The 57,671-nt window shown below is 44.0% G+C and carries 38 protein-coding genes and 1 riboswitch (1 of these 39 running past the window's edge); of the genes, 21 read left to right on the top strand and 17 right to left on the bottom strand.

What is annotated here, in order from left to right:
• Both DEO27_RS11575 and DEO27_RS11570 read right to left on the bottom strand, forming a co-directional pair.
• On the bottom strand, positions 1-807 hold the 5' portion of the coding sequence (locus tag DEO27_RS11575; RefSeq protein WP_112566137.1) for a sensor histidine kinase. 444 nt of this gene lie to the left of the window's left edge; the window shows 807 of its 1,251 coding nt (coding positions 1-807); it begins with the start codon at positions 805-807; its stop codon lies off the left edge, out of view.
• Positions 807-1,478 (bottom strand): response regulator transcription factor, encoded by a 672-nt coding sequence (locus DEO27_RS11570; RefSeq protein WP_112566141.1) that lies wholly within the window; start codon positions 1,476-1,478, stop codon positions 807-809. The genes DEO27_RS11575 and DEO27_RS11570 overlap by 1 nt, the downstream gene beginning before the upstream one ends.
• A gap of 143 nt (positions 1,479-1,621) precedes the next feature.
• Between DEO27_RS11570 and DEO27_RS11565 the strand changes: the two genes are divergently transcribed.
• A complete protein-coding gene (locus tag DEO27_RS11565; protein WP_112566144.1) occupies positions 1,622-2,389 on the top strand; it encodes a transporter in 768 nt (255 codons plus the stop codon).
• Position 2,390: 1 nt separating this feature from the next.
• Here DEO27_RS11565 and DEO27_RS11560 read toward each other — a convergent pair whose 3' ends face one another.
• The 3 genes from DEO27_RS11560 to DEO27_RS11550 form a co-directional block, all read right to left on the bottom strand.
• Complete coding sequence (locus tag DEO27_RS11560; protein WP_112566147.1) at positions 2,391-3,065, bottom strand: cytochrome b/b6 domain-containing protein; 675 nt, start codon at positions 3,063-3,065, stop codon at positions 2,391-2,393.
• A 12-nt stretch (positions 3,066-3,077) separates the two neighbouring features.
• Positions 3,078-3,767 (bottom strand): VIT1/CCC1 transporter family protein, encoded by a 690-nt coding sequence (locus DEO27_RS11555; protein WP_112566150.1) that lies wholly within the window; start codon positions 3,765-3,767, stop codon positions 3,078-3,080.
• 290 nt (positions 3,768-4,057) lie between these two features.
• Positions 4,058-4,765 (bottom strand): FadR/GntR family transcriptional regulator, encoded by a 708-nt coding sequence (locus tag DEO27_RS11550; protein WP_112566938.1) that lies wholly within the window; start codon positions 4,763-4,765, stop codon positions 4,058-4,060.
• Between the two features lie 176 nt (positions 4,766-4,941).
• Here DEO27_RS11550 and DEO27_RS11545 point away from each other — a divergent pair, with 176 nt between their 5' ends.
• The 9 genes from DEO27_RS11545 (at position 4,942) to DEO27_RS11505 (ending at position 20,277) form a co-directional block, all read left to right on the top strand.
• Positions 4,942-8,241, top strand: coding sequence for a SusC/RagA family TonB-linked outer membrane protein (locus tag DEO27_RS11545; RefSeq protein ID WP_223818224.1), 3,300 nt, complete (start codon positions 4,942-4,944; stop codon positions 8,239-8,241).
• Between the two features lie 17 nt (positions 8,242-8,258).
• On the top strand, positions 8,259-9,803 hold the full coding sequence (nanU, locus tag DEO27_RS11540; RefSeq protein ID WP_112566153.1) for a SusD family outer membrane lipoprotein NanU: 1,545 nt from the start codon (positions 8,259-8,261) through the stop codon (positions 9,801-9,803).
• A gap of 62 nt (positions 9,804-9,865) precedes the next feature.
• Entirely contained in the window at positions 9,866-10,804 is a 939-nt protein-coding gene (locus DEO27_RS11535; RefSeq protein ID WP_112566156.1) for a dihydrodipicolinate synthase family protein, read from the top strand.
• A gap of 2 nt (positions 10,805-10,806) precedes the next feature.
• Positions 10,807-11,997 carry a kelch repeat-containing protein gene (locus DEO27_RS11530; RefSeq protein WP_146749948.1) on the top strand — a complete coding sequence of 397 codons (1,191 nt, stop codon included), beginning with the start codon at positions 10,807-10,809 and terminating at the stop codon, positions 11,995-11,997.
• Positions 11,994-13,235, top strand: a complete 1,242-nt coding sequence (locus DEO27_RS11525; RefSeq protein ID WP_112566162.1) for an MFS transporter — start codon at positions 11,994-11,996, stop codon at positions 13,233-13,235. The genes DEO27_RS11530 and DEO27_RS11525 overlap by 4 nt, the downstream gene beginning before the upstream one ends.
• Before the next feature lie 27 nt (positions 13,236-13,262).
• The gene (locus tag DEO27_RS11520) at positions 13,263-15,371 is read left to right on the top strand and encodes a GDSL-type esterase/lipase family protein (RefSeq protein ID WP_112566165.1); all 2,109 of its coding nucleotides are present in this window, start codon (positions 13,263-13,265) and stop codon (positions 15,369-15,371) included.
• Positions 15,372-15,382: 11 nt separating this feature from the next.
• The gene (locus tag DEO27_RS11515; RefSeq protein WP_112566168.1) at positions 15,383-16,561 is read left to right on the top strand and encodes an AGE family epimerase/isomerase; all 1,179 of its coding nucleotides are present in this window, start codon (positions 15,383-15,385) and stop codon (positions 16,559-16,561) included.
• A 1-nt stretch (position 16,562) separates the two neighbouring features.
• Positions 16,563-17,726 (top strand): sialidase family protein, encoded by a 1,164-nt coding sequence (locus DEO27_RS11510; protein ID WP_112566171.1) that lies wholly within the window; start codon positions 16,563-16,565, stop codon positions 17,724-17,726.
• Entirely contained in the window at positions 17,716-20,277 is a 2,562-nt protein-coding gene (locus DEO27_RS11505; RefSeq protein WP_112566174.1) for a family 20 glycosylhydrolase, read from the top strand. Before DEO27_RS11510 ends, DEO27_RS11505 begins: the two co-directional genes overlap by 11 nt.
• A gap of 111 nt (positions 20,278-20,388) precedes the next feature.
• Here DEO27_RS11505 and gap read toward each other — a convergent pair whose 3' ends face one another.
• From gap to DEO27_RS31970, 12 genes are all read right to left on the bottom strand, one after another.
• On the bottom strand, positions 20,389-21,366 hold the full coding sequence (gap, locus tag DEO27_RS11500) for a type I glyceraldehyde-3-phosphate dehydrogenase (RefSeq protein WP_112566177.1): 978 nt from the start codon (positions 21,364-21,366) through the stop codon (positions 20,389-20,391).
• A 96-nt stretch (positions 21,367-21,462) separates the two neighbouring features.
• Positions 21,463-22,524 carry a GlxA family transcriptional regulator gene (locus tag DEO27_RS11495; protein ID WP_112566180.1) on the bottom strand — a complete coding sequence of 354 codons (1,062 nt, stop codon included), beginning with the start codon at positions 22,522-22,524 and terminating at the stop codon, positions 21,463-21,465.
• Between the two features lie 94 nt (positions 22,525-22,618).
• Entirely contained in the window at positions 22,619-23,449 is an 831-nt protein-coding gene (gene thiD, locus DEO27_RS11490; RefSeq protein ID WP_112566183.1) for a bifunctional hydroxymethylpyrimidine kinase/phosphomethylpyrimidine kinase, read from the bottom strand.
• Between the two features lie 9 nt (positions 23,450-23,458).
• Positions 23,459-24,520: a HesA/MoeB/ThiF family protein gene (moeB, locus tag DEO27_RS11485; RefSeq protein WP_112566186.1), complete on the bottom strand. Its 1,062-nt coding sequence runs from the start codon at positions 24,518-24,520 to the stop codon at positions 23,459-23,461.
• 4 nt (positions 24,521-24,524) lie between these two features.
• Complete coding sequence (gene thiH, locus DEO27_RS11480; protein ID WP_112566189.1) at positions 24,525-25,637, bottom strand: 2-iminoacetate synthase ThiH; 1,113 nt, start codon at positions 25,635-25,637, stop codon at positions 24,525-24,527.
• Entirely contained in the window at positions 25,630-26,397 is a 768-nt protein-coding gene (locus DEO27_RS11475) for a thiazole synthase (RefSeq protein ID WP_112566192.1), read from the bottom strand. The genes thiH and DEO27_RS11475 overlap by 8 nt, the downstream gene beginning before the upstream one ends.
• An 11-nt stretch (positions 26,398-26,408) precedes the next feature.
• Entirely contained in the window at positions 26,409-27,053 is a 645-nt protein-coding gene (locus DEO27_RS11470) for a thiamine phosphate synthase (RefSeq protein WP_112566195.1), read from the bottom strand.
• The gene (locus DEO27_RS11465; RefSeq protein WP_190295386.1) at positions 27,050-27,628 is read right to left on the bottom strand and encodes a thiamine phosphate synthase; all 579 of its coding nucleotides are present in this window, start codon (positions 27,626-27,628) and stop codon (positions 27,050-27,052) included. Before DEO27_RS11465 ends, DEO27_RS11470 begins: the two co-directional genes overlap by 4 nt.
• A 29-nt stretch (positions 27,629-27,657) precedes the next feature.
• Complete coding sequence (thiC, locus tag DEO27_RS11460; RefSeq protein ID WP_112566201.1) at positions 27,658-29,541, bottom strand: phosphomethylpyrimidine synthase ThiC; 1,884 nt, start codon at positions 29,539-29,541, stop codon at positions 27,658-27,660.
• 16 nt (positions 29,542-29,557) lie between these two features.
• Positions 29,558-29,761, bottom strand: coding sequence for a sulfur carrier protein ThiS (thiS, locus tag DEO27_RS11455; protein WP_112566204.1), 204 nt, complete (start codon positions 29,759-29,761; stop codon positions 29,558-29,560).
• A 64-nt stretch (positions 29,762-29,825) separates the two neighbouring features.
• A riboswitch (TPP riboswitch) is annotated at positions 29,826-29,917 on the bottom strand.
• A gap of 266 nt (positions 29,918-30,183) precedes the next feature.
• On the bottom strand, positions 30,184-30,396 hold the full coding sequence (locus DEO27_RS11450) for a hypothetical protein (RefSeq protein WP_112566207.1): 213 nt from the start codon (positions 30,394-30,396) through the stop codon (positions 30,184-30,186).
• Between the two features lie 9 nt (positions 30,397-30,405).
• Positions 30,406-30,573 carry an FGGY-family carbohydrate kinase gene (locus tag DEO27_RS31970; RefSeq protein ID WP_112566210.1) on the bottom strand — a complete coding sequence of 56 codons (168 nt, stop codon included), beginning with the start codon at positions 30,571-30,573 and terminating at the stop codon, positions 30,406-30,408.
• A gap of 361 nt (positions 30,574-30,934) precedes the next feature.
• Here DEO27_RS31970 and DEO27_RS11440 point away from each other — a divergent pair, with 361 nt between their 5' ends.
• The 11 genes from DEO27_RS11440 (at position 30,935) to DEO27_RS11390 (ending at position 57,630) form a co-directional block, all read left to right on the top strand.
• Positions 30,935-31,303, top strand: coding sequence for a hypothetical protein (locus tag DEO27_RS11440; protein WP_112566213.1), 369 nt, complete (start codon positions 30,935-30,937; stop codon positions 31,301-31,303).
• Positions 31,304-31,484: 181 nt separating this feature from the next.
• Positions 31,485-32,480, top strand: coding sequence for an ABC transporter transmembrane domain-containing protein (locus DEO27_RS11435; RefSeq protein WP_223818223.1), 996 nt, complete (start codon positions 31,485-31,487; stop codon positions 32,478-32,480).
• 1 nt (position 32,481) lies between these two features.
• A complete protein-coding gene (locus DEO27_RS11430) occupies positions 32,482-33,852 on the top strand; it encodes an HlyD family secretion protein (RefSeq protein WP_112566216.1) in 1,371 nt (456 codons plus the stop codon).
• Between the two features lie 2 nt (positions 33,853-33,854).
• On the top strand, positions 33,855-35,306 hold the full coding sequence (locus DEO27_RS11425; protein WP_112566219.1) for a TolC family protein: 1,452 nt from the start codon (positions 33,855-33,857) through the stop codon (positions 35,304-35,306).
• Positions 35,307-35,462: 156 nt separating this feature from the next.
• A complete protein-coding gene (locus DEO27_RS11420) occupies positions 35,463-37,829 on the top strand; it encodes an ABC transporter permease (RefSeq protein WP_112566222.1) in 2,367 nt (788 codons plus the stop codon).
• 1,073 nt (positions 37,830-38,902) lie between these two features.
• Positions 38,903-40,519, top strand: a complete 1,617-nt coding sequence (locus DEO27_RS11415) for a hypothetical protein (protein WP_146749949.1) — start codon at positions 38,903-38,905, stop codon at positions 40,517-40,519.
• 585 nt (positions 40,520-41,104) lie between these two features.
• Positions 41,105-43,021, top strand: coding sequence for a hypothetical protein (locus DEO27_RS11410; protein ID WP_146749950.1), 1,917 nt, complete (start codon positions 41,105-41,107; stop codon positions 43,019-43,021).
• A 1-nt stretch (position 43,022) separates the two neighbouring features.
• The gene (locus tag DEO27_RS11405; protein ID WP_112566231.1) at positions 43,023-45,740 is read left to right on the top strand and encodes an EndoU domain-containing protein; all 2,718 of its coding nucleotides are present in this window, start codon (positions 43,023-43,025) and stop codon (positions 45,738-45,740) included.
• Positions 45,737-46,102: a hypothetical protein gene (locus tag DEO27_RS11400; RefSeq protein ID WP_112566234.1), complete on the top strand. Its 366-nt coding sequence runs from the start codon at positions 45,737-45,739 to the stop codon at positions 46,100-46,102. The genes DEO27_RS11405 and DEO27_RS11400 overlap by 4 nt, the downstream gene beginning before the upstream one ends.
• Positions 46,103-46,298: 196 nt before the next feature.
• Positions 46,299-52,631: a hypothetical protein gene (locus DEO27_RS11395; RefSeq protein ID WP_112566237.1), complete on the top strand. Its 6,333-nt coding sequence runs from the start codon at positions 46,299-46,301 to the stop codon at positions 52,629-52,631.
• Positions 52,632-52,674: 43 nt separating this feature from the next.
• Entirely contained in the window at positions 52,675-57,630 is a 4,956-nt protein-coding gene (locus DEO27_RS11390) for a hypothetical protein (protein ID WP_112566240.1), read from the top strand.
• Positions 57,631-57,671 lie beyond the last annotated feature (41 nt).

The following is a 57,671-nucleotide window of genomic DNA, read 5'->3' as shown; positions in this document are numbered from 1 at the left end:
TAGCAATAGCGACTGACCTAACCTGGAAAGTTTATTCCCTGCGTTATAAATATCCTGGAGCTGGGCCAGATGCTCTTCTGTTAAACTTTCGTCCTGTACCAGATTATCCAGCTTTGATGTGATCACGGCTATAGGGGTCATCATTTCATGCGAAGCATTTTCGGTAAAAGCCTTCAGGGCTAAGTATTCTAAACCGGCTTTCTCTTCCATAGCACTAATAGCCGCCTGAAGTTCCCGAAATTCGTCAACATTGGTTTCTGGTACACTATTTCCACCTTTCCCCGTAAGTGAGAATGCAAGCAGCCTATCCAGTAAATGGTAAAAAGGCTGCCAAAGTCCCCTTAGTAAAAACCTGTTTGCCAATAACAAGGCCAGCAGCAAGAGGCCTATCAGTAATATCGTGATCAGAAAAATGATCTGAACCAGATCATCTGTGGTTTCCTTTGATTCCACAATGGTCATCCGGTAATTAGTTTTGTCAAGGCGAACTATGGCGATAATAGCACGTGCCGACACAGGTTTTGATGCTCTGCCCGAGCTGATGATTGTGTCTGTTAATCGCGGCGGGGCCATCATCTGCCCTACAGGTTCAAATTTGGCCTGATAGCTATCAAACTCAAAAGGTTTGGGCAGGCGATGATGTTGCTGAATAAACTCATTCATTTCTCCCAATTCTTCTGCCAGGTCACGGTCAAACTGCTTGTCGGCTATATAGGATATTGCAAAATAGTAGATCCCGCCGGCTATCAACAGAACAACGAGCGAGGTCAGCATGCTTACACGGGTATATTGTGTGGCTAACTTCATCAGTTAAATTTATAACCTATACCATAAATGGCTTTGAAATAATCCCTCCCGGAATGGTCAAGGAGCTTTTTGCGCAGGTTTTTGATATGCGTATATATAAAGTCAAAGCTTTCGGCCAGATCGATATTATCGCCCCACAAATGTTCGGCAATAGCATTACGGGTTACTACTTTGCCCTTGTTGGCAATAAAATAAAGCAGCATATCATACTCCTTTCGTGTAAGTATCACCTGATGTTCATTTACCCGTACGTCCATAGCATCAAGATTGATAATAATATCCTCATACTGCAGCATGTGTACACCGTTAAATGCCCGACGCCGGTATACTGCCATGATGCGGGCTTTTAACTCGGCCAGGTGAAAGGGTTTTACAATATAGTCATCGGCTCCAAGGTTGAGGCCTGATAATTTGTCATCAAGCGAGTTCCGTGCCGAAATAATGAGTACGCCCTCGTCTTTACCCACTTCTTTCATGTATCTTATCACATCAAGCCCACTACCATCAGGCAGGCCAATGTCAAGCAGGATACAATCGTAATCATACAGCCCAATCTTTTCCATGGCGGCTTCGCGGTTGGTGGCCGTTTCGCATATGTTACCATCACCCGAAAAATAGTTGCTGATACTGTCCAGCAAAACAGGCTCATCTTCAATGACCAGTAGTTTCAATTTTTAATAGATTAACAAATAAAATTACGCTAAAAAATTGTAGCAATCCTGAAGTGAACATGAAATCCGGTAGCCCCCGAACTACCATTTTGCTACAAAGTCTCTGCCTAATTTTCCTGCACAGCTAACCATTAAATTGATTAATGAAACACATATTACTGATGTTCGCGGTACTTTTTTGTAGCACCGCGATACTTAAAGCCCAGGACAACTATGAAATACAGGTTTATGGTTCCGAAACAGTGGCACAAGACCGAACCATGATTGAGCTGCACAGCAACAACACCCTCAGCGGCAGCAAAACGATTTCATCCAGCGGGCAATTGCCAACCAACCATGTTGAACACGAAACCATTGAGATTACACATGGCTGGACACCCTGGTTCGAGACTGGTTTTTATTTCTTTAATTCTGTAGGTAGCGGCGGAAGATCCGCTTATGTCGGCTCACATATCCGGCCCCGCGTAGCGGCTCCAAAAAGCTGGGATTGGCCCGTTGGCGTCAGTATCTCTACCGAGTTTGGTTTTCAGAAAAGCGCTTTTGATGCTAACACCTGTTCATTGGAGATAAGGCCAATTATCGATAAACAGTGGAATAAGTGGTATGTTTCCTTTAACCCAACCATGGATAAAAGTTTCGCCGGCCCCGATCAACATATCGGCCTTACCTTTTCCCCAAACTTAAAGGGCAGCTACAATGTAACCAAGATAGTGGCCTTAGGGTTGGAGTACTATGGCAGTACAGGTCCATTTTTTCATTATGATCCTATCCAGCAGCAGGAACACCAGTTATTTGTTGCAACTGATCTTGATTTTAATCCTAACTGGGAGTTTAACGCAGGTGTTGGCTATGGTTTTACGAAAGCAACTGACAAGTGCATTATTAAAATGATTTTGGGCAGGAGATTTTAATTCAAGACTGCTTGCCTCCGTTAATCATATCCGATATAATGCCTTTATCTTTCGTGGTTCGTTCGGCCAGGAATACACCGGCCAGATGCACCAGGATAAACACAAGAATAAGGTACATATTAAGTTCATGTATTTCCTTCAAAAAATGAAATTTACGGAGTGCCGGAAAATCATCCTCAAAGGCCAAATCGAAACCTGTAATAACAGATATGAATAATACCAGGTAAAATGCAGCGTAGATCGTTTTTACCCAAAATTCGTGCCCTGCCAATTCTCTTTGCTGTTTGATTATAAAAAACTGGCGATAGGCTTTTGCAATGCTATGGCTCAGCTTCCTCTCTGCCAGCTGGAAAAACTCTAAACCAAGCCGAAATAAAAACAGTGCGGCCAATGCGAAGCCAAAATACGTATGCCATTCCCAAACTTTATCGGCAAGGTCATGCGCTACAGCACGGGCCTGATTGTTATTTACGTTAACTTGTTTATTGGCTAAGGCCGAGATAATTAACGGTGATGCATTTTTAGAATCTAAAATTGTTGAATTGATCAGCACGGTAAGCAATGAACCGGTTATAACAAGTGCGTTAAGCCAATGCCATAAACGCAACCGGGACGAATAACGTTTGTTTTTGGGAGAGTGATCCATATCCTTTCTAACAGAAGTAAGCTTATTCATATTTTGTCGTTTTTAGTGCCCACCAATCAATCGGGCCATTGCGAAGGCCGCACCGGCCGCCATAGCGCCTGTAAATGCTACTTTAACCGCGCCGCTCCAAACCGGCTGACCAGTAACCCTGCTCTTGAAATAGCCGAATACGAACAGACAAATAAGTGCTATAACACAGGAGTATTGCAACGCCGTACTTGCAGTGCTGATCATAAAATAAGGGGATAAAGGAATTATACCTCCCGCTATATAAGATAGCCCTATAGTAATGGCACTTTTGGTTGCTGCATTAGTGCCAGGCTCTTCCAAACCAAGTTCATAACGCATCATAAAGTCAACCCATTTGTCTTTATCTTTTGACATCTCGTCGGCTATTTGTAGTTGCAGCTCACCGGATAAGCCGAAACCTGCAAATATCGCCATCACTTCTTTTCTTTCCTGATCGGGCACTCGTTCAACTTCATCATATTCGCGTTTTAGCTCAGAGCGGTAATGATCCATCTCTGTTTTTCCGGCCAGATATCCGCCAAGTCCCATAGCTATCGAACCGGCAACAATTTCTGCAAGTCCCGCGGTAACAACTATTCCCGAGGCGTTGATAGCACCGCTTAAACCCGCGGCAAGGGCAAATGGAACCGTTAACCCGTCAGACATGCCTATAACAATATCGCGAATGGTATCTGAGCTTTTCAAGTGCTTTTCGTGATGCATAGTTTTTTGATTTAAAGAAAGATAAAGAATTTGAAGCAACTCTGTAGCAGTAAAGCCGTTTGAAATTTGGGATTACATTTCTACTTTAGGGGAGTGGGTAAACTTAGACAAGTAAATAACTGCAAAGCTTACAAGACCTTAGAATTCTGTTTTATATTGACGGCGAAGCCAAACTTGTCAGTATTTAAACCTTACAGATGTTCTTTCAAAAACAATCACAGAAATCTGGGGAGGGTGCCAGTTTTTTCGTGGTGTCCGGGTATATTATATGCATCGACTACATCGACCTTTTATTCAAAAAGCCTGGCAAAGTGGTTTTCCAAATGATTACGCATGCCGTTTCGGAGCATTTCGGCCGATCCTTTTTCAATCAGATCGATAAGCCCGGCGTGCGATACGAACTTTTTATGCTTTACCGGTTTTTTCAGTAAGCCGCTCTGGTGTACATAATCAAATACCGGCAGCAGCATTTTCTGAAATTTGCGAAGGGTTTCGTTACCGGTGATATCGTATAGCTTCCCGTGGAAACGGATCTCCTGCTCAACATCAAAAATGGCGGCCTGGGAAGCAGATGGCTCTACCGAAACAATTGCGCGCAGCTCGGCAATGTCTTCCGGCTTTACCCTTTCAATAATAAAATCTGCCATTCCGATCTCCAGTGCCAGCCGCATCTCAAAAATTTCTTTTAAGGTAGACTTGTCAAGAATTTCAGGATTCATACTTTTTTCGAGGATGGAAACCAAATCCGGACTTGTAAGTACCGCACCGCGTTTTTTCTTTGAATCTATCAGCCCCATCAGCCTTAACCTCAGCAGGGCTTCCCTGATTACGGTGCGGCTTACGCCGAGCGCATCAGCCAATTCCAGTTCCTTCGGAATGGGATCGCCAACCTTAAACTTTTTTTCAATAAACAGTTCAACCAGGTTCTTTTCCACCCGGTCTACCAGCGAACTGGTGTCAATGTTTTTTATGCTTTGAATAAGGCCGTTGCTCTTCATTTTTTCTTTCCCTGCAAACATACAAATCAACCGTAAATAATACCCTAATTCATTTAGTGTATTTGAAACACTCAGTAAATCAGCCGAAAAATATTTTATCGGATTGATTTGCAAAATTAAAATTAAAACTTCATAATTGTATTATGTCATACATAATACAAAATAATCAATAAAATATGAACCAAAGTTTTACCCTAAAAAAAGGCATGATGACCATACTGAGCTTATTGCTTTTTATGGTTGTTCAGGCGCAAACAAGAAAGATCAGCGGCAAGGTGACCGCCGATGACGATCATAGCTCGCTGCCGGGTGTGAGCGTAACCATTAAAGGCACAACCCAAGGCGGCCCAACACAGGCCGATGGCACTTACACTATCCAGGCATCGCCAAATGATGTATTGGTTTTCCGTTTTATGGGATACGGAACACAGGAAATTACTGTTGGGCAGCAAACAACTATCAACGTGGCGCTTAAGCCGGATAATAAAGCTCTTAACGAAGTAGTGGTAGTAGGCTACGGTACGCAATCACGTAAAAGCGTAACCAGCGCTATCGCTACTTTAGATAATAAAGTGCTGGCAACCGCGCCGAGGGCGAACATTGGCAGCGCGCTGCAGGGAACCGTTTCCGGCTTACAGGTAGTTAATAGTAGTGGTGCTCCCGGTGCAACTCCGCTGATTGTGTTGAGGGGCGGCGCATCTATTAATAGTCCGGGTGCCCCATTAGTGGTGGTAGATGGGGTTATCCGGGCTTATAATGATATCCCGGCAGATGATATCGCGTCAATCGATCTGTTAAAAGATGCCGCTTCTACCGCTATTTACGGTGCGCGTGCCAATAACGGGGTAATACTGATCACCACCAAGCAAGGCAAAAACGGAACCGCGCAGGTGACCTATAAATTCACCGAAGGTTTTAACCGCCAGCGCCAGGGCTATAACTACATGAACGCCGGCGATTATATTTACTATAATCGCTTAGGCAACGTAAACTCTGGCCGTACACTGGCGCAGATCAATGCTACCCGCGGGTACGGTTTGCTGACGGATGCCGCGAACCTTGCGTCTTTTGATATCCGTGCCGAAACAGCGGCAAATCAAAACCTGCTATCGCAAGGCTGGCAGGACATGGATGATCCCGCCAATCCGGGCAATAAGATCATCTATAAAGATCATAGTAAGGAAGTTGAAAACGTATTGTTCAGAAATACCCGTACGCAGGATCATTACCTGAGCGCTATTGGTGGTAACGATAAAGGAAAATACTTTGCCAGTTTGGATTATTACAACGAGGATGGTGTTATAGTTGGTTCTAACTATAACCGATACTCCGGCGATTTTAACGGTTCGTACAAAGTAAAACCTAATGTTGAGGTATCAACCGGTGTAACCCTTTCAACCTCATCGCAATTAGGTGCGCCGGCCGGCGATGTGAACTCGCTGTACCGCACATTGGCATTATGGCCAACTTTTAACCCTTGGTTGGACGCGGCTAAAACGCAGCCTAATCCTGGTAATAGCATCAGTGATGGTAACCCACTATATTGGTTGGGTAAGCTTAAACGCAGTAACGAAGTTGACAGGATCGTAGCTAATGCCGCTGTTAAGTGGGATATTATGCCGGGCTTGTTTTTCAAGGTGTCGGGCAGTGGTTACCTCAACCAGCAAATTAATCAGTCGTTTCAGCAGGCTACGCAAACTTATGCTACTTTGTTTGCCAACCCGCCATCATACAGCAGTACCAGCCGGGAATCTATCGCAGGTTACTCCCGCAACTTTCAACAAACCTATAATGCTATCCTGAATTATACCAAATCATTTGGCAAGCATGATCTGAGCGCCATGATAGGTGCCGAATATTACGATCAGAAAGCGCTGGGCATCCAGGTAGATGGTACCAATGCGCCTACGGATAATATATCAACAGCCAATGCATCCACTTTATTTGCTGTTGGTGGTAATTACAGTAACCAGGCCGAAAACCGGATCATTTCGACCTTTACACGGATCAATTATGCTTATGACAGCAAGTACCTGTTAACCTTTGTATTGAGGGAAGATGGTGTTTCGCAATTAGCACCGGGCAACCGGATAGGTTATTTCCCCGGTGTATCTGCAGGCTGGAATCTTGGTCGCGAGGCATTTTTTGAAAAATGGGGGCTTAATAAAATATTCTCAACTTTTAAACCTCGCGCAAGCTATGGCTCAAACGGAAATATCGCGGGCTTAGGCAACTACGATGTGCAGGGTGTTTATGCCGCTCAAACATTATACAATGGGCAGGGCAGCTTCCTGAACACAGGTTTAACCAACGCCAACTTAAGGTGGGAAAAAAGCCGCACTACAGATGTTGGTGCCGATATCGGTTTCTTTAAGGATAGGGTAAGCTTCATGTTCGATTACTATAACCGAATCACCAGCGACCTGTTAACCAGTTTGCCATTGCCAAGCTATACCGGCTTTTCGAGCATTCAAACCAACCTGGGCACTTTACAAAATAAAGGTTACGAGTTTACAGTAAAAGCCAACGTGATCAACAACCCAAATGGGTTGCGGATTGATTTAGGCGCGACCGCTTCATATGTAAAAAACAAAGTTTTAAAGCTGCCATATAACGGTAACGAAAACAACCGGCAGGGCGGTTTACAGGTGTATGACCCTAAATCGGGTAAGGTTATTTGGGTAGGTGGTATCCAGGAAGGGCAGCCATTGGGCCAGATTTATGGATACAAACAGGTATCTATATTTAAAGATGCTGCCGATGTCGCAGCCAAAGCGGGCAACCGCGTAGATAACGTTGCAGGCATCACCGGCCCTAACCTGGCAGCAGGCAAAGGTGGACATATTACCCCGGGTGATGTAAACTGGCAGGATGTAGATAAGAATGATACCATCGATTCTCGCGACCAGGTATACCTTGGTAATATCTACCCTAAATGGACTGGTGGCTTCAACGTGAATGTATCATACAAAGCGTTCTCTTTATACTCAAGGTTTGAATATACTTTAGGTAATACTATTTATAATGACCTTGTAGCACGTACTTTGGGTAATTACCAGGGCACTTTTAACTACATCGACCTTCAAAAACAGGCATGGTCGCCAACCAACACCAATACCAATATACCCAAAGTTTACTATGCCGACCAAGTGGTTGGCTCTAAGCAAAACTATACGAGGGGCAATAATGCCAGTGCGGTACTAAACGGCAATAACTCCAATTTTTATGAGAGCGGGAACTACCTGGCTTGTCGTGAAATAACCTTGTCGTACGATTTTGCCTCGTCATTGCTTAATAAAACTAAGTTCCTGTCTAAAGTGCGTTTGTTCGCCAGTGGCAGCAACCTTTTCTATATCAAAAAATTCAGCGGACCGACGCCTGAGGCACCTGTGTCAAACGGAGCGCTGACCGGAGTTTACCAGGGTACTTATCCAACCCCTAAATCATTTGTAGTAGGTGTTCAGGCATCATTCTAACCTTAAAATATTTCGAAATGAAAAAATATACTATAGTCATCTTTGCAGGATTGTTGATCCTGGGATTGTCGAGCTCGTGCCGGAAGCAACTTGATCTGGCACCGGTAAGCAGTGTTACCGATGGTAACTTTTGGAAAACTGCCGATCAGTTTGATTCATTTGTAGCCGGCGTACACACACAGTTCAGGGCTAATAACAGCGCTTTCCAAACCCTGGGCGAGATGCGCGCAGATATCTTCGCGACAGATCCCGGCACTAACGGCACTTTTACCGGCGAGGCTACTCAGGGTTTTGAACGTCTCTGGACTCAAAACCTAAACCTGGATAATCCCGGCATAAGCAGCTTTGGTGGTTTTTATACCAATATCAACCAGCTTAATTTATTGATAAGCAAACTGAATAGTACCGATATTGTATCGGCCACAAATAAGAATTACTATTTGGGTATCGCCTATGGCATGCGTGCCTTTTACTATTTCCAATTATACCGCAGCTGGGGAAATGTAATCATCCAAACCGAGCCAACTTCGGGTTCAACGCTTAACATCTCCAACCTGGCTAAGGCGGCTTCACCAGCGGCTGATGTATTGGCATTGATTAAAGCTGATATCGATAAATCGGTAAGCAGTTTCGGATCGGATTATTCTTTCAGAAACCTGAAATCGTACTGGTCAAAATCGGCTACGCTGATGCTAAAAGCCGATGTTTATTTGTGGACGGCCCATCGTGGTAATGCTGCCGCGGATGCTGCTACAGCCAAATCGGCATTGACTGATATTCAAACTAATGTGCCTGCCCTGCAATTGCTGCCTAAATACAGCGATGTTTTTGCCACAACTACCAAAGGCAATAACGAGATGATATTTGTAAGCCATTACCAGTTTAACGAGGCAACAATGTCATTTGTGCAAAGCAGTTTTGTACCACAAAGCGGCCTGATCTCCAATTTTTATGATTCATTGGCCAATCGTCAGTTTTCGCCTACTATTGATAACTGGGGCGGGTTGCTCAGGGCACCGGTTAGGATAGCCGCTTTCAGGGCTTTTAACGATAAGGATAGCCGCAAGCTGGCCAGCATTCAACCAGCCTATCAAAAATTGGCTGATGGTACTTTTAAAATTGCCGGATGTTTTACAGATAAATACCAGGGCGAGCAAAACGCGGGTGCACGGCTTATTACCAATGATTTCCCAATTTACCGTTACGCCGATTTACTGCTGATGCTTGCCGAGGCTAAAGTAGCATTAGGCGAGTCGCCGGTAACAGAACTCAATTTGGTAAGGGCAAGAGCTTTTGGTGCTAATTATGATGCTACCACGCAGGGATTCCCTAATCAAACCATTGATGCTAACCCTACAGAAGCCATTTTGCAGGAGCGTTTCTTTGAGTTTGTATTTGAAGGTAAGCGCTGGTATGATTTGCGCCGGGCGGGCGACAGTTTTGTGTATGAACATACCACATTACCGGCATCGCAGGCTTATGCGCTGTTTTGGCCGGTTGACCGTACCACATTAACCAATAACAGGTTGTTGGTACAAACAGCAGGTTACGCCTCTTTTTAACATTATCTATTTTTTAACCGGGAGCATGGTCTCCCGGTTATTGCTCATTACATATATATAACATGAAAATTGAACATCTACAGGGATTGATCAGCGCGCCTTTTTCGCCATTGAACGCAAATGGCGAACTGGACCTGAGTATTATCCCGGCCTACTACGCTTTTCTGAAGCATAACGGCATCACCGGCGCATTCATCAACGGTTCAACAGGCGAGGGGGTATCCTTAACGCTGAACGAAAAGAAGCTGGTGGCCGAAGCCTGGGCCAAGGCATCAAACCATGATCCTGATTTTAAGGTGATGCCCCTTTTAGGCGGAACCTGCCTGGCCGATTGTATTGACCTGGCTAAACACGCTCAAAAAATAGGTTTATATGCTGTTTCGCTAACATCACCATTTTACTTTAAACCGGCCAACGTGAATATGCTGGCCGAAAGCTGCATGGCGGTGGCAGCGGTGGTACCTAATATGCCTTTTTATTATTACCATATCCCGGTGTTAACCGGCGGCAATTTCGCGATGCTTGATTTGCTGAAAGCCCTGGATGGCAAAATGGATAACCTTGCCGGTATTAAATACACTCATGAAGATTTTATGGATTTTCAAAGCTGTATCAACTTTAAAAACGGTAAATACGATATGCTTTGGGGGAGGGACGAAAATATGCTTTCGGCGCTTGCTGTGGGTAGCAAGGGTGCTGTAGGCAGCACTTTTAATTATGCCGCTCCATTATACCACTGGCTTATCGATGCTTTCAACAATAATGATTTGAGCGAAGCACAGCAACTTCAGCAAAAATCAATAGATATGATTCGACTGCTCGGTAAATACGGAGGAATAGCGACCGGCAAAGCTTACATGAAATTAGTTGGTATGGATTGCGGAGAATTTAGGCTACCTGTAGCTAATATGACGGCAGAACAGTTTGAAAACTTTAAATTAGATGTTTCTGAACTGGGCTTTGATCAATTCAAATCAATTGCGCCTGCTGCAAACCTGTAATAATGAAATTTATAATCTACATACTTTTAATGACAGGCAGCATCGCGTTAGCAGGCCAGGTTATGGCCCAGGATAAAGGTTCAGAAAAAATAAGCTGGTCGGTGCCGGTACGTATCCCCCCTGCGCCGGGTACTGATAAGCAATTAGGTTTGGCAGGCGTTTTTACGGGTACAAGCAATGGTGTTTTGATCATTGCTGGAGGATCAAATTTTGCAGATGGCGCTATGCCCTGGCAGGGTGGCAAAAAACTGCACTACGATGATGTGTATGTTTTAGAAAAGGGCGACACCGGTAAATTTAACTGGCTTAAACCTAAAACAGAACATCTACCACAAAAAATAGCTTATGGAGCAAGTACAACCATTCCAGAGGGAATTGTTTGTGCCGGTGGTGAAACCGAAACAAGCGCGGGCAGCACTAATGTTTTTTTAATGAATTGGGATCCGGAAAAAAAAGATGTGGCTTTTACTGATCTGCCGTCATTGCCTTTGCCGCTGGGCAACGCCTGCATGACAAGTATTGGAAAAGTGATCTATTTAATTGGCGGCGAAAGTGAAGGCAAACCATCCGCTAAGTGTTTTACACTAAATCTGGCAGATCAAGAGCCGCGATGGAAAGCTATTGCAGATTTGCCCACAGCTATGTCACATTCTGTGGCGGTGACGCAATCCAACGGAAAATATCCCTGTGTTTATGTGATCGGTGGTAGGAGCAGTACAGCATCGGGCATCAGCGATTTGCATGGTTATACTTTTTGTTATGATCCGCTAATTAACAAATGGATAGGGCTGAGCAAAGTGACAGATGATAAACAGCAGGTTAATATTTCGGCGGCAACCGCGGTTGCCGCCGGTACACGCCACATACTATTGATTGGGGGAGATAAGGGAGCAATCTTCCATCAGATTGAAACTTATAACGCGCTTATAGCCAAAGCTAAAACTGATGAAGAAAAGCAAAGCTTACAGCAACAGAAATTAACGTTGCTGAACAATCATCAGGGTTTCAGTAAAGATGTATTTCAATTTAATACGGTTAGCAACTCCTGGCAAAAAATTGGCCAATTACCATTTTACGGGCAGGTAACTACAACAGCCGTGTTGTGGGGTAGTGAGATATTTATTCCCGGAGGAGAGATTAAACCGGGCATCCGTACAGCGGCAGTAAGCATGGGAAAATTTAACAGCAAATGAAACAAGGAAAAAATTATCCCTGGCTTGTGGTTGCCTTATTATGGGTAGTAGCGCTGCTCAATTACATGGACAGGCAAATGCTCTCGGTGATGAAGCCGGCAATGGAAGTGAATATCGCTGAACTGAAATCGGCAACCAATTTTGGCTACCTGATGGCGGTATTCCTGTGGATATATGGTTTGATGAGCCCGGTTTCAGGAATCATAGCCGATAGGTTAAACCGCAAATGGTTAATTGTTTGCAGTTTGTTTGTTTGGTCGGGTGTTACGTTTGCCATGGGGTATGCTGCTACGTTTAACCAGCTGTATACTCTTCGCGCTGTTATGGGTATTAGCGAAGCCCTGTATATTCCCGCTGGTCTGTCGTTGATAGCTGATTTTCATACCGCTAAATCAAGGTCGCTCGCTGTAGGCGTACACATGACGGGTTTATATGTTGGGCAGGCGCTGGGCGGCTTTGGAGCCGCGGCCGCTGCCGCTTTTTCATGGCAGGTTACTTTTCAAACATTTGGGGTGGTGGGCATGGTGTACTCGGTTATACTGATCATGTTTTTGAAAGAGAAAGATAAGGGGGGTGATACACAGTTAACAGCAGAGGAACAGCCAAAGCAAAACAAAAATTTATTTAAGGGACTTGCAGCCCTGATAAGCAATAAGGCCTTTTGGGTGATCCTGTTTTATTTTGCCGTTTCCAGTTTGCCGGGCTGGGCTACCAAAAACTGGCTGCCTACGCTGTTTGCTCAAAACCTGCATATTGATATGGCAACCGCCGGGCCGCTCTCTACCATAACTATAGCCGTTTCCTCATTTATAGGAGTGATCATGGGCGGGCTGTTATCCGATAGGTGGGTGCATGGAAATAAAAAAGGTCGTGTATTTACAAGCGCTATTGGTTTGTCGCTGACAATTCCAGCACTGTTACTCATGGGTTTTGGTCATTCACTGATTTTTGTTGTAGGTGCGGGCATCTGCTTTGGGTTAGGCTATGGTATGTTCGATGCCAATAATATGCCCATCCTGTGCCAGTTTGTTCCGGTAAAAAATCGAGCAACCGCCTACGGTATTATGAATATGACAGGCGTGTTTTTTGGCGCGTTTATTACGGACAGGTTGGGCAAATCATCAGATGCCGGAAGCCTCGGAACTGATTTTGCCATGCTGGCGGCAGTAGTGCTCATAGCCCTTGCTGTGCAGCTGTATTTTCTGCGACCGGCACATGATGAGTATGCTGATGCCTGATTTATCCCATTCTTTAAACGTTAGCAGATGAAATTTAAGAACAAGTATTATCCGTTACTGCTGTTTGCTTTATTGATTGGAGTGAAACAGTTATGTGCTCAAACCGGGGTAATCAAAGTAGCCTGTATTGGTAATTCGGTTACTTATGGCTACGGTTTAGCTAATCCCGCACAGGAGAGCTATCCAGCTCAGTTACAGAAACTACTGGGCAATCAATACCAGGTTTTAAACTTTGGGCATAGCGGTGCTACTTTACTCAAAAACGGTCACAATCCCTGGTATAAAACGCCGGAATTTAAGGGGCTCATAGCATCTAAGCCAGATATTGCCATTATTCATCTCGGATTAAATGATACCGATCCGAGGGATTGGCCAGATTACAGGCAAAACTTTGAAGCGGATTACGCGTGGCTGATCGATACCATCAGGAAAGTGAACCCTCAGGTGAAGATATTTATTTGCCGGTTAACGCCAATCTTTAGCGGGCACCCGAGGTTTAAATCAGGTACAAGGGATTGGTACTGGCAAATCCAAAACCTGATCCCCTTGATTGCAAAAGCAAATCATGTTGCCCTGATCGATTTTAATAAACCGCTTCATAGCCGCCCCGATCTTTTTGCCGATAATTTGCACCCTGATAAGGAAGGCGCATTAATATTGGCCCGGGCGGTTTACAGCAGGCTTACCGGTAATTATGGTGATTTAAAATTACCTGCTGTATTCGCTAGCCAGATGGTATTACAGCGCGACAAGCCAATCCCGGTATATGGCACAGCTAATGCGGGAGTTGAAATAATCGTTAAATTCAAAGATGTTGTAGCAAAAACGAAGACCAATGAAAACGGTGAATGGAAAGTAACGCTGCCTGCATCAAAAGCAGGCGGGCCTTTTCAAATGACGGTGGGCACCAAAGATACCTGTATTATCATTAACGATATTTTGATGGGCGATGTTTGGCTTTGTGCCGGACAATCCAACATGTATTTCCCGCTAAACCGTTCGGCAGAGGCGAATACTGCTATGCGCACTGCATCGGCGAATACAAAACTACATTTATATAAACTTAGTCCGCAGGCCGAAACTGATGCAGTAGTTTGGGATTCGGTAAGTTTAGCTAAAGCCAATAAGCTGGATTTCTTTTCAGGTTCGTGGAAAGCATGCGACAGCAGTTCGGCGGCGGATTTTTCGGCGGTCGGCTATTATTTCGGTCAAAGAATAACCAGGGATACAGGTGTGCCCATCGGCTTGATTGAAGTGGCCGTGGGCGGCTCGCCAACCGAGTCATGGATAGACAGGTATACGATGGAGCATGATGATCAACTGGTTGATATGCTGAATAACTGGCGGACCTCCGATTATGAAATGGCTTTTTGCCGGGAGCGGGCAGCTATCAACTTAAAGAATGCTGTTAATACGAAACAACGCCATACGTATGAGCCCTGTTATAATTATGAAGCGGCCATTGATCCGCTTACGCGCTTCCCTGTAAAAGGCGTGCTATGGTACCAGGGCGAAAGCAATACGCATAACCCTGAACTTTACAGTCATTTGTTTATAACACTTGTAAGCAGCTGGCGGCAGAAGTGGGGCGCTGATCTTCCTTTTTATACTGTTCAGCTATCGGGTATCAACCGGCCTTCATGGCCAGTTTTCAGGGACACTCAGCGGAAGCTGCAAAAGAAGATCCCCAATATGCAAATGGCCGTAAGCTTTGACCTCGGCGATTCGCTCAATGTGCACCCAACCAGGAAACGGGAAATAGGAGAAAGGCTGGCCCTGCTGGCAGCGCGTTATACTTATCACCAACCTGTAAAAACCAATAGTCCCGAACCGTTGACAGCTACCAGACAAGGTAATCAAATTGTGATATCCTTTGAATTTGCTGCCCAGCTAAAAACAGCAAATAATAAAGACCTGATCGGTTTTGAGCTGATCAACAAAAAAGGTCAAAGTGTTTTGCCGATCGCAGCTATCAGGGGAAGTAAAGTATACCTTACTATTCCGGCAGGTGAAAATATCAAGGCGATCAACTACGCCATGCAGCCATTTACCCGGGCTAATTTAATTAACGAGGTGGGGCTGCCTGCTCCAACATTTACTATGCAACTGCATGAAAAGGAAAATGTGTTCTATTAAAATCTACTGAAATGAATTATTCTGAAACCGATTTACATACTTTAAAAACATTTTACGAACGTCAATTATTGCAGGATACAGTACCGTTCTGGTTCCCCCGCTCTGTTGATGAACAATACGGTGGCTACCTGCTCATGCGCGATCAGGATGGAAGCCTGATTGATGATGACAAAGCCGTCTGGATCCAGGGCAGGGCGGCCTGGTTGCTGGCTACTTTATACAACACCGTAGCGCCCAAACAGGAATGGATTGACGCTTCCCGCTCGGGCATTAACTTTCTTTTTGATCATTGTTTCGATACCGACGGACAAATGTTTTTTCACGTAACCCGTGATGGCAAACCCATCCGGAAACGTCGTTACTTTTTTTCTGAAACATTCGCGGTTATAGCCATGGCGGCTTATGCCAAAGCCTCGGGCGATGAGGGTATCGCTCAAAAAGCAAGGGAATTGTTTGGCAAATGCATTGAGTATGCAACCGTGCCCGGTTTGCTTCCGGCAAAGTTTACTTCAACCCGTCCTTCAAAAGGTATTGGTGTACCCATGATCATGATCAACACTGCCCAGCAATTGCGCGAAACCATTGGCGATGAACGCTGTGACGGCTATATCGAAAAATGGATCAAAGAAATTGAGACCGATTTTGTAAAACACGATATTAAATGCGTTATGGAGCAGGTTGCACCCGATGGCAGTATTATTGACCATATTGATGGGCGCACCTTAAACCCCGGTCATGCAATAGAGGGGGCCTGGTTTATCCTGCACGAAGCCAAATACCGTAATAATGACGCGCACCTGATTGAGCTTGGTTGCACCATGCTTGATTATATGTGGGAACGCGGTTGGGACAAAGAGCATGGCGGCATTTTATATTACCGCGATGTTTATGATAGACCTGTGCAGGAATACTGGCAGGATATGAAATTCTGGTGGCCGCATAACGAGGTGATCATAGCCACGCTGTTGGCTTATACCCTCACTGGTAACGAAAAATATGCCCGCTGGCACAAAATGGTGCATGATTATGCTTATGATAAATTTCATGACCCGGTAAACGGCGAGTGGTTTGGTTATCTGCACAGGGATGGTAGTCTGGCACAAACGGCCAAAGGTAATTTGTTTAAAGGGCCTTTCCATTTACCCCGCCAGGAATGGTATTGTATGCATTTATTAAAACAACTGAAATAAGATGAAAAAATCAATCATATCCATATTGATCAGCCTGTTTGTTACATCTGTTTACGCGCAGCAGCAGGAAGTAACGGTTTTTAAATCGGGGGCCGACGGCTATAAGTCGTTTAGGATTCCGGCTGTTGTTAAAGCTCCAAGCGGGGAGTTGCTTGCCTTTGCAGAAGGCAGGGTGAATGGCAGCGGTGATTTTGGCAATATCCAGATCGTAGCGAAACGAAGCGCCGATGGTGGCAAAACATGGGGAGCCTTACAGGTAGTAGCCTCAAATGATACGCTGCAAACAGGTAATGCCGCCCCGGTGGTTGACTACACCGATCCTGCCTATCCCAAAGGACGTTTGTTCCTGTTTTATAATACAGGTAATGCACCCGAAAACATGGTGCGTAAAGGAAAAGGTCTGCGTGAGGTGTGGTATAAAACATCAACCGATAATGGCTTAAGCTGGTCAGCCCCGGTGAATATTACCTTGCAGGTGCACAAACCCAAACAGCCGCAGGTTAACAGCGCTTATAACTTTAACGAAGACTGGCGCAGCTATGCAAATACCCCAGGCCATGCCATACAGCTAACGGCCGGAAAATATAAGGGCAGGATCTACATAGCATCTAATCATTCGGCAGGTGAACCGCAAAAACATTACGCAGATGGCCGGGCTTTTGGTTACTATACAGATGATCATGGCAAAACATTTAAGCTGAGCGATGAAGTGAATTTACCGGGAGCCAACGAAAATATGGCTGCCGAACTTAGCGGTAACAAACTGATGATGAATATCCGCAACCAGTTGGGCGATGTAAAACAACGGATTGTTGCAGTAAGCAGCAACGGCGGCCAAACCTGGGATGCCACTTATTTTGACGCTCACCTGCCCGATCCTGTTTGCCAGGGGAGCATCTTAAACTTAGGCAAAAGTAAAGGCAAAGCTATTATAGCAGTTTGTAATGATGCCGATACCCTGCACCGGGATAACCTTACCCTTCGCATTAGTTTTGATGAAGGCAAAACCTGCAAGCAGAACTATGTTATAGCAAAATCGCCGGAAGGTTACAAGGGAGATTACAGCGCCTACTCCGATCTGGTAGCGATTGATCAAAAGCATATAGGTATCCTGTACGAAAAAGATGATTATAAACAGATAGTTTTTACCCGACATGACTGGTAAACGGACTTTTACCACTTTGTGCTGTTTGCTTGTTTTTAGGTTGATAACGGCTGCGCAGGTGCAATTGCCTGTATATCCTGATTCACTGTTTTCTACCTATTATCAACAGCGGGCAACACATTTTAAAACGTTGCCCAAAACTGCGGGTGATATCATTTTTTTAGGGAATAGCATTACCGACGGAGCGGAGTGGAGCGAGTTATTTGGCGACTGCCGTATTAAAAACCGCGGGATCAGCGGGGACATCAGTGCCGGGGTGATTGCGAGATTGCCGGAAGTTGCAGATCGCAAGCCGGAAAAAATTTTTCTGCTTATAGGCGTAAATGATCTGTCGCGGAATACCTCGCCGGATAGCGTTGTTAAAAACATCATGCTGATCAGTAATTATCTGCATGAAAAAACACCTGCTACAAAAGTGTATGTGCAAAGCATTTTACCGGTTAATAAAATTTATAACAAGTTTGGAACACATACCGGCAAGTCGACCCAGATCAATGAAGTAAATCAAGCACTTCAAACTGCAGCAGACAAGAGTCATTACACCTTTATCAATATTCATGACGCTTTTTGCGGGGTAGACGGACTGCTTAACCCCGAGCTCACTAATGACGGACTTCATTTAAAAGGTGAAGGATACCTACTTTGGAAGCACCTGCTTTATCCCTATGTATTTGACCTGGGTATGAAACCGTCTTTAATGCCCTTGCCGCAATCTTTAAAGTGGCAGTCCGGTTTGTTTCCATTTTACAGTTGCAGTTCTGTTATTGCCGGTAAAGGTTTGGTAAATGAGGCAAATGTCGTAGAGGAACTGTTAAAGGTAAATGGCGCATATTCAATCGACCATGATTCCTCTGCTCATAAACCTTACATCGAATTAAAGCTCACTAAAATTAAGGTGCCCCAACACGCGGAGGAAGCTTATCGCTTACAGGTTTCCGAAAACCATGTAACGATAACGGCCAACACAGCTCACGGTATTTTTAACGGCATCCAAACGTTACGTCAGTTACTAAGAGATAATGTAATGCTGGATGCCTGTGATATAACCGACTGGCCTGCATTTTCATGGCGGGGTTATATGGTTGATGTTGGTCGTAATTATCAATCGGTTGAGCAATTGAAGCAACAGATTGATATAATGGCTTTGTACAAACTGAATGTGTTTCACTTTCACGTAACGGAAGACATAGCCTGGCGCCTGGCCATAAAACAATATCCGGAGTTGACTAAGCCAGAAAATATGCTCAGGGATAAGGGGCAATTTTATAGTGTTGATGATATAAAAGAATTACAACGCTTTTGCCGGGAGCGGCATATAGAATTTGTGCCTGAAATTGACATGCCCGGACACAGCGGAGCATTTAAGCTGGCTTTTCATGTCGACATGCAAAGCGATAGCGCCATGCGGATATTGAAAGATATCATCCGGGAAGTATGTGAAACCTATAGGCCTGCTTACCTGCATATCGGCGGTGATGAGGTAAAGATTAGCAATGCAGCCTTTTTACCGGAGATCTGCCGCACGGTTGAACAATATGGTGTTAAAGCCATAGGATGGAGCCCGGGCGGTAATGTATCTGCAAACACCATCCGGCAATTGTGGATGAAGGAAGGTACGGTAAACAAAAAAATAAAATATATCGACTCGCGGCATATGTACCTCAACCACATGGATCCGCTGGAAAGTGTGACAACGCTTTTTTACCGCATGATTGGCGATGTGCCTACAGGCAATGATAGTGTTTTAGGTGGCGAAATTTGTTTATGGAACGATAGGGCCGTAAACCGGCAGGAAGACCTGCTAACCATGAACCCGGTATATCCGGCTATACTAACCTTTGCCGAAAGATCATGGCAGGGCGGAGGGCGACCAGGCTGGACGGCGGCTATTCCGTCGGGAGATACATCAGCTTTTGATAATTTTAAAGCATTTGAAAACCGGCTGCTTGATCAAAAGCAGCAACACTTTAAAACACTACCTTTTCCGTATCGGAAACAGCAAAATTTAGTGTGGAAATTTTATGGCCCTTATAGCAATGGCGGTAACCAGGAGGCAAGGTTTAAACCAGAATTGGATTCCCTGGTGAAGGATAGTGTTTCATTTACCGCGGTGGGCGGCACATTAATATTAAGGCATTGGTGGTACCCCTTGGTGAATGGCTTGATTACTAATCCTAAGGAAAATACCACATGGTATGCCTTTACAAAAATCTGGAGCGATACCGATGGTTATAAAAATTGCTGGATAGGCTTTAATAATCTTTCACGCTCATATGCCACAGATACTGCTGATCCTGGTACATGGGATGGCAGGGGAAGTGCCGTATGGGTAAATGGAAACCTTGTAAAAGCACCTGATTTGAAATTTGCAGGCAGGAAAGGAAATCTCGAATCACCATTGATAGATGAAGACTATGAATACCGGGATCCGGTAAAGATCAATTTAAAAAAGGGATGGAATACCGTGCTGATAAAACTGCCGGTTGGAGGTTTCACCGCGAAGGATAGCAATAACCCGGTGAAATGGATGTTTACATTTTTACCATTTTAAGGCGCTTTTTTTGTGATATATTTAGAAAGTCCGTAACTATTCGTGTTACGGGCTTTCTATTGAATTAAGAATGGTTTGCATAGGTGGATGGTTTGATCAACCAGCCAGCAGTTACAACTCGGAGATCAATTCAGATATCCGATTGGATATCCCAACCTCGTTATCATACCAGGCAACAACCTTGATTAATTTTCCGATGGCTTTGGTCATTGTGCCGTCGACAATAGAAGAGTGGGGATTGCCTAAGATATCAGAAGATACAAACGGCTCTTCGGTATATTGCATAATACCTTTAAGCGAACTTTCCGCATAGCGCTTTAATACCGCGTTGATCTCTGCTGCTGTAACATCCGTTTGCAGGTTAATGGAAAGATCGACAATAGAACCATCAATTACCGGAACCCTGTATGAATAGCCATCCAGTTTCCCTTTAAGATTTGGTAATACATCTCCAATTGCTTTTGCTGCACCCGTTGTTGTTGGAATAATGTTGTAGGCAGCTGCACGGGCACGACGCAGATCTCTATGAGGTGCATCCTGCAGGTTTTGATCGGCGGTGAAGGCATGTACAGTAACCATATAGCCCGATTCAATACCATATTCTTTGTCCAGCACATGCAATACAGGCGCTATACTGCCGGTAGTACAAGAGGCGGTTGAATAAATCTGATCGTTCCCGATTAAATCGTTATTTACTCCATGTACAATGGTTTTAACACCTCCGGTTGCAGGCGCGGTGATTAAAACCTTTTTTGCACCGGCTTTAAGATGAGATTCTGCTGATTTCTTATCCGTAAATCTTCCGGTCGATTCAATGACTGCATCGATCTCTAATTCATTCCAGGGCAATTTTTCCGGATCTTTTTCACTCAACAGCTTGATACGCTTTGCGCCAACAATAATGTAATCTCCATCCGCACTTACCTCTCCCGGAAAACGGCTATGAGCGGTATCGTATTTCAATAAGTGTACGAGTGTTCCGATATCTGTAAGATCGTTGATGGCAACAACTTCTATATTTGTTTTATCCTGTAAAGCACGCAGGGTCATTCTGCCGATCCTGCCAAATCCATTAATGGCGATTTTCATATTGTTAAAATTTACGTTGTTAAAAAGTAAAGGCATGAGTTATCCGTTGCGCTGATTTCATGGAAATAGCGTGTTCGGTATTATTGCTTTGAATAGTTATATGATATCAGCTAATCTTGCTTCAGATGCGATCAGGCTTTCAATACCCGAGTCCCGAAGTGATGTTCGGAAAGCCCTGCGATAATCAGATGGGGTTGTATTTAAGTGCCTCAAGAAAATCCGGCGCATGGACACCAAACCACCCAGACCGCATAACTCCGCAATCCTTTCAAGAGGCGTATCAGAATCTTCTAAATATTTCCGCGCAGCCTCAACCCGTAATTTTTCAACAAATTTAGCAGGGGGCATTCCTGTTTCGCGGTGAAATACCCGAGTGAAATTACGGGTACTCATATTCATCTGTTCAGCAATCTGGTTGACTTCCATTTTTTCATTCAAATGGCCGGCTATCCAATTCTGTGTCCTTTGACCAATGTGCTCTCGCTCATAAATAGGCAACAGGCTACCAAATTGCGACTGAAAACCTGGCCGACTTAAGTAAAAAACCAATTTACGTGCCACGCTGATCGCTATATCCTTATTGTAATCCTGTTCTACCAGGGCCAACGATAGGTCGATGCCAGACGAAACACCGGCAGAGGTATAAACATGGCCATCTCTGGTAAAAAATGGATTGACATTAACTTCAATATCCGGGTAGGCTTTACTAAGCCTTTCGCTTGCCTGCCAATGCGTGGTAGCTTTTCGCCCGTTTAATATCCCGGCTTTTGCTAAAACAAATGCGCCGCCGCAAATTGAAGCTATACGGCGCGTGTTATATTCGTTTCGGGTAGCCAACCAATCATAAAACTCGTTTAAGCCTGGTTGACTGGCTTCTCTGGAATCATTGCCGGCTATGATCAGCGTATCGATGGAACCTTGAATATCGGCTACACTTAGTTCGCAATTTATGCTCATTCTGGCAGCTGTATCCAATTTTTTATTTGAAGTGGGGGCTACAACTTTGACGTCATATCCATCCAAAATATCGCAATTTTCGAGGCATCTGTCGGCGTTAATAAATACGTCGGCAGGGCCACAAAAATTAAGCAACATGTTACCGGTCATCGCTACGATAACGATCAACTTTTTGTCTGGTTGTCCATTAGCTTCTTCCATGTTCAAATTTAGAGAAATTGGAAATTGTCTGAAAGGACATAAATTATACAATTTAGGCCATGATGCGCCTGCTTGTAAGTACCGATATATGTCTTCAAAAATTGAGTTTCGCCAGCTTACGAGGCTTAAAGAAGTGATTCAGTGGCCCACAGCCCTCGCCGGTTTTTATATTCTGGCCTTCTTTGATAGCTATATTAACGTATACCCCGGCCGAAGCAATAGCTTCTGTTATTGATTGCCCCCGCGCTATATAAGCCGCGATGGCCGAAGCCAGCGTGCAACCTGTTCCATGTGTATTTAAGGAGTTTATAAAAGGGTATGCAAAAGTTTCTCTTTTACCTTGCTGATCAGCATATACATTGTAAAGTTCAGCCCCGTCTAAGTGGCCACCTTTTACAAGGATAGCCCGGCTTCCTAAGTTTAATAATGCTTTTGCTGCATCTATCATATCATCAACATTGCCAACATGTTTACCGGTTAGCTGGGCCGTTTCATTCAGATTTGGCGTGAGTAGGGTGACCACCGGGAAAAGTAGTTCCTTCATGGCAAGCAACGCTTCGTTATCTGCCAGTTGTTTTCCGCTACTTGAACTTATAACAGGGTCGAGGATGATGGGTACTGGTTCGTAACTTTTTAAAGTATTGGCTACCGCCAGCACAGTTTCTGTATTTGGCAGCATGCCGATCTTCACTGCTGAAGGCCGGATATCACTCATTACCGCGCTGATCTGATTTTGCACCATTGCAGGTGGGACAACATGAATATCAGTTACCCCCAACGTATTTTGCGCGGTAATAGCAGTAATAGCAGAGGTGCCATAGCATCCCAGTGCGGCAAATGTCTTCAGATCGGCCTGAATGCCTGCGCCGCCGCCGCTGTCTGAGCCGGCAATGGTCAATACCGAACAATATTGATAATACTGCATAATCGTGTTCTAAAAATTAAATGCACTAATTCCACCTTTCAGACTGAAAGCCTCTCTTCCCAAAGAGGATCGGGTTTGCTGGGCGGCAATTTTGCTGCGTTGCCCGGTCTGGCAGATGAACACCAGTTTTTTACCGGTTGGAAGAGCATTAGCTTGTTCTTTCAACTCATAAAGCGGAATATTTACTCCGCCTATATTTTCATCGTCAAATTCATAATCTTCACGCACATCTACGAGGTAAATTTCGTCGGGTGTTTCGGTCAACCATTGTTTAACGGTGTTGGCATCGACCTGTTTTATATCTTTATTTCTTTCAATCGGCAGGGTTGCGTTGACCGGAAGTTGTAGTGCTGCAGTAGCTATTTTGAAAATACAGATGCTATTATCAAGCGCATTCAGGGTTAGTAATTTACCAGATAACAGCTCACCGATGCTGCATATCAACTTAATAGCTTCGTTGGCCATATAAGTACCTATTATACCGGGTAGCACACCAATAACGCCAATTTCGGCACAGTTGGGTACTTCATTTTCCGGTGGCGCTTCGGGAAATATGTCACGATAGTTGGGGCCGCCCAGATGATTAAATACCGATACCTGTCCTTCAAATTTAAATATCGAGCCAAATACCAACGGTTTGCCGAGCACTGCGCAGGTATCGTTTACCAGGTAGCGAGTAGTAAAGTTATCAGAGCCATCTATTACTACATCAAAATTGCTTATCAATTGCTGCGCATTGGCAGCGGTAACCCTTTCGGTATAAGTTATCAGCTCTATAAAAGGGTTAAGCTGGTTTAGTTTTTGCTTGGCTATCAAAGCCTTTTGCTGGCCAATATCAGCAGCGGAATATAATATTTGCCTGTGCAGGTTGCTGATGTCAACCACGTCATCGTCCACAATACCAATGGTGCCTGCACCTGCCGCTGCCAGGTACTGCAAAACCGGGCAACCTAAGCCGCCGGCACCTATCATCAACACACGTGCAGCTTTTAATTTTTCCTGCCCATGCAAACCCAGTTCCGGCAATATCATTTGTCGGTTATATCGTTTCAGTTCTTCGCGCTCCAACATATCCTTAGGTTAAACAGCTATCCCAATCTTTCCAAACCGCTTCATAGCCCTGTTGGGCAATTATCTTCGCAATTTCGGCGGGACTGCGTTCGTCTGAGATTTCGAATTGTTCCAATGATTCGGGTTCTACCGCGTACCCACCCGGATTGGTTTTCGAACCGGCACTTATAGAAGTAATGCCCAGCCTGATGATATTATTGCGAAAGTTGGCGGATTCGCGCGTGGATATCGAAAGTTCAACCTCTTCGTTAAACAAACGGTAAGCACAAATCAGCTGCACCAGTTCCCGGTCATTCATTTCTACCTTTGGTTCAAGACCGCCGCTAAAGGGCCTCAATCGTGGAAACGAAAGACTATATTTAGTTTGCCAGTATTTTTTTTCAAGATAGTTAAGGTGCATCGCCGTAAAAAAACAATCGGTACGCCAGTCTTCCAGGCCTATTAACACGCCCAGCCCCATTTTATGAATTCCGGCCTGACCCAACCTGTCGGGCGTTTCAACGCGGTATTTAAAATTTGATTTTTTGCCTTTGGGATGATGCTTTTTATAATCTTCCTTATGATATGTTTCCTGGTATACCAACACGGTGTTAAGGCCGTAGGGTGTAAGTTGCTGGTAATCTTCAAGGTCCATAGGCTGCACCTCCATCGAAATATGCGCAAAATGCGGCCTGATCAATTCGAGCACTTTTTTAAAGTAATCTACATGCACATTAACATTGTCCTCGCCGGTTACCAATAAAACGTGCTCGTAGCCCATCTCCTTGATAACGGCTACTTCCTGCATAATTTCCATCGGCGAAAGCGTTTTGCGTTTCACCTTATTATCGTAGCTAAAGCCGCAATAGGTGCAAATGTTGCTACATTCGTTGGATAAATAAAGCGGTACATACATCTGCAGCACCTTGCCGAACCGTTTTAAGGTTAAGCGCTGGCTAATCTGTGCCATTTGCTCCAGGTAGGGGGCTGCCGCAGGCGATACCAGCGCCTTAAAATCCTCTAATGTTCTTTTATCGGCGGCCAGGGCGCGTTCAACATCAGCGCTGGTTTTAGCGTAGATGCTGGCCTTGGTATCGTCCCAGTTACAGGTTTCAAAAATGTCGTTAAAACTACTCATCTAAAAATGAAGTTAGTGGACTACTTGCCATTGCATGCGATACCGGTTGCGCCAGTTTGGCTTCAAATGCCATACGACCGGCTTCAACGGCCAGTTTAAACGCTTCGGCCATTTGCACAGGATTACTTGATACCGCGATGGCTGTATTTACCAGTACAGCGTCTGCACCTATCTCAAGCGCTTTCGCAGCATCCGACGGAGCACCTATGCCCGCATCAACAATAACGGGCACACTGCTTTGACTAATGATGATCTCTAAAAAATCGATGGTTTTAAGTCCCTTATTACTGCCAATGGGCGAACCTAAAGGCATCACAGCCGCGGTACCCGCATCCTCAAGTCTTTTACATAACACGGGATCGGCATGGATGTAGGGTAGCACCACAAAACCCATTTTCGCCAGTTCTTCGGTAGCCTTTAGGGTTTCAATCGGGTCGGGCATCAGGTATTTGGGATCGGGATGGATCTCCAGTTTTATCCAGTTGGTTTCAAGTGCTTCGCGGGCGAGCTGGGCTGCAAACACAGCTTCTTTTGCATTACGTACGCCTGATGTATTAGGCAGCAGGTTGATATGCGGGTATTTTAAGCGGAGCAGCAAATCGTCGTTGTCATTGTGCTTTACATCAACACGCTTCAGGGCAACGGTTACCAGTTCAGAGCCTGAGGCCAGCAAAGCCTCCTCCATCATGGAGGGCGAATTAAATTTGCCGGTACCTGTAAATAAGCGCGACTGAAAAGTTTTATCAGCGATGGTTAACATAGGTGTTACTCTTAAGCTTCGTTTAACGAAGGTTGATTTAAATGATGATATAATTCCGAAACCATTTGCCTGGCATCTGTGGCCTGGGTGATGGCGCCGGATAACGCTACCCCGTGTATTCCGGTTGGCATGATCAGCGGGATATCGGCCGGCACAATGCCACCAATAGCGATTACCGGGATACTCATTTTTGCAAGACGCATTTGAGCTATGATATCCCAATAGCCCCGCAAGCCCAAAATAGGGCTCAGCTTTTGTTTGGTAGTTGTAAAACGGTAGGGGCCAAGGCCGATATAATCGGCACCATCAGCTACGCGCTGTTGTATATGTGCAAACGTATTAGCTGTGCCGCCGATAATCATATCCGGACCGACAATCTGGCGAGCCTGTGGTATGGACATATCCTGCAAACCAAGGTGCAGGCCGTGCGCGTCCGCCTTTAATGCAATTTCGGGGTGGTCGTTCACTATTAATTTGGCGCCATACTCATCGCAAAGCTTAACGGCCTCGATAGCGTATTGCAGAATGATATCTTCGGGCTGATCTTTAACCCTCAATTGTATCCATTTACAACCCGCATCCAAAGCCGCTTTGATAGCGTCGAGGTGCGTGCCGTTTTTTGGCTGTTGAGAGATATAGTGTAGTTTATCGATCATGAATTTAATTCTTCAGTTACTTGTTTAATTTTTATAAAATTTGAAACAGCTTGTTCCGGATCTTGCCAGATAGCGCCCAATACAGCTGCTCCGTCGAAATTCATTTCTTTTATCTGTTCGAGATTGGACTCATTTACGCCACCAAGGGCGAAAACTTTTGGCGAGGGGATACTTTTATCCAGACAAAAATCTGCAGGCAAAATGCTTCGATAACCAGGCTTGGATATACTGCTAAATACAGGGCTTAAAAAAGCATATTCAAAGCGTAGTAATCCGGGAATCGCGCCAATATCATGTATCGAGGTGCTCAACCGGTAGCCGTCGTTAACCAGCGAGCTTAATTTCGATTGATCGCTTTTGATGCGGTCATTTTCGGTATAATGCAGATACTCCATTCCAAAAATTTTGACCAGCTGATGGTGCTGATGACAAACAATAGCATGATGGTATGCCCGATCAATTTGTGTAATAAGATCGATGCATCGGCCAATATCCCAACCTGGTTTGCGCAGATGTAAACGTTGTAATCCGGCCCCAAACAGGCGGTTAATGATTGGTGCTTCATTCGCAACCACATCAGGGGCCGATATCACGATCAGTTCCATTACAGGTATATTTCGCTGCCCTTTTCGGCAAACTCTTTGGATTTTTGTTCCATACCCTTTGCTAATGCATCAACTTCTTCAACACCGTTCTCTTTGGCAAAATCGCGCACATCCTGTGTTATTTTCATCGAGCAGAAGTTTGGTCCGCACATCGAGCAAAAGTGCGCGATCTTGGCGCCCTCGGCAGGCAAGGTTTCATCATGAAACTCTTTAGCCGTATCCGGATCTAATGAAAGGTTAAACTGATCCTCCCACCTGAACTCGAACCTTGCTTTGCTTAAGGCATTATCGCGATACTGTGCACCGGGATGACCTTTAGCTAAATCGGCCGCATGGGCTGCTATCTTGTAGGTGATAACACCATCCTTAACATCCTTTTTATTGGGCAAACCCAAATGCTCTTTAGGAGTAACATAGCACAACATAGCGGTGCCAAACCAGCCGATCATGGCAGCTCCGATAGCCGACGTAATATGGTCGTAACCCGGAGCGATATCTGTTGTTAATGGCCCCAAAGTGTAAAATGGCGCTTCCGAACAATGTTTCAGTTGCTTCTCCATGTTCTCTTTAATAAGATGCATAGGCACGTGGCCAGGGCCTTCAATAATGGTTTGCACATCGTGCTTCCAGGCTATTTTGGTCAGCTCGCCCAGGGTTTCCAGCTCGCCAAACTGCGCGGCATCGTTGGCATCAGCAATACAGCCGGGACGCAAACCATCACCTAAGGAGAAAGCAACATCATAAGCTTTCATGATCTCACATATGTCTTCAAAATGCGTGTAAAGGAAGTTTTCTTTATGATGTGCCAGGCACCATTTAGCCATGATCGAGCCTCCGCGCGATACAATACCGGTAATACGTTTTGCGGTTAAAGGCACATAACGCAGTAAAACGCCCGCATGAATGGTGAAGTAGTCAACACCCTGCTCGGCTTGTTCTATCAAAGTGTCCCGGAACAGTTCCCAGGTCAGGTCTTCGGCTTTGCCATTCACTTTTTCAAGTGCCTGGTAAATAGGCACGGTGCCTATAGGCACAGGTGTATTGCGGATGATCCACTCGCGGGTTTCGTGGATGTTTTTGCCGGTCGAGAGGTCCATAATGGTATCTGCACCCCAGCGGCATGCCCAAACAGCTTTTTCCACTTCTTCTTCAATACTTGAGGTAACCGCCGAGTTGCCAATGTTGGCATTGATCTTAACCAAAAAATTACGCCCGATGATCATCGGCTCGCTTTCCGGATGGTTAATATTTGATGGAATAACTGCACGGCCAGCGGCAACCTCTTGCCTTACAAACTCGGGAGTAATATAGCCTTTGGGCGTATTTGCGCCAAAGCTATAGCCTTGGTGTTGCTGGCTCATTACATCATATTGTCCGTTCAGTTGTTCTTTTAACAGGTCGATACGCTGGTTTTCACGTATGGCGATATATTCCATTTCGGGAGTGATAATGCCCTTTTTTGCGTAATGTAATTGCGATACATTCATACCCGCTTTGGCACGCAATGGTTTGCCGTGGTAAGCAAAACGCAAATGGTCCAACCCCGCATCGTTTAAACGCTCGCGGCCATATGCCGACGATATACCGTCCAACTGGTCAACATCGCCACGAGAAGTGATCCATTCTTCGCGCAGTCGGGGCAACCCTTTTTTGACGTCGATTTGTTGGTTAGGGTCGGTATAAGGACCGCTGGTATCATAAACTGTTACCGGGGCATTGGGCTCGCTTTCGCCAAAACGACCATGTAATTTGGTGTCGCTCAGACTTATTTCCCGCATGGCTACTTTGATATCATGCAATTGTCCTTTAACGTATATCTTTCGCGATGCCGGAAAAGGTGTTTGGGTGATTGCTTGTGCTGTAGGTGTTCTTTCTGTTTTCATAAAGGCTATTTGTTGTTTATCCTCCCTGGGTGGCTTTAATAATGATGATCTTATCTCCCGCGCTGAGCATACAGTTTTCCCATTGAGTTTTGGGAACAATAGCTTCGTTGATAGCAATGGCAAGCCCCTGATGCGGGTGCTGCAAAACATCAGCGAGCAAAGCCTGCACGTTGCAGTTATCAGGCACAATAAGATGTTGTTGATTAACGGTTACTTCCATTACGTTGCATAAAAATTTCAACAATAGGAATGTACCCGTACAAGGAAAGAAAAACAACACGAATAGCATTGTCGTCACTTTTCCCTTCGCCAGCATTACCCGGATCAGGTTCAAAGGGTATTATCTCAGTCCGTCAGGACACCCCTAAAGTTGGCATAAAGGTAAAGCAATTAAATATTAACATGCAAATCATTTATTAACTGGTATGAAAATAAGTGCCTGGGAAAAGCAGAAAAAGACATCAAATAATAGAAAGATACTTATTAATTAAGCGCTTGTATCTTAATGAAAATCAATGGATAATCTTGATTGACATAAAGAATATATTTACATGTCCCGGCGTCAGTAATTTTAACCGATAGCAGGGAAATCATATTTTGGGGGGGAATAAGAATGACGATTTTTTTCCGCGAATGGTCGAATTAACAGGCGGAAATCAGCGATGCAAAATCGGGGTTAACGTTGGCCGGGGTTATGTTAATCAACGGAGCCAAATCTTTTGAAACATCCCTGGTCTGGGTTTTGCGGTAAGCATGGCGGTAAAGCTCGCTCCAGTACTCGTTAAAGTCTGTTTCAAACACCCGAATCTTTTCCGACCAAACAACAACAAGCTTATCGTGAGTACTACCCCGCATTAAAATTAATTAGTTTTTTAAGATACAAAACCTTGAAATGCCAGCTTTTAAACCGGAAAGCAGGGCTACACCAAGGGCAGAGATGTCAGGCATATTACTACACATCAAGTCACAGTTCAAAAGGTCTGCGAGGAAGGCAAGCACAAATTTATTGGATGTGATTCCCCCATGTATCATTAAATCTTTTAATTCTATGCCCTAATCGGTTTGCATTGCTGTAATGACATCTTTCGAGCGCGGCGTGTGCCTCGTGGTTCTTATTGCAACTTTCCCGGCTAAAAATTACTTTGTTTACTCTGTGGCAGTAGTCTGCATATGTTAGTTCTGCATTAGCTGATGTGTAAGTTGTTTAAAATGATAAATCATTCCGGTCAAAAATGTAGCTGTAATTGCCTTCTAATTGTTTTCTAATTTTCTTTTAATCGTGTATTAATTTGATTGTAGTTTGGTTGTTAAAAAATGGTTTTTTTATGTTTTTTGAGGTTTTTTTGATGGTTTTTTAGTGTGCTTAGTGTTATGAGTTGTTATATTTGCAACAGTGGATTTAGTATTGTTTTTTAGGCAATCATTTGTAAAAGGAATTTTGGGGATTTTGCTCATAGCAATGTTCGCCATAAAATCGTGCGATGTTTTTGTTCATTGTTACACTTCTCATAACAAATCACTATCTGCAGATAATCCTGCCGAAAACGAAAAAAGTGCTGGGGATGAAAACCACGATTTTGCCGAGAAAAGCTTTGAAAAAAATGGGAAAAAACTTTATTCCTGTTTTGATAATGCCATTTCCTTTAAAGCTGTTATTTGGGTGATCTCTCTGTCGGGACCCGTGCATTTTTACAGTTTTAAATTATTTACGGAACACTTTAGAGAGATTCTTACCCCGCCTCCCGATCTCTTTTTGGCCTAACTCCATTTATTATGCGCTTACAAGGCACCCGTTTATCAGGGTTGATCTGCTATGGGCTTAGGCTTTCTTAGTAGCACGGCCAGTTTATGACCTTTTCACTCCAATCTGATCTGCCCTGAATAAATAAGATAATGCCTGTAAGCTGATCTGTCAAACTTTTAAACATTAGTTTTTACCCTATATGATGAAAAAAAAGAAGCATGTAAATGCTGCTACACCCTGGCAACGACTGGTGCGTATGCTGCATTACGAACGTACTACCATTAATTACATTTTTATTTACGCCATATTAATTGGCCTGATTGGTTTAACACTGCCATTGGGCACTACCGCTGTTTTTAACCTGCTCTCCAATGGTGCCATGTACAGCTCAACCTATATACTGATAGCCGTTGTGCTGATAGGTGTTGTTATCGGCGGCTCACTTTTAATAGGCCAGCTTACGCTTGTTGAATTCCTGGAGCAAAAGATCTTCACTAAAGCCTCGATGGAATTTGCTTATCGTCTTCCCCGTATTAAAAAAGAAGAATTGCAAGGCGAACATCCCCCGGAACTGGTTAACCGCTTTTTTGATATTCTGACGATACAGAAAGGCCTAACCAAGTTATTGGTTGATATTGTTGCCGCAGCTGTTCAGATCTTTTTCAGTGCTATTTTACTTTCGTTTTATCACCCGGTATTTATGGCGGTAGGTTTGTTGGCCTTAACAGCTATAGCAGTTATCATATTGTTATATTACAGGCAGGGCGTGGAAACAAGTATTGATGAATCCGGCCATAAGTACGAGTTAGTAGCGCATTTGGAAGAGGTAGCCGGTGATCTGGACAAATATCGTGGAAACGCGGAAAAAATGGATGATATCGTAAAAACCACTGACGAGATAACATCCAAATATCTTGCCGCACGCAATGATCATTTCGGCATCCTGAAAAAGATGTTTGTGGGTTCGGTGGCCTTACGCACCGTATTAATGGGCGGCCTGTTGCTGCTAGGGTCATTTTTTGTAGTTGAGCGCGAAATGACTTTCGGTCAGTTTGTAGCGGCCGAAGTGATTGTGGTACAGATCAGCTACGCCGTAGAAAAATTATTAACCAACATGAATACTGTTTTTGATATGGTTACCGGCAGCGAAAAGCTGGCCGTAGTAACTGATCTTGAATTGGAGGGAGCAAAATAACATGGCTAAATTATCAAACAATGGTCTGCACAACAAACATATGGAAGATTTGGCAGTGCAATCAACCGATGCACTCATAAATGTAAACGGCTCGCGTACCTTGGGGCGTATCATTGTCATATTTCTTGTTCTTTTCATAGTGATACTGATGCTGCCCTGGCGACAAACCATTCCCGGTAAGGGTACTGTGACAGCTTTACGGCCAGAAGACCGTCCGCAAACGGTTCAGAACCAAATTGGCGGCCGAATTGAGTGCTGGGCCGCGCGGGAGGGACAGGAGGTAAAAAAAGGGGATACAATATTGGTGATATCCGAAACCAGTCAGTCATACTTCGACCCCGAATTGCCGCAGCGGTTGGATGAACAACTCGAGGCAAAAAAAGATAGTGAAGTTGCAGCCTCGCAAAAAATGGATGCTACAAACGCACAGATCAAGGCGATGACCAGCGGTCTCCGTTTCCAGTTATCTGCAGCCGAAAACAAAGTGCAGCAATCTTTAAATTATGTGAAGATAGATAGTGCCGACCTCGTGGCGGTTCAAAATTATTACGAAACCACGAGGGTCAGGTTAAACCGATACGAATCCGGGTATAAAAACGGCCTGTTCTCGCTCACAGATATCGAAACCAGGAGGCTGAAGTTACAGGAAGATAATGCGAAAGTGATAGGCCAGCAAAACAAGCTAAGCAACTCAAAGCAGGCTTTACTTAATGCCCGGATCGATCTGGATAATATCAAGGCTAAATACCAGGAATCGCTTGCTAAGGCTCAATCAGATATGAGTTCGGCCATTTCCAGTAGGGCGAGTGCGCGCGGTGAGATAGCTAAGCTGCGTAACGATATTTCGAACATAACTGTACGGCGTGGTTTGTATGTAGTGCGTGCACCTCAGGATGGTTTTGTGGTGAAAACATTGAAAGCCGGTATTGGTGAAAATATTAAAGAAGGCGAATCAATAGCTACGCTACAACCCAAAAATCCATTAGTTGCCGCCGAGCTGTATGTAAATGCGATGGACGTGCCGCTGATACTTGACACCAGCGATGTAAGGTTACAGTTTGAAGGCTGGCCATCGGTACAGTTTTCGGGTTGGCCATCGGTAGCTGTGGGTACATTCGCAGGCAAAGTATGGGCTATAGACCGTGTGAGCAGCAAAGGTGGTAAGTATCGCTTGCTGATAAGGCAAGACAAATCGTTGCCGGCTAATGATGAGCCGTGGCCAGCACAGTTGCGCCAGGGTTCAGGTGTTTATGGTCGTATTATTTTACGTTCGGTGCCACTTTGGTATGAAATCTGGCGTCAACTAAACGGTTTCCCACCGAGTCTGGAAAAAGAGCCTTCTGATAAAGAAATTGATGGTAAGAAAGGATAACAATGAATATTAAATTAAAAAGATATTTGACTGCCCTGTTCTGTGTACTGATGTTGTACATAACCGGTGCTTCGGCGCAAACAGCCGGTAATAACGGCGTGTTTGCGCTTGCCGATCTGGAAGAGATTGTTTTTAGAAATCACCCTATAGTAAAACAGGCCGCCTTGCTAAGCGAGGCGGCTAAAGCAAATGTGTTGCAATCATTAGGCTATTTTGATCCGGCGCTTAAGGCATCTTTTGCCCGTAAAATATTTGGAGGAACAGAATACTATAACAACTGGGGTGGCGAGTTAAAGGTGCCGCTATATGTTGCCGGTGCAGATCTTAAAGTTGGTTATGAGCGTAATATTGGGGCTTACACTGCCCCCGAAACACGTACGGGGACAAATGGCCTTTCTGCGATAGGGTTAAGCATTCCGCTGGGGCAGGGTTTACTGATTGATGCCCGGCGCAGTACCCTCTGGCAAGCCAAAGCTATGGTAAGCTATGCCGAAGCTGATCAGGTTAAACAAATAAACACCATTTGGTACGCCGCTGCTAAAGATTACTGGAACTGGTATTATACTTATCGCGAATACATGCTGGTAAAAGAGGGCGTTGATCTTGCCAATAAAAGGTTTAAAGCTGTAAGCAGGCAAACCCTGATGGGTGATAAACCGGCTATCGATTCGGTAGAGGCGGCCATTATAGTGCAGGATAGACTATTGCAGTTGGAAAAAAGTACCATAGAAATGCAAAACGCCCTGCTGGTATTATCCAATCATTTATGGAATGAGGAGGGCCAGCCGCTCGAATTACCAAAACATGCCGAACCGCAAACAGTTAACGAACGCATTACCCTGCCCGGAAACATGGCGCTTGATACCTTGTTGGGCCAGGCCAGGCAGCAACACCCCGAGTTAATTAAATTGCGGTCAAAGGGGAGCCAACTGGATATTGAGAGGCGTTACCGGGTTGAGGCTATGAAACCCAAGATTAATATCACTGGTGCTTTGGTTTCCTCACGCCGGGATTTTAACTCGTACGTGCCCGACTATTATGATTTTAAGTGGAACAATTACAAGATTGGCCTTGAGTTTGCTTTCCCCTTATTTTTGCGGGCCGAACGTGGTAAACTCCGGGAGGTGAAGATCAAGCAGCAACAGGTAAATTACGATCTGCAGCAATCGGGCAGGGAGATAGGTAATAATATTATGGCCTCGTACAACAGCTTAAACGCCTATAAATCGCAGTTGGGTATCCAGGTACAAAGCATCAATAACCAACAGACATTGCTCTCGGGTGAATTGCAAAAGTTTGACCTGGGCGAAAGCACCCTGTTTTTGATCAATAGCCGTGAAAGTAAACTGATAGACATGAAAATAAAACGCGAAAACCTGATAGCTGGCTATCAAAAAACACTTGCCGAACTTTATTATAAGGCAGGTTCAAGGCAAAACCAGTCCAATTTGTAACATTGGTTTGCGGAAGTTAGTATATTGTAAAGCCTCCGTTAATCGGAGGCTTTACTTTTTTGCGTTCTTTTAGTTTTCCTTCTGAATGAAAAAATAAAAAAGTGCTGCAACTAAATAAAAGGTACTTGCGTCTTATAATTATCAAAGCCTGAACATATGCTCAAAAATTACTTAAAAATAACCTGGCGTAACCTTTTGCGTCAAAAAACATTTTCCCTGATTAATATCCTTGGTTTAACCATTGGCATGGCCAGTGCAGCGCTCATTTTGTTGTGGATCCAGAATGAACTGAGCTTTGACCAGTTTCACGAAAAAAGGGACAGGCTTTACTCGGTTTACAATCAATCAAAATTTGACGGGAAATTATGGAGCTGGGAAACCACCCCTAAAATTATGGGCAGGGTAATGAAACAGGAATTACCCCAAATGGAAAAAGTTGCCCGGGTTACCAATACCAATTTCCTGTTTACTATTGGCGATAAGCGGCTTACAGCAAGCGGCGACTTTACCGACGGGGACTTCCTTTCTATGTTCAGTTTCCCGCTGATTAGTGGAGATCCCAAGACCGCGTTGAACGAGTTGCATAACATCGTCATCACCGAGAAATTTTCTAAAAAGCTTTTCGGAGATGGAAACGCGATAGGCAAAACGGTCAAAATAGATAGCAATGCCTATTTCAAAGTAACCGGCGTGATGAAAGATCTGCCAAATAATACCCGCTTTGATTTTGAATACCTGCTACCATGGTCGTACCTGAAAAAGATTGGTCAGGATGATGAATATTGGGGCAATAATTCTATTCAAACGTTTGTGCTGTTAAAACGTGGGGTAACAGAAGCCAACGCCGACGCAGCCGTTGAAAATTTCACTAAAAACCATTCGGATACCAAAGATATTCAGCAGTTTTTGCACCCGGCAACTAAATGGCATTTGTATTCGCATTTTGAAGATGGTAAGATAGTTGGCGGGAAAATTGAACGGGTAAGGGTGTTTTCGCTCATTGCGGTGCTCATTCTCGTCATTGCTTGTATCAACTTCATGAATTTAAGTACCGCCCGGAGCGAGTCGCGTGCGCGTGAAGTGGGGATTCGTAAAACAGTTGGCGCATTAAGGGGATCATTGATCTGGCAGTTTTTAGGCGAGTCTGTTTTGATAGCCGCTATAGCGGGTGTTTTTGCAGTTATCATTGTACAAATCAGCATGTCGGGCTTCAATCAGCTCACTCAAAAGCAATTGTATGTGCCTTATGGTAATCCATATTTTTGGCTCATAGCGCTTGGCTTTATTCTGGTTACAGGTATTATTTCGGGTAGCTATCCGGCCTTGTACCTGTCATCTTTCAGACCAGTGGCTGTATTGAAAGGTACATTTAAGGCAGCAAACGCACTTGTTACGCCACGTAAATTACTGGTAGTTATTCAGTTTACTTTCGCGGTAGTGCTGATTATTTGTACAATAGTTATCCGCCAGCAGTTACAGTACGCTCAAGATAGGGATACCGGGTATAAAAAAGATAACCTGGTTTTCAGTTTCATGTCTGGCGATATTGATAAACATTATCAATCTATCAAAAATGAATTGCTTTCAAGTGGTGCAGCAGCATCTGTATCTAAAACAAACTCGCCCATAACACAGCGTTACAGCGATAGCTGGGGCTTTAACTGGCCCGGCTCAACGCCTCACAATAAGGTAGATTTTATCATCTACAGTTCGGATGGCAGCCTGGTAAAAACCATGGGGCTCAAGCTGGTAGCCGGCAGGGATATTGATCCAATTAATTATCCTACAGATTCGACTGCTATGCTTGTTAACGAAGCCTCCGTTAAGATCATGAACCTTAAAGATCCTGTAGGCAAAGTAATTACCCAGGGTGAAGGCAAAGACGCCAAAGCCTGGCATATTGTCGGCGTTATTAAAGATTTTATCATCAGTTCGCCTTACGAACCTGTACAACATATGCTGATACAAGGGCCGAGTTCATGGTTTAATATTATCCACTATAAACTTAATAACGCCAACTCAACTAAAGAGAACCTTCGCCGGGCCGAGGCCATTTTCAAAAAGTATAACCCCGATTATCCATACGAGTATACTTTTGTTGATCAGGAATATTCTAAAAAATTTGGCGACGAACAAAGGATTGGTACCCTGGCCAGCTTGTTTGCCGGCTTAACAATTGTTATTTCATGTCTCGGGTTATTTGGCCTTGCCGCCTATATGGCACAAAACAGGATCAAAGAAATAGGTATTCGAAAGGTACTTGGCGCCTCAGTAGCCAGCGTAACCACACTACTTTCGTGCGATTTTCTGAAGTTGGTTGCAATCTCATTTTGCATAGCTGCCCCAATTGCATGGTATTTAATGTTCCAGTGGTTAAAAGGATATAGCTACCGGATCAGTATCAATATATGGGTATTTGTAATTGCCGCCGCATTAACCTTGCTGATATCTGTTTTGACGGTAAGTTACCAGGCAATCAAAGCCGCGTTAACAAACCCGGTGAAAAGTTTGAAAGGGGAATAGGAGATAGGGTGCTTACCTATGATATAGATTAAACTTCCGCTGATATAGCAGCAGGTACTATGTTTAAAATCCACAAAGAAGAGGTTGTATTATAAATTATAGTACAGCCTTTTTTTATTGCAAAATGGCTTAGCAGAATGAAAAGTATTGGGCTTTGAACGATCTCTCTTAGAAACAGCTTAATTAATTATTTCGATAGATGCGCTGTTTCAAATGCAGAGATACATTTCGCTATGCTGGTTTAGTATGAGCGATTTTAAGAAGCGATCGAGTAAAGAAAGGTCTGGATTATCTTCATTGATGCCCGTGATAGTACCAAAGATTTTAATTTCAATATATGTTCATAAGTATTTTAATTAAAACATTTGATTTTAATATTACTTGTCTATCTTTACCTTAGGAGGATGTAGTTAAAACATGCTTTGCTAATAAATTTTCTTGCAGATATATAAAGTTGTATTTTTTTTATCTGTAATGTAAATTGAATTTAACCTAAACTTAAATCACGCAATTAAAAAAAGCTGCTTAAAGGGATGTTACGTTGACTCATAAGCTCCTGAATATTTTGGCTAAACCATTTTTTTATGAAAAATAGTATTCCATACTAATTATTGATAGTTTTTTTTCTCCTGAAATAGATGATGCCGGAAGCTGATAGAATTTCGTGGATTGGCTATTGTTAACAGGTTGAAAGCAGATGAAAAATCATCGTTGAGTGCTTGTCTTTGGATTGTGATTATTAGCATATAATCGGGAAGCAGGTATTTCCTGCCGCCGAAAAACGAATAATGAATATGGTTAATACGAGTAGTTTGACAGGTCCGCCCTTTAGTATTCAAGGTGAACGGATAATAACCGGACAACAGGCTGATTTTCAATTTAGTTTTGATAGTGCGGCCGATCAGGCTTCGGTGCTCGCTTATGAATGGTATATCGATGATGAACTTATCGCAGATGTGCGAACACCTGAATTGTCAGGTACGTTTGCCTGCGGGAGTTACGCGCTCAGTGGCAGAATACTTACCGCGGAAGGGTGGTCTGGGACGAAATCGCTGTTCATAGTTACTTGTTCTGTGCCGGTAGCTGCCGTTATTATCGGACCCGATTCTGTAGCTGAAGGTGAGAGCGCGGACTATTCACTGATCGCAACGTTTTCAGACGGTAGCAGCCGTGACCTCACAGCCGATTATAGCTTTTCCTGCCCCGATGGAACATTCTCTGGCAACCACTTTACGGTCTCAAAGAATGATACGCCCCAGGATACTCGCCAGACTACCATCACCGCAAAGCGAAAAGGGGCTCCGGATGTGTTCCGGCAGATCACTATCGAAGATACTTCACCTATTGTGATCGTCTCACGTACAATTTCCGGCCCATCTTCGGTGGATGAAGGTGCAACCGCAACTTATCAGGTGATCGCTACAATGTCAGACGGTACTACGCAGAATATTACCGCAGGGTATACGTTTTCAGCTACTGAAGGGGTATTCAGTGGCAACGTATACTATGCTGAGCCGAATTATAACGCGGGAGATACCCGGAGTGTCACTATCACGGCTTCCAAAGCAGGCGATACTGATTTGTCTAAACAAATTATTGTCAATGATACCACACAAACTCCGCTACCTGCCGGTGTGCTCACGGTTGACTTGTTCTCGGATACCTCATTGGATGTTATTGGTTTGATTGCCAATTCTGAAGTCTCTGTAGCTCATATGGCGGCATATAGTGGCAATAACATTGTGCCTTTAACTGCTGCGGCAAATGCCTATATCTTAGCTTCTGACCTGATTGCGCAGCCGGTATTGAACTGGCGCCTGGAGTTTAATCTGGAAAAACTCGTTGCGGACTATCCGGCAGTCACCGAATTCGTTATGGATATTCGCGGGAGGTCGGCTGCTGCGGCACCAATAACAGGCGCTTTCGGAACTAAAAGTTACGGAGCAGTCATGGTGCTGAACGGGAGCTCAGGTTCTTATATACCATCTTCAACTGGCGGCGTTAGTACAGCGCCTATCCAGAATTTTACCAGCAAGGTGGCAGGAGGTGCCAACGGTGACCATTCGGAAGCAGTGTTGCCGAGCATCATTGAATTAACTTACCATGTGGCCACGCGAACGGTAACCTACAAGACACCGGATACAGCCGGCATCGATAATTTTGATTTTATGGCGGTAAGTTACAACTGGAATACCACGGATGGAACCGATCTGGATATTTTGGTGGGCTATGAAAATAATGGGACACCGGTGGATAATATATATGTAGGTTACGGTAACGCGAACGCCACGGTGCCGCCAAACACGGTTCCGGCCTCGGATGCTTATTTATGGTGGGGACTGGATAGTCAAACGTTTAATACAACAGCAGAGGGAGTACTGATTGGGATCAGGAGTTTTCTCGCTGCTTATCCCGCATCACCTGCTATTGTGGAAATTGGTTTGTACGCAGTTTGGTACGGTCAGCCGCAGACTGGGAACTTTACGCTATCACTAAAGACTTATCTTGGGGGAAGTATGAGCCTGGACGGTACAGAATTTGTCAATACCGGTGGGACGCCTGTGAGTTCTAACTCTTTTGATCTAACAACTATGGTTTCCAATCATGATCATAACCCGGGAACTGCCTTTAAGGTGGGATCCTTAAAATATAATAAAAACACGCAAACAGCCATTATTCAGCTCGGCTGAAAATTTTTGAATCAATTATAACTATTTATAAAACTCTAAATCTCCTTGAAAAGCATTGTTGCAACATTCTTGCTGATGTCTCTATGGAGCCATATCCGAACTCAAAAAGTAGAAAATGAATTTGGTAAGCTGTTTATCGGGTAGATTACTAATGACTTCGCGGAACTATGATTTTAAAAAATTAAAAAAGAGCAATAGCGATCAAACATAAATCAGTGCTTGAAAATGAAAATATAGAGTGAAAGATAGCGGGGATGGGGTACCATCAATTTGTTACTGTTAGATAAAGAAAGTTTTTGAGATTGTTATCAAGGATTAATCGAAATTATGCCAAACAACAGTTATATATCCAGATTTTCTCCAACATCTTGTTTTTTTACTGATCCGGCCGCGATCAGCCAGGTAGCAGAGCAGGCCTTTGGGCCGGTTAGCGATCAGGCTTTCCGTTTAACCAGCAAGTTTACGGCAAGTGGCGATACTATGGCGTACGCGATTTGCAGCGGTATTGTGCTGATTCAGCCGCAGGCTGGTGACACCAACAGGGTAAACCTGATACTACGGCCATATCAACAGCCTATCGCTGGTTTGAATATCAAATATTTCATTTACCGGGGGCTTAAGAAAGGTGATTTTTTTACAGGTGACAATGTGCTTCCGCCTACAGAATCTTCATCTGATTTTATTGCTAAGATCAATGCTGCCTTCACGGCATTTTACCAGGGTGCTGAGGGTGGGGTTCCCGAATTCCTGGCCAAATACATTGGTTTTGATCCGGACCATCAAACAGACAACCTCTCTCTTGATAGCTTTTTCTTTAAGGAAGCTGTTATTGTGGAGAATAACGGTGAATTTGAGGAAGACAGTGCGGGAGCGTTTGAATTACCATTAATTAAAATGGCTTCATCTCTGGGCAGATTTGCGGAAGGTAACTGTGGAATAGATATAGTGTTGAATTATGGTGATTACTCCCTGCCGGAACCAAATGGAGATTTTGTGTTTGATCTGGCTTATGCACGCCTGGCAGAGTCTATGATTATGATTGATGCGCAGGCGGATAGTTTCGCCTCGAAAGTTAAACGAGAGCAGATAACCCAGTTTTTAGATGTGGCTGCTTACTTCGGTTTTCATTGCATTGATACCGGTAGCGTAACAGTTTATCAGGCAGGGGCCTCATCGGTTAAAAAAGGACAGGATATCTATACTTCTGTTATTGATCGTTTCGCCACAAAAAACCGGATCTACCTGTATATCCAAAGCGACCGGACACGCTCTTATAATTTCTATGGAAATTACCTGATTGAAGAAAACGGGGCTGAGTCCTTGAAAACAGGAAATATGGCGAATTCGCTTACCCCGGTGATCTATGGTAGTCAAGGTTGGCCGTTGTTGCTGGATGAAGGCCTGCAAAACCATGCGGGCGAACTAAATACCATATTTCTGCAATTTGTTACGGATAATAATCCTAATACAATGTTTTACGGGCAGGTAGCCCAGGTAGATAACGCGCAGGGCAATAATTTTTGCGGGCCGGATGACTTAAAACTCCCCGTAGATGCCGAGGGTAGTCCCATAGCCTTAACAAAGGTTATTGCACTATCCAACCCGGCAACGGGTGCCGATAATAATAAATTGAATATTGCCTGTTTTAATATTCTGATTTATCAGGGGATGACGTACAAATACGTTGCAGGGCAGGTAACTAATGATCAGGGAGAAACAGTGGACGTATTGGCACAGCCAAACTTTTTCGATGATGTATTTGATGGGATCAATGCTACACCTTTATTAAAAGCTGGTGATGATACTTCCAATAGCTCAATAACACTCCAAAAATTAAAGCTCATTAACCATTATTATGGTAATATTCAATATGGAGTTTCTGCAGTTCAGACAACGGTAGTGAGCGATGAAATAAATACGGGTGACGAGGCTACGCAAACGCTAAATAGGGTCAGCTATATTTCAGAATCAGTTGATGTGTTAAACAATGTAGTAACAATTTCTGGAACGGTAACGGCTGACTCAAAGTCATCTCCTTCGGTTTCAGGAACAGTAGCTGATAATAAAGCCTATCAATTGCCTCCTCCATTTTATTATTATATAAAAACTTTCACAGATAGCACTCAAACTGTAACAGGACTAAAACTTTCGTCAACGGATGGTACAATTCCTACTAAAGTAATTTTAGGGTTGACAAAGAACGAAAATGATCTTTTAAAAGATTTAATCAAAACGAACGAATTAATAAATCCGAGATTGTTCTTGATCGATTTATTCGAAGATGGTAGCTCATTAATATCGTCAGAAAGTATTCAATATCGAAAATATAACGTGGGAATAGTTGGTGAAACCGGTGTTGGAGAATTGAGATTAGTCTTAAATGAGCCAGGGGGCTTTGTCTATTCATTAGATAATCGGTATTACTTTTCAAAAGATTATTCGGATTTTATAAAAGATACGCCCATCACTTCACTGTTTTTAGACCTCGAAATTTCCTTGTAATATGGCAGATGTAGCAGTTTTTATTGATTATAAAGTCAGGAGGATAACAGACTTGTCTGAAGTTCAATTTCAAAATAAGACTGGATTCGTAACAGGGTTTGCTCTTAAAAATATAAAATACAGCCATATATATTCCGGTGATTTTCGACCAGAAGATGTTGGTAAAAAGTATGCTACTGCTGGATTTTACGATCAGGTTAAGTTTTTACAATATTTAGGCAAAAAAATCAAATTAAATGAGCTCGTTACTGCCAAATTAAAGGATGGCAATATCGCGCTCGCCGTAGATAATGATGCCGTAATTGTTCAAAAACTAAGAATTGAAGCACCTTATAGTGATTTCTGCAAAGTTGACAGGTATACCTGGGATTTTGTTGCAGGCGAAAAAATTATAGCAGATGATTTAGGCAGTATTTTACTCCCTGCCAGAACTGTTAAAGTGGCTCCGCCGTTAGATATTCCTTTAAACCCGGTTGGTAAGGCTTTTTATTTAAACAATATTCATTTTATTACAAACGATGGTTTTATAGGGGATAAGGACTCGGGAGCTTATTTAATATCTCTGATCGCACTGCAGATTCACAGGATAAACAAAGAGATTTTTCCTTCGTTAAACAAGGATTCTGATTTAAACACATACATATTAAATCAAAATAATGAATGGACTGATGGTATTATATTTATAAATCCAACTTTGCAAACCATTCAAGAGTACCTTGATAATTTGACAAGTTTTTATGATAGTGCTTTTTCTAATCAGGTTATAATTTCAAGCCCCGTAAATGAACAAATCGAAAACCGATTGTATTGGCTGGGATATATTTTACCAATAAATGCCTTGAAAATTGTACCGGCATATAACAAAATTATTATCCTTAAACTTATTGCAACCGGAACAATTTTAGGAGAAATATCGGGTGTAATTCCAAATATTATAAATGAAGAAGAATATGTGATAAAAATAGTTCGTTCTGTAGACTCAACTCAAGTTGATGAGTTTTTGGCTGGTTTAGTGAATTTTAGTGTAACCGATTATGATGACGATGTAACATTATTTCAGGTTTTATATGATAAGGTTAATGATAAAGGGATTGGTGCTGAAAACTTGAAGATTTTAATTAGTGAACTATATAAACTTTGGTTGTTAAGCTCGTATAATCCTTATGATATTGATGGTACGTTGAAGGATAATGTAATAGATCCCTCACAGTACGTCAATAAACCAGTTGCTTTAGATTATGAGGCTGCGAAAGAGTTTTGGATTTTTAATACCACTAATTATGATTTTTCTTTTGAGGGTACCAAAATAGATGTCACTGAGAAAATAGCTGAACTACCAACGGACATAATTGGTACTTACAATATTTACCAAACAATAACTATAAAAAATACAGATGCTAATACAGCGAGCATTAATTTTATCTCGGTAAGCGTTAACGGTGAAGATACTGCAGCCCTTCCAATTTTCTACTTAAAATATATTGATGATAAAAAAGAAACAGAAAATTTAATCACAGGTATACAATTGACAGTTGATATCTTGCTCACTGCAACCGGAATAGGAAATCTGAGTAAGCTGCGGCATATCAGAACCATTTATAAATTAGGGCGCGTAGCATTAGGCTTAGAAACAGCGGCGGCTGGCGACATTTTAGCAACATATGAATTTGCTCAGGGAGTTTTAGGAGTAGTTGAAATCACAGGTTCGTTAGGCAATATATTTATTACATATAGCAAAAAAAAGGAATTGTATTGTGATATCAATGGTACCGAGTACGATAAAGCTAAATGTGAATTTTATACCAAGCTGGATAATATTTTCATAGTCATGCAACTCTTCTCGGGTGCTTTGGATTTGGCAACATCGAGGTTAATGAGTAATGCTTCAAAACGATTACTACAAGGGCCTCTCCCGGATGATTTTAACTCTGATGCTTTAGCCATATTAACGAGGTTCGCTGGTGATGCAGATCAATTAAAAGAAATTTTTCGTGTTAGATTAGTCCAGCAGTTTGGTGAAGATTCTGTCATATGGAGAAGAATAGATCAGGCAGGCTTGCCAAATGAATTTACGCTTTTACAACGAGACGATTTTATAGGCGATTTTGGTAATGCAGATCCCGACGTGCTTAATGCACTTAATAACGACAATACTTTGATAGATACATGGAAAGATGTTGAGGATCTCGCAATTTTTAGAACTTTAAGAAAAGATATTGACTTTTTAAGAGACTTAAAATTTATAATAAATGATTCACCAGAATTACAAATCGAAATATTTGAAGGACGGCCAACGCGAATATTGAAAGATGGAGGAGATCCTCTTTTAGAAAGAGATTATATTAAAGATTCAAAAGGAGTGCATGCTATAGAGGCACTTGTGAAAGACAAGGTAGAAATCATAGAAAACTCGAAAAGAGATGTAGGACCTACAGGATTAGGTTATTACGAGGCCAAAATACGCATTTGGAATGAAGAAATGTTTAAACCTCAATTCATTAAGAAAAGTTCAAACAAAGGTTATTCTACGTTTTTTCCAGATAGTTGGAGCAAGCAACGCAAGCAACAGGAAATGGCTTTAGCGTTTAAAAACAGAAGATATATAAAACGCTTGGGTGCTTACAAAGGCAAAATGTCCGACGGCGAAGAATGTATTTTATTTATTAACAACAATGTAATAATAACGATGCATCCATCATTTAAAAAAATAAGAAAGTGAGAAAAGAAATAATTGATAAATACGGAATAGACTTCCAAAATGAGAACAACGACGGAATTATAGATAAAATACCAGGTTCAAACTTAAAGTATGTAACACATCTTTTATATGACTGGGGACCTGATGATATTGATGACCCTGATCATGGGTTGTTAACGGACATTGACGCCGCCTTAGCTGACCCCAATAGCGAAATACAAGCAGGTAGTGAGATGGTAGATCTACTGATTTATCAGGATCGCGTTGAGTTTGAACATCGGTCGGGGGGAACTTACACTATGCCTACATCAGATTTAAGAGAAATTGTTATGGGGTGGCGCGATTTTTTACTAACGCCACCAATTGACGGAAGTAAAATATGACTATTACTTATATACTATTCGCTATTTAATGATGGAAAGGCTTAAGAAAATACTTAATAAAAACATTGGTTAATAGGGTTTTAAGTGAAAATTCAATATGTCAAGAATTACATAACTAAGCCCGCTTGAGTTTTGATTTTATAGGTGTAATCTCAAAAAATAAATAACTCCGAGTATATAGTATAAATAATTAAATATGCCCACACAGACCAGCGCCATAACCAAACGATACTATCCGAGTTTATCAGAAGTGATCACGGTGGACGATCTGCCGGAATTTTTGTCTTTTGCCCAGGAAGGCTTACAGGCCCTGCTTGACAAAATCCATTACAAAAATTTCCAGTATTCCAAAAGTTATCGCGGCGACGCAGCTTTTTATAAGTTGGATATTGTTACGGCCAATATTGGTATCGACTTGCCATTTGGGCTGCGTTTTGTATTAAACCCTGACGAGAACGGGGACGAGAACATATCATCCTTTCCAATCACGCTGCAATACCAGTGGGATATATTAGCCTTCCTCGGTACTTTTAACCTGAAAGGGTTTTCTTTTTCTCCGGATGGTTTTTACCAGCTTGGCTTGCAGGTGTTTAAAGTAACGGACGAGCAGGTGTTGGCGCATACGCTGAACTATTTCGTTGATCCGGCAGACGCTTCGGTTTCCAGATACCAGCAGCTGATAGATGATATTAATGAATTATATCCTGACGCGCATTTAAGCCTGCCGGCCGGCCAGGTACCCACGGTGTCGATGGTGGCAGGACTGATCCGGCAGAACGTTGATATTCCGGTAAGTATTTCGGAACTCATGTTTGCGGCATATTTACTGGACGGGAACCTTGATCAAACCAGGGAGAAACTGCAGCAATTCTATAACCTGATTGTTCCTGGCGGGATCGAGGACTATATACAAAAACTGATCAAGCCCTGGGTTAGGGCCAGTTTGACCCTTTCGGCGGGAATTGAGTTCCCAACTACAATTTTACAGCCGGTGGATAATAAAGGTAACGTTATTCCGAATACACGTTCTTTGTTCAGGTTTGCAGAGGCAACCTTTTATGTGGATACCGAATCGGGAATAGGTTCCAAGCTGGAACTGGAGGGCTCGCTGATACCACAATACAATCAGATTGGTAATACGGGACTGATCATCGAGTTTACCAAAGCAAAACTGGATTTGAGCAGTAAGACAAATATCCCGGAGGCCGACGCCGCAGGATTTTCGCCGGATTTTATGGGTTTGTATGTACAACAGGCTTCTGTAACCTTTGGCGGATTTGGTCAGGATAATCCTTCACGCCCGAGTGCCACCATATATGGACGAAACCTCCTGATAGGAACGGGAGGAATCTCCGGTACAATAGGGATCGACGCGGACTCAGGATCTATTCATCGAGATTTTGGTCTTTTTAGTGTCGAGCTTGATCATTTTTCGATCACTTTTAAACATAATAGTATCGTTAATTCCGCCATAAGCGGTAAACTGGTTATTCCGGGATTTGAACAAAACGGGGAAGTAGTTGTTATTCTGATTGACGCATTTTACCAGGATAACGGAGATTTTAAGATTAGTGCCCGGCCGCAGGATGGGACTTTTCCGCCAATTAGGCTTCCTAATGTTTTTGAGCTGGATATCCGCACATTGGAGGTAGGCAGCCGAGGCGGGCGTTTTTACATCAGGACGTCGGGCAAATTAAGTTTTATTGCCGACCTGCCTGTGCTTGGAGATGTCCTTCCGAAGGATATCGAAATATCAAAACTGGTAATCTGGGATGACGGCAGCCTGGAATTTGACGGAGGAGAGCTTTTACTACCGGCATCCGTACGTTTGAAAGTAGGGCCGGTAAACCTGGAAGTATCTCACATGTCGCTTGGCCCTTACAGCAAAAAGCTTAACGGTATCGATCGTCGCTATGCTTTTTTTGGCTTTGACGGTATGATTAACACAGGCAACGCTGGTGTAAGTGCAAGTGGGAACGGCATTAAGTATTACTTTACGGTAGACAACGGTGCAGGTAAACCATTCGATAATTTTATCAGTATCGATACCATTGCCATAGATTTGACGATTCCGGGCAACGTTGGCAAGGATAAGGCCGCTTTTATTTTGGAAGGTTATCTCAGTATGCGTAATCCGGACCCCGCAATCAGCACCACTGCTGCGGCTACCGAATATACAGGTTCTGTTACTTTTACGGCTCCCAAATTAAGATTATCTGGCTCCGCAGGGATGCGTCTTACACCGAGTGTGCCATCTTTTGTTGTGGATGTAGGATTGGAATTGGCTGCCCCGATACCGCTTGGGGCAACAGGTTTGGGCATTTATGGGTTCCGCGGATTAATTGGGCAACATTATATGCCAGACAAATCTGCTACCAACCCTAAGCTCCCGGACTCCGCAACATGGTGGGATTACTATAAAGTTCCAAGTACAATAACGGGCCGGGAAGGAATTGCGATTGATAAATTTGGAAATAGACCTGGTTACTCTTTCGGGGCGGGGATGTCTGTAGCTACCGCTTTTGATTCGGGCTTCGTTTTTTCTTCCAAACTATTTCTGCTGCTTGGGCTTCCAGACGTGTTTCTGATCGAAGGGCAGGCGGGTATATTGCGAAACCGGCTTGGTTTAGGTGACGATGTAGATCCACCGTTTAGTGCAGTAATCATTTTTGGGGACGATTCTTTTCGCAGTACGCTTTCCGCGAAATATAGCTTTCCGGACCAGGGGGATATCAAAGGCCTCATACTGGATATGAGAGGTACGCTTGATATGGCGTTTTTCTTTAATAATGCTTCCGGATGGTATATCAATGTAGGAAAGGATTCGCCGGATAGTGCCAGGGTACAAGCCGAAATCTTAACCTTGTTCCAGGGATACGCTTACCTGATGTTATCTTCACAGGGCGTGAAAGCAGGTGCAGGTGCCAAATTTGATTTTAATAAATCTTTCGGGCCGGTGGGGCTTGGGTTTGGAGCTTCGTTAAATATCGGCGGTTTTGTCAGCTTCAAGCCTGTTCAGGTTGGCGGTTTTATCCAGGTAGCCGGTTATGCTTACTTCAAGGTTTGGAAGTTTAAATTTGGTATAGCTGTTTCTGCCACGCTATCAGTAGAGGCACCGCACCCTTTCAATATTACGGGTAGTTTCAAGGTGAAGCTTAATCTTCCATGGCCAATTCCTGATATCAAGCTTACGGTGAGCCTAACCTGGCATTTTAACGACAATCAGGATGCATTGTTGGCCCCGGTTGCAGTATTACAATTACCTGATCCGTCAACAGGGTATCAGCCGGCAGCAGCATTGAATATTTTATCGGGAGAAACATTTACACTGAATTATGTGAATAATGAAAATTCAGTAACCATACCACCTCCAGGAAACTCGGGTTGGAAATATAATTTCCTGGTTCCGGGAGAGTCAGATAATGTAACAATTCCGCTGGACAGTTTTATCGATATCGAACTGTTGAAGCCCGTTAAACCAGTTATCGAATCGCTGGGCGGCACTTCGAACCAGGTGCCAGAGGGCTATTCGGAAATGATCCCTCCGCAAAAAGGGATCAATAAGCAGGTGAAGCACGAATATGAGATGACTCGTCTCGAGATCTATGCCTGGAACGAAACGGGCTCGGCTTGGGTGCCGTACCATGTTTACGAGGCGGTAACCGCAATTGTGGCAGGTAATACAGGAACAGATGCGATAGAGCTCAGCCGTCTTAAGGATGGTTACTGGCAGTTTGCTGAAAAAAATAAATATAATAAGATCAGACTGCTCTCGCAGAATATGTTCAGCTATTCAAGAGGATCGTCCCAAACTACTGCAGATATGGATGCACGATATGTTCAACAGCAGGACATCTTTTGCTATGACACGATCCATAGGAAGAATGTCGTGGACTGGACGCAGGTGCCGGACGGAACGATTTATCCCGTTGGTACAACTTTTACTTATAAGGGCCTGGAGTTCACACTGACAGGGACAACGGGAACAGTGAAATTTCAAAATGGTTTCGGGGCGGAAAGCTTATGCCTTGAGGGACAGGGAATATTATATATCCGGCTCCCGGAACCGGTTTTGTCATTGCGCCTGGCATTTGGATCCAACAACCAGGACGTATCGGTAAGCCTGATGTCACTTCTTGATACACCTGACTTCTATGGCAGTACTACGGAAACAACTCTGCTGCGTTTTACTATCACGTTGCCAGCGGGGCAGCAAAATAGGGAAGTTGCCTATGATAATGAAGATGAAGCGGTCAGCCTGATCCGCCTGGAATTCGATCCTTTTCCTCCTGCCGATTATTTGGGAGATTGGGTAATAGGCGGACACCTGGAGCTTCCAGATGTGCTGGTAACACCAGAAATTGCGGCATTAGAGCCGGGATTCGAATTGGAAAAGGCACTGTTGTTTGCTACCCTGTTCAATCGAAGTTTCAGCGCAGAAGAGGTGCGGGGTATGGCTTATCACAACCAGCCTGGTACAGTAGCGGAATGGGCACTTGATTCACTCCATGACCTTTCCGGTAATATTAACGGTATTTTGAGCGGTGGCCCCTGGAGCAACCGCGGCTATTATGAGAAAGATAACGGCGATTACCTGCAACTACATAATATATATCAGTACGAGGGCAATGCTGACGGATTTGTGATCCCTTATTATCCTGCCCTCCGTGTAGAGAATGGTAATTTTTCGGCTGGCGTGACCACTATGTTCGATCCTTATACACGGGGAGTTAGTACGCTAATGTACAAGGTCAGTCAGGATGAAAGCTCCGGACAGAGGAAAGGCTTTGCGCTTCATTTGCTCCAGTCCGGAACCGTTGATCCTGAAGCGTCATACACTGATCAGGCTGCAGTACCAACTTTTACTATCTGGCTTACACTGTATAACGGTGCAAATGTTAGAAAACTGGAGGCCAGCGCACCTTACACGGTGGATGGTATGACAGGGAAGTTAAGAACGAAACAATACAAACAACTGCTGATTTCAGTGAACAGAGTTTCCGGTCAATTGGATATCTATCTTGACCGTATTCAATGCCTGAGTACGGCTATTCCGTCAGAGCTGCAACCTTACCTGCAAATTGCAGGGGCTGCCTACCTAAACACGTTGAGTTATATTACCGAGGAGCTGCGAAAAAAGGAAACCGATAACCCAGGCAGCCATGAACAGTTAATTACAGAAGTCGATATATTGAGCGATAGCATCAATAAAACCATACAGCCGGTGTGGCGCCCCAATACCACGTTTGCTATACTGATTCAAACGCAAGACCGTGTCAACGGGCAGGTTCCGGGCTCCGCAATGCGCACCCATATCTTTGGGTTCAAAACCGCCGGGCCAATAGGGCATTTCCATCAGCACAGTACCAAGTATCATGAACTTGCTATGCAGGACCGCACCGATTCCTTCAAACTGGCCAGTTTGAAAGCTTATATCGATTACAACCGCTCATTCCCGGATGCCCAGGGGCGTTATAATCTGAGCAAACCAGTTTTTTGCCATTTCCCGCAGGTCAAATTGTTTTTTACACAACCTTATTTGAATGCCATGTATGCAGATTGGGATACCTATAAGCAGCTGCCTGAGGTGCAAAGCCGCCTTGATGTGCAGTTGATAGACCCCTTCGGCGTAAGCCTGACGCCCTCGCTACAATGGTCGCCGGTGCAGGAGGTACTTATCACCGATGATAACGTGGGGATGCTTCCGGAGGATGAACAGACACTGTATTACCTGAACAAGGCTGCGGCGAAAGGTGCATGCGACCAAATGCCGGTGCCGATAAAAAAGAAGACTCGTCATGGCTTTTATGCATTTCCGGATCTGCAGCCTAATACGTTGTATACAGCTTTATTTAAAGCCGTATATGCGCCTGCCGGTATTTCTCCTCAAAGTATAGAAGTCCATAAATTCAGCTTCAAAACTTCGAGGTATGCCGATCTGCAGGAACAGGCAGGTAGTTTTGTGCTGAACAACGCCGGCGAGCCCGCCAGGTACGCGATCTATAGGCAGGACGTAAGCTTTTCGGATGCTGACGTTAATAGTAAGCTTATACCGCTGATTCATGGCCTGACCGAAGGAGCGCCGGAGAACGTGGTACGGTATGCTGTGCCATTTGACAGGCTCGTTTATGGAGGACTTGCTTTGATTGCGATAGAGCCCGCCGTTAATACGGCCATCCGCCTGGTGGTGAACACCGGTCCTGGCAATAATCAGGTTAAGCGTATTCTTGGCTTGGTGATAACCAGCCCAGAGCCGTTCAATGATCCTAAATTACCGGCGGCTTCATTGGAGGATACCTTTAAACTGACCATTGTACTTTCCGACGGTAGTACCCTGAATCCGGATGCTTTTATCCGCTTATATGCTGCAGATACTTCCGGCGTCTTTATTACCAACGAAATTATGGACTTGCCTGTGGGTAAAATGCAGCTGAGCATCCGGTACAAGATATTCAATGGAATAGACTATGAAACCGACTTCCAGCAATATGATAGTCCGGCCATTGCACTTGAGCCGTATTTGTCATAAAATATTTGAGTAAGAAGGATTAAGAAAACTTATAAAGAAAGAAATGCCATCTATCAATACTACTTACGCTTTTCTGGCCGATTACAGTAATGTAGCCGCCTGTCTGGCCTCGATAAGGGCACTGCAGTTAAGCGGAGCATTTGCCTCGAATGAACAGATTACAAATCTGTTGAAGACGCTGGAAATGGATTCGCTACGGAAATTGTATAATATAACGATCCGCATCCGCAATCGAATTGATGGAACAGTACCTGACTTTGTTCCGGGTGATTTTGAAGGAGATGATTTCTACGAGGTAAATTTCAATGTCGGTGACAACCCTCAACCTGGGGATTTTCTGGCAGGGGATTTCTATGCCCGCGATTTCTTTGTCAGTTCGGAGGGGTTAGGGTATTATGACTACAGTACGGCGTTTCGGATTGTTAAGGAAAACTTTGTGGTTTTTACGGCTCGGTTTACGGAAATAACCGAGCCTGAAAAGCAGGTGCTGGATGACGCACTCATCAGATTCCTGGGTGTATATGATACACTGAAAAAAAACCTGGATGGTGTGGGCCTTGATCCTTGTGGGCCAGAATACATTAATAATTCACCAAGTTTATACCTTCAGGCTGCAGGAGCAGATGGTACTGTCGGCATTGTGTCCGGTATCCATTTACGGTGGAGTCTCATCGGCGAACTGGGTAATAACCATTTACCTGCGGGCAGTCTTATACATAAAAGCAGCTTGGCTAACCCATACAACAGGGTAAATGATTTTGTACAACTGTATAGGACCCCTTATACTCCGCTAAGGTTCAACCTGCAGTTCGATGGGGCAAGGCCTTCTGTCAATTACGCGGATAGTAGCTGGACCTATTTTCTTAACGCGATAGTAGATAACCGGTCATTTACGCATCGCCTGAAGCTGACCTTCATGGACGTAGGGCAGTATAATCAAATAGCTGCGGGCTTGGATCCGCAAACAGGTTCCGCTAATATCCTTCGCGCATATAACGGTTTATTAGAATTTCAGTTGCTGAACAAAACGGCATTTTCGGCGGGTTTTGATTTCAGGACACCGGGAAGCGGCGGAATAGGGCTGTTGAAATTGGAGATGCTTAGCATAGCGGATAGTGATCAGGGGCAGGTGGAAACTATTACGATTCGGGAAAGAATTGCTTCAGACACCGGAGAGCAGATTATTTATGGAGATAATATAGCACGGATTCGTCTGCAAAAAACAGCTGGAAGTTTTTTACAGAGTTTTTCGTTTGAAACCTATCACGATTTTTTAACGGTAAGGACCGACGCCGACTGGACTCCTGTAGGTAACGGGTTCGGGCTTTCCCTTGATGATCAGGTTGTGTTGGGTCGCCTGGATAATACCAAATATCAGATTGACAACCATTGGCCTCAGTATAACGACGGTACAAGGGTGAGAGTGGCAAATTACCAGGACAAATGGCAAATATCCAGGCCAAACGATCCTTCTATTAAGGATATGCTCACACAGTATTTGAGTTTGAGCGAAACCGATCCAAGAGCGGAGGACGTGGTCAAGGATGAAGATGCCGATCCATCCACTCCTGGCTTGCTGGTTAGTTACCTGGATGTATTGAATCTGATGGCCCTGGATTATCATATTGCCCGCATGCTTGGTCTGGGCTTTATTGATACAGATATCGCAGGTTCAACCACAGAAAAATTTATTTACCAGGTTCGTTATACCAACCGTAGCAATTCTGGAGGTGCGGTAGTAGAGCATAGGTATGCAGCGCTGCCTACGGCCGTGGCCGATTCGCGCCTGACGCTTAAACCGGCAATAAGACCAATCACATATCAATTACCTACTGAAATCGGTGATGCTGGTAGTCAGGTTTTTGATTCGCGGGGGTATGCAACCCATGACCGGCGCCGTTTGGTCAATATCGGGCGACAAACATTTACTTATGAAAAACCAAGCCCCGGCTTTTTTGATCATGATGATCCAGCTGGAGACTTTAATATTTTTGAACATACGAGGCCTGTGCTTTACGGTATCGAATATAGGGCAGAGGGACAGGCTGCTTATGTAAAACCGGAGATTACACAGGAAAAGACTATTGGGTTTACCTATTACGCATATGACGATGCCTTTCCGGATACAGGTATCCCGGAAAATGTTCCGGTGACTGATAACCCGGACAGCCTTTATATTCACTTAGAACAAAAAGAAGGTGTACACTATTATGCCATTTACGGAATCAATTGGTTCGCGCGCGCCTCGGTTCTGAGTGATGAAATGGCAACGGACGCGACCGAATTTCAAGTTGTTAACAGATTGTCGCCTCCGGCAGATATCGCTGTGCAATATATACAGCAGGAAGACACACTACTGCTAACAACGGCCACGGAGCAAAACTGGCTGGCCGGTCGCAATACAAGGTTTAAAGGAAAGGACGTTAGTTTCACCAGGCTAACATTTAATTGGCTGGATATTATTGATATCTCCGATCTGCCTGCCGATGTACCCTTGCACGCGGAAAACGTGGTCAAAGCGGATACGATCAGGACTTGGTTCAAGCCGGACGCGATCCGTCAGGTTTCGGGGCTTATTACGGATATTGTTACGGCCAATGGAGACGACCGCTTGCTAATGTTAAATACCGGCAGCTACCGCCTGTTGGACGGAACCTTAATTGCACCATCTGTGGACGACGGGGACCTGGAACGATTTGCCGGCAGTTTGCTGGTTACACAGGAGGGCCAGTTTGTGGTGGTTTCCTTGGTTTCCGCAACAGATGGTCTGCGTATCATCATTGAAAAATCGATCAGCACACAAGCAACAGAAGACCCTGAAAATCCGGGATTTTACGGAACGACACAAAACGTATTGCAGCCTTCGCTGAATAGTCGGTTTACGTTAACTGAAAACTTAAAACAAACCACTAACTGGCTCCCCGTGCAAGCAGATGTTGAATTGGTCGATTTCTCTGTTCCCGATGCCCCAGTAATTGAAACACGTGTAGATTCTGAAGGTAATGCGTTCAGGGACCTGATCGGCGGTATATCAGGTCGAGCTTTGGTTCAGCCATTATTTGGCGAAGGGGTACTCCAGAATATGCCGGGTTATTATTCGGTGACCTACGAATCAGGAATAGTGTTGGTGCCACATCCACAGATCAATTTGCCTTACGATCCTGCATTCCCCGACCGAAACACGCCGGACACACTCCAGGTTGCGCATGTGGAATGGTATAAGGGCCTTATCCGAATGCCTTTTGCTGTTGGCGGAACGAAAAAGAAACTGGTTCAGGTTGCCCGCATTGTTCAAAGCAACCCGTTGACCATTTATATTTATGATCCTACCTATCTTGACGATGGAATCCAAATTTCCGCAACTATCAACGATTTGATCAGCGAGGTGAATTTTCACCCTGGTTACAAAGTTTATTTATTTGCTGAACCAGCGCCAAATCATGCCTTTAACAGATCAAATATTCTACCTGTTGGGCAGGATACTGATAGGAAAACATTGATTGGGTTACAGTCGGCCGATCTTAGGCTGAGCGGAACGGGATTCACTTCCGGAGTATCGCTGCCAGGCATACTATTTGCCCGCAACATACAGGAACCATTGCAGCCCGATGAACCTATTAACTATGGGCTGAAGGTTAGGCCAGACGCTACGGGCAAAGCGGCTTTTACCTTTGACGTTCCTATTGCTGCGGAAAATTCGGGTGTTGCCCGTAACCCTTTCGGTATGGCTTTTTATCGTACAACTAATGAGGAGGTACTTTTTGCCTTATACCAACCGGCCACGGTGAACAATATAAAAAATGACCTGTCGGCATTAACGGAAGACCCGCATTTTAATCAGCGTTATGCCGAATTGCTTAACCTGAAGTTCAGCGTGGATGGGCCTGGACATTTTCAGGTATTCGAAGCCCAGCCGCAGCCTTACGGTTTTCCGGTCCCTGATTTGCCGTCTTTGGTGAATGCTACCGATACGCCAGAAGTCAGGATGGAAAAATACAGACTGGCCATTTGGGGCACTTTAATGCCGCTAACGGAACAGACTCCTGTTCTGGCTTTTGTTAAAACCGGTTTGCAAACGGAGAATAAGCTCCCCGCTATACGAGACGTTAACGGTTTGCTGTTGGGTCCGGCGCAGGAGGGATTCGACCCTTTTCCTATGGTTAGGAAATATGTTAAGACACCGGGTGATCAAAACATGTATGTACGATTTACCGATTACAAATTGTTTGGATCTTCCCGCTTTCTATACTTCTACGCAGCAGCAGAAGTGACCAATCAACTGGTGGCTGGCCCTTTAAGCTTGTTTACCGGGCCGGTTAGTATACTCCAAAGTTTGGCCTCAGATAGCCCGCTTATCCGCCATGTCAGCATTGATACGACGGGAATAGAGCAGCCTATAACGGTGAGCTTCAAGATTGCCCCGTTCTCTGCTATAGATCGTATTTCAGCTATCAGACTTTACCGTACAACGGCGGAGACTGCTGCCATCTCGCTACAGGGAATGGGGGCTTTTGTTCAGCAGGAAATTGCAGAGGGGTATGCCCTCGATCATGTTGTAACAGATACATTGGAGGATATGTTGCTTTTGCCTATGGGCGAGACATTGTATTATCGCCTTGCAGGTGTCAGAAAGATCATAAACGAAATGGAACAAGAAGAGGAAGTGGTTACTCACGGTTCTGAAGTGATAGCTGTTCGTCTGATAGATACTTTAAACCCCGAGGCGCCTCAGATCACTTACCATGAAGATACCAATACACTGAATTGGCCGGCTACAGCAAATAAGTCCAGTTATTTTCTGTTTAATCAGAATGAACGGGGGAACTGGCAACGGGTGTATGCGGTAACTCCTCCGGTATTGGGCGATATGACATACGTGTTACCAGCCCCATTACCGAAAGTGGATGCCCAGGGTAACCCGATTTACCATCGCTTCAAGGTTAAGGTACAAAATTCGTCCGGGTTGTTTAACCTGGTAGACAAGGAGCTAACAATTTGAGAATGAAGGGAAATATCATGTGAATATGCAGGAACAAGATG

It is taken from the genome of Mucilaginibacter rubeus (assembly GCF_003286415.2).
GTDB lineage: Bacteria > Bacteroidota > Bacteroidia > Sphingobacteriales > Sphingobacteriaceae > Mucilaginibacter > Mucilaginibacter rubeus_A.
Note: the sequence above shows the minus strand (reverse complement) of the source record. Positions and strands in the feature narration are given on the sequence as shown.

Bases quoted from the DNA above. Each gene is read 5' to 3' on its own strand.
- DEO27_RS11565 (WP_112566144.1), top strand. From the start codon at position 1,622: ATGAAACACATATTACTGATGTTCGCGGTACTTTTTTGTAGCACCGCG.
- DEO27_RS11560 (WP_112566147.1), bottom strand. From the start codon at position 3,065: ATGAATAAGCTTACTTCTGTTAGAAAGGATATGGATCACTCTCCCAAA.
- DEO27_RS11555 (WP_112566150.1), bottom strand. From the start codon at position 3,767: ATGCATCACGAAAAGCACTTGAAAAGCTCAGATACCATTCGCGATATT.
- DEO27_RS11550 (WP_112566938.1), bottom strand. From the start codon at position 4,765: ATGAAGAGCAACGGCCTTATTCAAAGCATAAAAAACATTGACACCAGT.
- DEO27_RS11545 (WP_223818224.1), top strand. From the start codon at position 4,942: ATGAACCAAAGTTTTACCCTAAAAAAAGGCATGATGACCATACTGAGC.
- nanU (WP_112566153.1), top strand. From the start codon at position 8,259: ATGAAAAAATATACTATAGTCATCTTTGCAGGATTGTTGATCCTGGGA.
- DEO27_RS11535 (WP_112566156.1), top strand. From the start codon at position 9,866: ATGAAAATTGAACATCTACAGGGATTGATCAGCGCGCCTTTTTCGCCA.
- DEO27_RS11530 (WP_146749948.1), top strand. From the start codon at position 10,807: ATGAAATTTATAATCTACATACTTTTAATGACAGGCAGCATCGCGTTA.
- DEO27_RS11525 (WP_112566162.1), top strand. From the start codon at position 11,994: ATGAAACAAGGAAAAAATTATCCCTGGCTTGTGGTTGCCTTATTATGG.
- DEO27_RS11520 (WP_112566165.1), top strand. From the start codon at position 13,263: ATGAAATTTAAGAACAAGTATTATCCGTTACTGCTGTTTGCTTTATTG.
- DEO27_RS11515 (WP_112566168.1), top strand. From the start codon at position 15,383: ATGAATTATTCTGAAACCGATTTACATACTTTAAAAACATTTTACGAA.
- DEO27_RS11510 (WP_112566171.1), top strand. From the start codon at position 16,563: ATGAAAAAATCAATCATATCCATATTGATCAGCCTGTTTGTTACATCT.
- DEO27_RS11505 (WP_112566174.1), top strand. From the start codon at position 17,716: ATGACTGGTAAACGGACTTTTACCACTTTGTGCTGTTTGCTTGTTTTT.
- gap (WP_112566177.1), bottom strand. From the start codon at position 21,366: ATGAAAATCGCCATTAATGGATTTGGCAGGATCGGCAGAATGACCCTG.
- DEO27_RS11495 (WP_112566180.1), bottom strand. From the start codon at position 22,524: ATGGAAGAAGCTAATGGACAACCAGACAAAAAGTTGATCGTTATCGTA.
- thiD (WP_112566183.1), bottom strand. From the start codon at position 23,449: ATGCAGTATTATCAATATTGTTCGGTATTGACCATTGCCGGCTCAGAC.
- moeB (WP_112566186.1), bottom strand. From the start codon at position 24,520: ATGTTGGAGCGCGAAGAACTGAAACGATATAACCGACAAATGATATTG.
- thiH (WP_112566189.1), bottom strand. From the start codon at position 25,637: ATGAGTAGTTTTAACGACATTTTTGAAACCTGTAACTGGGACGATACC.
- DEO27_RS11475 (WP_112566192.1), bottom strand. From the start codon at position 26,397: ATGTTAACCATCGCTGATAAAACTTTTCAGTCGCGCTTATTTACAGGT.
- DEO27_RS11470 (WP_112566195.1), bottom strand. From the start codon at position 27,053: ATGATCGATAAACTACACTATATCTCTCAACAGCCAAAAAACGGCACG.
- thiC (WP_112566201.1), bottom strand. From the start codon at position 29,541: ATGAAAACAGAAAGAACACCTACAGCACAAGCAATCACCCAAACACCT.
- thiS (WP_112566204.1), bottom strand. From the start codon at position 29,761: ATGGAAGTAACCGTTAATCAACAACATCTTATTGTGCCTGATAACTGC.
- DEO27_RS11450 (WP_112566207.1), bottom strand. From the start codon at position 30,396: ATGCGGGGTAGTACTCACGATAAGCTTGTTGTTGTTTGGTCGGAAAAG.
- DEO27_RS31970 (WP_112566210.1), bottom strand. From the start codon at position 30,573: ATGATACATGGGGGAATCACATCCAATAAATTTGTGCTTGCCTTCCTC.
- DEO27_RS11435 (WP_223818223.1), top strand. From the start codon at position 31,485: ATGATGAAAAAAAAGAAGCATGTAAATGCTGCTACACCCTGGCAACGA.
- DEO27_RS11430 (WP_112566216.1), top strand. From the start codon at position 32,482: ATGGCTAAATTATCAAACAATGGTCTGCACAACAAACATATGGAAGAT.
- DEO27_RS11425 (WP_112566219.1), top strand. From the start codon at position 33,855: ATGAATATTAAATTAAAAAGATATTTGACTGCCCTGTTCTGTGTACTG.
- DEO27_RS11420 (WP_112566222.1), top strand. From the start codon at position 35,463: ATGCTCAAAAATTACTTAAAAATAACCTGGCGTAACCTTTTGCGTCAA.
- DEO27_RS11405 (WP_112566231.1), top strand. From the start codon at position 43,023: ATGGCAGATGTAGCAGTTTTTATTGATTATAAAGTCAGGAGGATAACA.
- DEO27_RS11395 (WP_112566237.1), top strand. From the start codon at position 46,299: ATGCCCACACAGACCAGCGCCATAACCAAACGATACTATCCGAGTTTA.
- DEO27_RS11390 (WP_112566240.1), top strand. From the start codon at position 52,675: ATGCCATCTATCAATACTACTTACGCTTTTCTGGCCGATTACAGTAAT.